Origin of the sequence: Burkholderia sp. E168m15 (genome assembly GCF_016586105.1) — a bacterium.
GTDB classification, from domain to species: Bacteria; Pseudomonadota; Gammaproteobacteria; order Burkholderiales; family Burkholderiaceae; genus Burkholderia; species Burkholderia orbicola.
On sequence record NZ_BCPO01000101.1, the window covers coordinates 57,672 to 100,826 of the forward strand.

The window sequence follows — 43,155 nt, forward strand, 5'->3', positions numbered from 1 at the left end:
CGAACGTACGTGCCCGAGTCGCACGCTCGCCGTTCGCTTGCCCGATCCGTTCGATCGCGCGCGAGGTGAAGCGGATGCGGCCGGTCGACGCCGTAGCCTCGCGCAGCAGCGTCCGGTAAGCGGCCGACGCGAAACCGTCGGCATGCAATGCACGCTGCATCGCGGGCGCCAGCGCACCGACACGTTCGAGCGCGTCGACGACCGTATCGCGCCACGCCGGGCTGTCGAGAGAAAGATCGGCGTCGTCGTTGGGCGCCGGTGATTCGATGGCCGGAGCGTCGGGCAACGTCGCCGGTGCACTTGCAGGCGATTCGGCATCGCCGGCGAACCCCGTCACGTAAACCGACGCCGCCACCTTGCCGGCACGAATGTCATCCGCGAGCGCCGCGACGGCGGCGAGTGCCGCCGGATCGCGGCTCAACGCGTCGATGCACGCCGCGCGGCCGCTTTCCAGACGCAGCGCGAGCGCGATCTCTTCGTCGCGTTCGAGCAGCGGCGTCGCGCTCATTTCCCGCAGATAGAGCCGGATCGGATCGTTGGTGTGGCCCGCGAGCAGATCGTCGGCCGGGAGCGGCGTCGATGCGTCGGCGAGCGGCGACGCGACTTCCGTCACTTGCGCGAAATGACGATCGAGCGTCCATGCGGTATGCGCGCCGGTATGCTCGCGCACGTCGATGCCGAGCTCGCGCAGCATCGACGCGGCGGCGTCCGCATCCGCGCCGTCGGTCGCGTCGTCGGGCAGCGCATCGGCGATTTCACCGTGCGTCACGTAGCCGCGATCGATGCCCAGCGCGATCAGCGCATGCAGATGCGCGGCGCGGTCGGCGTGGGCGCCGCGACACGGCGACGGCGCGCCGTCGCGTTCGCGTGCGGGCCCGGCGTCAAGCGAGCTTGGCATAGACGTTGCACCAGCCTTCCGCGGCAACCGTCTTGCCCGCGAACATCGGGCACGTGCCGGAGGATTCGCCCGCGGCGGCCTTGTAGAAGCGGCAGTTCGAGCACGTCTGGCCGGCCTGGTACTTCGGGAACTTGCCGGCGTCGACGGTCGTCGCCTTGGCGCGGTAGCCGAGCGTCTTCGCCGCCGCGTCGTTTTCGTCGACGGGCGGGGCGGCGGCGAATGCGCGCGTGCCGGCCGCGAGCGCGGCGCACAGGCCGGCGGCCTGCACGAAGAAGGTTCTGCGATGACGGGAGATCATGATGCGGTCCTGAATGAAATGAACGGAAAAAGCCCGGCCCGCGCGCCGGGCAAGCTGCCCGGCACGGCGGTCGATCGAAACGAAAGAGGGTGGAGCGGTTACTTGCGCGGCCCGGCGATCAGCGGCGCCTTCGACGCATTCGCGATCTCGGCGGTCAGCTTGTTCTTCGACGCGTCGTAGCCGTTCGAATAAAGCAGGAACGCCATCAGATCCTCGTATTCCTGCGCGGACATCTTGCCGGGGCGATCGGCCGGCATGTTGCTCGACATGTACAGGAAGATGCCGCCGACCGTGATGTGCGACTTGCCTTCGGGCGCGAACGATTCCCCGCTCAGCGCGGGCGCGGTATTGCCCTCGAGCTGGTCGCCGTGGCATTTCGCGCACGCATCGCCGTAGAGCTTCTTGCCATGCTGCACCTGAGCCTGGTCGAACGACGGGACGCCGCCGCCTTCGCTCGTCGACACCTTGACGAAGCCGGGCCGCTGCGCGGACGCGATCGCGCCGTCGAGAAACCGGCCGGGCACGCGCGAGGCGGCGGCTTGCGCGATGCCGTCGGGCAGCGTCCAGCCGCGCGTGAGCGACGCGAGGCGGCCGTTGCCGCTCAGTTGCGACAGCGTGGCGTCGATGCGCTGTTGCAGCGCGTCCTTGCCTGGCCCGAACGCGAACGACAGTTGCCAGTCGGAGTACGGCGACGACGTCGCCGCCACCTGGAACCGTTGTTTCGGGTGCGCACGCTCGTATGCGACGACGCTCGGATACCAGACGATCGCGCGCTGCGCACGGCCCGCGGCGAGCGCACCGATCGTTTTCTCGCTCGTGTTCTCGAGGTCGAAGCGGGCGTTCGTCTGCTGCGCGGCGATCAGTTGCGACGGGCTGCCGTAGGTGGCCGCGATCGTTTCCTTCGCGCCGGACGGCGCGGGCGCATCGCGCAGCGACACGTTGACGTAGCCGGAGCGCAGATAGCCTTGCGAGAACGTCATCTTCGATCCCGACGCATCGGCGATCGCGGAGCGCGGGAAGCCGGCGATCACGTCGCAGTCGCGTTCGAGCGATTTCGTCAGCTCGCTGGCGGAGATGCCGTCGTCGTCGCCGTTGTCGTCGACGCCGCGTGTGTTGAAGGTCGCGGCGATGCCCGCGGTGCGGAACACTTCGCGCGCGACGGAGCGATCGAGCGCCGTGGTGGGGCTGCCGGGCAGCGTGCAGACGCGCACGCCGGCCGATGCGGTTGCCGGTGTCAGCACCACGCCCACGGCGAGCAGACTGGCGACGGTAACGGAAGTGAGGCGAGTATTCATGGTCGGTGTCCGGTTGAAGCGGGTGGGGCGTCGCGCCCGCATCGGGCGCATGCGGGCGCGACTCGGGCGTGGCGCCGGGTCAGTTGAGCGCGAACACGTAGAGCGTGCCGCCGCGCGGAACGTCCTTCGCGATGTCGGCCATCGGGCCGCCCCAGATCGGGTTCGCGCCGCCGTAGCCGGCGAGCACCGCGACATACTCCTTGCCGTCGACTTCATACACCGACGGCTGCGAGATGATGCCGCTCGCCAGTTGCGGGCTTTCCCACAGCACCTTGCCGGTCGCCGTGTCGAACGCGTACAGGTGGCCGTCGAGCGAGCCGCTGAACGCGAGGCCGCTCGCGGTGGTCGCGACGCCGCCGTTCCACGGCTTCTTCGACCAGTGGCTCCACAGCTTCTTGCCGGTGTTCACATCGATGGCCGTCAGTTCGCCGTAGCCTTCGCTGCCCGGCTCGGGCTTGATCTCGAAGCCTTCGCCGAGATACGGCAGGCCTTCCATGTAGCTGACCGACTTGCCGGTCAGGCTCATGCACGCATGCAGCGCCGGCACGACCGCGATGTTGCGTTCCTGGTCGTACGAGATCGACCACCAGTTCTTGCCGCCGAGGAAGCTCGGGCACGTTTCGATCGTCGTGCCGGCCTTCGGGAACTTCGATGCGTCCTGGATCGGCTTGCCGTCGTCCGTGTAGCCGGTGACCGACAGCGCCTTCACGAACGGCGTCGCGTAGATCAGCTTGCCGGTCGTGCGGTCGATCGCGTGGAAGAAGCCGTTGCGGTCGGCGTGGATGATCGCGTCGTAGTCCTTGCCCTTGTACTTGATGTCCGCGAGGACGGCCGCGTTCACGCCGTCGTAGTCCCACGTGTCGTTGTTCGTGTACTGGTAGTGCCACTTCAGGTTGCCGCTCTTCGCATCGAGCGCGAGCAGCGAGTCGGAATACAGGTTGTCGCCGGGGCGCAGCGCCGCGAGCCACGGGCCGGGGTTGCCGACCCCCCAGTACAGCGTGCGCGACGCGGCGTCGTAGGTGCCGGTGAGCCACGCGGCGCCGCCGCCATGGCTCTGCATGCCGTCGGGCCAGGTTTCCGCGCCCTTTTCGCCGGCGGCGGGGATCGTGTAGCGTTTCCAGACCTGCGAGCCGTCCTCCGGATTCAGCGCGGCGATGTAGCCGCGAATCCCATATTCGCCGCCGGACGTGCCGACGACGATCGCGCCGTCGATCGCGAGCGGCGCGAGCGAGAACGCGTAGCCGAGGCCCGGCTCGAACATCTGCTTCTTCCACACGAGCGTGCCGGTCTGCGCGTCGAGCGCCGCGATTTCGCCGTTCAGCATCGCGATGTAGACGTTCTTGCCGTACAGCGCGACGCCGCGGTTGACGACGTCGCAGCACGCGGTCTTGAACGAGGCCGCGCCGAGCTTCGGCTCGTATTTCCACAGCTGCTTGCCGGTCTTTGCATCGAACGCGTAGACGTTGTCCTTCGGCGTCGTCACGAACAGGTAGTTGCCGTTGACGATCGGCGTGGCCTCGAAGCCCTGCTTCAGGTCGGCGGGGAACTTGTACGCCCACACCTGCTTGAGATCCTTCGCGTTCGACGTGTCGATCTGCTTGAGCGGCGAATGCGAGCGGCCGTCGTAGGTGCGGTAGTAGGTCAGCCAGCCCGGGTCGCCGTGTGCATCGGTCAGGCGCTGGTAGGTCACGGCCGGGTAATCCGCGGCCGCTTCGACGAGGCCGGGGTTCAGCGCGACGGCGGCCGCCACCGCGATGCCGATCGTCGCCAGCCGGCTCGCTGAAGCCGAGAGTTTCTTCATGGTTGTCTCCTGGGTCATTGTGGTCGCACCGCCGCGAACGTTGCGTCGCGCCGGCACGGTTGGGGTTTCCGGGCCGAGTGCACTGCCCGTTACGCAAGTCGCATGCCATCGCGGCCGGAAGCCGGTGCGGCGCGGCACGCGGACGCATCGCGGGTGATGCGCCGAGCGACGGTGCGCGTCATGACGTCGACGCAGGTGTTGCATTCAGGTACACCGGCGCGCGCGAAGTGTTGCCAAACATGACAGGTGGTGCAGTCCGCGGGACAGCGGCGAATCGGTCGCACGCGTGCCGTTCCGAAGCGATGTGCGGCGCAGCGCGCGCTGCTCGTGCTCGCGGCGCTGGCACGGTTCTCGCACGCCGGTGTCGCGACAACCCGTCGCCGCGCGGTGCATCGCACGGCCCGGCGAAATACAAGTGCGGAGACAACGGAATGATCAGGAGACCAAAGGCCGCCGGATGGTACGGCGCGATGCGGCGTGGCCGGCGTGCGCGATGCGTTGGCGTGACCGTTGGCACGTTGGCGCTGTTCGGCCTGCCGCCCGGCAGCGTGCGCGCGCAGCAGCAGCCCGACGGCGGCGCGATCGCGCCGGCCGAGCCGCCGGCCATCGTGCTGCCCGCGGTGGTCGTCGTCGGCACGACGCCGCTGCCCGGGATCGGCACGCCGCTGTCGAAAGTGCCGGCGAACGTGCAGAGCGTGCGTGCGACGGAGCTCGACGCGCAGCACCGCGCGACGCTCACCGATTTCTTCGCGGCGAACCTGCCGAGCGTGACGATCTCGGACGCGCAGGGCAACCCGTATCAGGCGGACGTCAACTATCGCGGCTTCACCGCGTCGCCGCTGCTCGGCACGCCGCAGGGGTTGTCGGTGTTCGTCGACGGCGTGCGCGTGAACGAGCCGTTCGGCGACGTCGTGAACTGGGACATCCTGCCCACGCAGGCGATCGACCGCGTGCAGCTGATTCCGGGCTCCAACCCGGTGTACGGGCTCAACACGCTCGGCGGTGCGCTCGCGATCACGACGAAGAACGGCAGGTCGAACCCGGGCGGCGAAGCGGAGGTGTCGGGCGGCTCATGGGGCCGCAAGACCGCCAGCGTCGAGCAGGGCGGCACGATCGGCTCGAACCTCGACTACTACGCGACCGCGAACGTCGCGAACGACGGCGGCTGGGCCGACCATAACGCGAGCCGCGTGCGGCAGGCGTTCGGCAAGCTGCGCTACACTGATGCGGACACGACGCTGTCGATTGCCGCGGGCGGCGCGGACAACACGCTGTCCGGCACCCAGACGATCCCGCGCTCGTTCCTCGACAACCGGAAGCAGGCGTATACGTATCCGGACCGGAACCGCAACAGCGCCGGCTACCTGACGCTGTCGGGCGAGCGATTTTTCGGCGAACACGTCGAGCTGAGCGGCAACGCGTACTACCGGCACCTGCGCAACACCAACACGAGCAGCAACAACAATACGGACTACGGATCGGTGGACGAGGACGGCACGGTCGACACGGTGCAGGGCAGCAATGCGCAATCGACGATCGTCACCGACAGCTACGGCGGCAGCGTGCAGCTCACGCTGCTCGGCAAGCTCGGCGGGATGGCGAACCGGCTGGTCGCGGGCGTCTCGGCCGATGTCGCGAATTCGAGCTACGTCGCGTCGTCGCAGGACGCATCGTTTACCGATGCGCGCGCGGCGATCGGCATCGGCGATTTCGTTCCGCAGACCAGCGCGAAGACGCGCAATGCGAACGTCGGTGTGTACCTGAGCGATGCGCTGTCGCTGACGCCGCACTGGACGCTGACGCTGTCGGGCCGCTACGATTGGTCGAAAGCGCGGATCGGCGACGAGAGCGGCGTGCAGCCGCTGCTCGACGGCAGCCATGTGTTCTCGCGCTTCAACCCGGCCGTCGGGCTCAACTGGAACCCGGTGCCGGGCTTCACCACCTATGCGACGTACAACGAAGGCATGCGTTCGCCGACCGCGATCGAGCTCGCGTGCGCGGACCCGGCCGCGCCGTGTTCGCTGCCGAACGACTTCATCGCCGACCCGGCGCTCAAACCGGTGATCTCGAAGACGTTCGAGGCCGGCATGCGCGGCCGCATCGGCGGGGCGACGACCTGGAGCGCCGCCGCCTATCGCACGACGCTGACCGACGATATCCAGTTCATCAGCAGCCCGGCCAGCGCGCAGGGCTACTTCCGCAACGTCGGCGATACGCGGCGGCAGGGTATCGAGCTCGCTGGCCGCACGCGGGTCGGCCCGCTCGGTGTCGGGCTGTCGTACAGCTATGTCGACGCGACCTACCGCTCGTCGTGGACCGAACACAGCCCGGCGAATTCGGCGGCCGACGCGAACGGCAACGTGACCGTCAAGCCGGGCGACCGCATCCCCGGCATTCCCGCGCATACGGTGAAACTGCGGCTCGACTACGCGGCGACGCCCGCGTGGGACATCGGCGCGAACGTGACCTGGCGCGGCGGCGTGTACGCACGCGGCGACGAGAACAACGGGGACGTGAACGGCCGGATCGCGGGCTACGTGCTGGTCGATCTCGACATGCGTTACCGGATCACGAAGCGGTTCGAGGTGTTCGCGAGCGTGACGAACCTGCTCGACAAGCGCTACGCGAGCTTCGGCGCACTCGGCCAGAATTTCTTCAACGGGCCGAACCATACGTTCGACGGCGCCCATCCGGTGAATGAGCAGTTCGTCGGGCCGGGCGCGCCGCGCGGTGCGTGGGTCGGCGTGCGCTATGCGTGGGATTGAGCGGCGCGTGGCCGTGTGTGGCGCGCTTGCATGTGTCGTCGCGTCATGACACGAGCGAGTGCGGGGCCGTTACGTGAGCGGCACCGTCGCGAACATCGCATTGACGGCGCGTGCGACGCTGCGCGCCAATGCCGGGTCGCTTGCGAGATGCCCGGCCTGCACGCGTTCGATTTCCGCTTCGGGTGCGGCCCGCGCGAGGCGTTCGACGTTGCCGACCGGGCAAACGGGATCGTGCATCCCGTGCGCGGCGAACAGCGGCACGCGCGCCTGTGCGGCCCGTCGCGCGAGCGCGAGCACGCGGCGCTCGCCGAGCCAGCAGTCGTGTTGCAGGTAGTGCGCCTGGACCCGGTATTTGTCGATCAGACGGCCGACGGTCTGGTTCGAACGGACCGCATGCACGGGCGAGCGGCGCGTGCGTGCCGATGCGAGGATCGCGCTTTCGTATGCGTGCCACGCGAGCGCCACTGCGCGCTGGCGGGCTGTGTTCGCGCCGGGGCGCAGCCCGGCAGCGCAGCGCGACAGCAGGTGATCCGGCCGGCCGCCGCCGGCCGCTGCATGCAGGCGCCGCCATTCGCGCGGCGCACGCGTGCGGGAAGTCATGAAGAGCCCGCGGACTTCGCGTGGCGACGTCAGGAACAGCCCGCGCAGCACGACGCCCGTCACCCGCGCCGGATGCGTGCCCGCATACGCGAGCGCGAGCGCGGCGCCCCACGAGCCGCCGACGACGCCCCAGCGGGCGATGCCGAGCTGCTCGCGCACCGCCTCCAGATCCGCGATCAGCCGCGCGGTGTCGTTGTGGCGCGTGCCGCCGCGCGGCCCCGACGCGCCCGCGCCGCGCTGATCGACGAGCACGACGCGCACGCGGGTGAGGTCGAACAGCCGCAGGATGCCGGCCTGGCTGCCGCTGCCGGGCCCGCCGTGCAGCACGACGACCGGATGGCCCTGCGCGGCGCCGGCCACGGCGAAGGCGATCGATTGCGCGTCGCGGTGCAGGCGCCTGTGTACGGGCGGGGCCGGTGACGCCGGCGTATCGGGCAAGGCCCGCGGCGCGAGCGATGGCGTGGATCGAGTCGGGCGACGCGTCATGTCTGTCGATAGGGTTCGGAAGGGGGAACTTTCGGCGGCCGGACGGTGGCCGGGCCTGCCCTGCGACAAAGCGAGAAGCGCGCCAGAAGCGCGCCCGCCGCGAAGATCCGGATTCGCACGGGTAGTCACGCGTCGGGAAATCACGGTATCACGAAGGCAGGCCGTCGCCTGACGCGACACGCCGCCGCTGCGCCCGGTCGATTCATTACATCGTCCTTTCAGTTTCGTTGCGTGGCGCCAGCGTGGCCCGATGCTTGCTTGCAGTGACGGCAAAGAGTCCGGCAGTTGACCGGAAGGATCCCCCGGAGGAGACAATGCGCGATGACGTAGAGCAGGCGGCCGGGTCACGGGCCGCGCATCCCGCCGGCTGGCCCGCGCCGTCGATCCAGAAGGCCCATGAGCGCTCGGAGACGTTCGGCCTGCAGGTATCGGCGCGGCCCGACTACGACGTGCTGTCGAACGCGGCGCTGGTGCTCAAGCGCGAGCAGAGCCGGGTGCTGTGCGTACACGCGATGCCGGTGATGGAGACGCTGCACGAGCAGATCGTCAACACGCAGAGCATGATCGTGCTGACCGATGCGGAAGGGCTGATCCTGCATTCGATCGGCGACGACGATTTCCTGCGCCGCGCGGAGAAGGTCGCGCTGCGCCCGGGCGCGAACTGGGCGGAGAACCGGCAAGGCACCAACGCGATCGGCACGGCGCTGGCCGAGCTGTGCCCGATGGTCGTCCACGGCGACCAGCACTTCCTGGCCGCGAACCGCTTCCTGACCTGTTCGAGCGTGCCGATCCTCGATCCGTACGGCGACGCGATCGGCGTGCTCGACGTGACGGGCGACCACCGCAGCTATCACCAGCACACGATGGCGCTCGCGAAGATGTCGGTGCAGATGATCGAGAATCACCTGTTTACGACGACCTTTCAGGAAACGCTGCAGGTGTCGTTCCATGGCCGCCCCGAATTTCTCGGCACGCTGATGGAGGGGATCGTCGCGTTCACCGCCGATGGCCGCTTCCTGTCGGCCAATCGCAGCGCGCAGTTCCAGCTCGGCATGCCGCTCGCCGCGCTGCGCGCGCACACGCTGTCGTCGCTGTTCGACGTCACCAGCGCCCAGCTGATCGACCGCATGCGCGCGAGCACCGACCGGCACCTGATGCTCAATCTCGGCAACGGCGCGGTGGTCTGCGCGCGCGTGCACTTCCGCCGCGCGACGCTCGCCGAAGGCAGCCGGCCGACGGACGTCCACGACGCGGGCGCGCCGGCCGCGCGCGCGAACGCGGTGCCCGCGCCGGCGGCGGGCACGTCGGCCGGCCTGTCGCGGCTCAACTATCTCGACACCGGCGATGCGCAGGTCGCCAGCGTGATCGCGAAGGTGCGCAAGGTGATCGGCAAGGACATCCCGATCCTGATCACCGGCGAGACCGGCACCGGCAAGGAACTGCTCGCGCAGGCGATCCACAACGACTCGCCGCGCCGCGACGCGCCGTTCGTCGCGGTCAACTGTGCGTCGATTCCGGAGACGCTGATCGAGTCCGAGCTGTTCGGCTACGAGGAGGGCGCGTTCACCGGCGCGCGCCGCAAGGGGGCGATCGGCAAGCTGCTGCAGGCGAACGGCGGCACGCTGTTCCTCGACGAGATCGGCGACATGCCGTATCCGCTGCAGGTGCGGCTGCTGCGCGTGCTGCAGGAGCGCCTCGTCAACCCGCTCGGGTCGACGAAGACGATCGCCGTCGACATCGCGATCATCTGCGCGACGCACCGCGACTTGCGCGAGATGATCGCGCAGAACCGTTTCCGCGAGGATCTCTACTACCGGCTGAACGGCCTCGTGGTGCGCCTGCCGCCGTTGCGCGACCGCACGGATCTCGCGGTCGTCGTGCAGAAGATGCTGCAGCGCGAAGCGTTCGCGGGCCCGGGCCGGCCGCCGCTGTCGGTGGCGCCGGACGTGATGGAGTTGTTCGTGCGGTGCACGTGGCCGGGCAACTTCCGCCAGCTCGGCAACCTGCTGCGCACGGCGGCCGCGATGGTCGACGACGACGGCGAAATCCGGCGCGAGCACCTGCCCGACGACTTCTTCGACGACCTGCGGCGCGGCGATGCGCACGTCGGGCACGCAGGGCAGGCGGCGCCCGATTCGCCTGCCGCGGCGAGCGCCGGCCCTTGCGTCGCGGACGCGTTGCCGCCCGCCGACGCGCGCCTGCAGGACGTCGCCGCCTCCGCGATCGCCGCCGCGCTCGCGCGTCATGGCGGCAACGTGTCCGCCGCGGCGCGCGCGCTCGGCGTCTCGCGCAACACGATCTACCGGAAGATGCCGGCCGCCGACGCGGGACGCCAGCCGTCGTCCGACGAAGACTGACGCGCGCGGCCGTCGCGCGGTGCGCGACCTGTCACAGCCGGTGTGTCAACTTGCAACACCGGTGTTCAACGATTCAACACTTGTGACCACTCGCGGACATCGTGCCGCCGGGGTGGCGGACCGCATTCGCGCGGATCGTGTCGGCTATTCGTAAGGATTCCGCCTCGATGCCCGGATGGCGGCCGTCTACCGCCGCCGCGCCGCCGCAATACGCGTTCGGCACGCTCCTTGCTGAATAGAAATCGACCGCTCGCTTGCCGCGGTCGTTCGATTCATCCGGCAACGCATCAACTCATCAACTCAACAGGAGACACACCATGCAGTGGACGACACCGTCTTACACCGACCTGCGCTTCGGCTTCGAAATCACGATGTACATCGCCAACCGCTGATCGCCGTGCGTGCCGCCCGCTTCGCCGTGGTCGGCGCGGGCGGCCTCGGGAGCTGACGCCCATGAAGATCAAGATACTCGGCTCGGGAGCCGGCGGCGGGCTGCCGCAATGGAACTGCAATTGCGCGAACTGCCGTCGTGCGCGCAGCGGAAGCGGCCACGTGCTGTCGCGCACGCAGTCGTCGATCGCGGTCAGCGACGACGGCGTCGACTGGGTCCTCGTCAATGCGTCGCCCGACATTCTTTCCCAGTTGCGCGCGGCGCCGGACCTGCAACCGGCGCGCGCGATCCGCGACAGCGGCATCGCCGCCGTCGTGCTGTGCGACGCGCAGATCGATCACGTGACGGGCCTGCTGATGCTGCGCGAGCGTTCGACGCCGCTGCCGCTCTACGCGAGCGCGCCGGTGCTCGACGACCTGTCGACCGGCTTGCCGCTCGTGCCGCTGCTCGGCCATTACTGCGGCGTCGCCGCGCACACGATCGTGCCCGGCGAGCCGTTCGCGGTGCCGGCGGCGCGCGGCATCCGTTTCACCGCGATCGCCGTCGACAGCAAGCCGCCGCCTTATTCGCCGCGACGCGCGTCGGCCGCGCCCGGCGACAACATCGCGCTGTCGATCGAGGACGTCGCGAGCGGGCGGCGCGCGTTCTATGCGCCGGGGCTCGCGTCGGTCACCGACGACGTGCGCGCGGCCATGGACGGCGCCGATCTCGTGCTGGTGGACGGCACGTTCTGGACCGGCACCGAGATGATCGATCTCGGCCTGTCGGGCAAGCACGCTTCGGACATGGGGCATCTCGCGCAGTGCGCGGAACCCGGGCAGCCCGGCATGATCGACTGGCTCGACACGCTGCCCGCGCGCACGCGCAAGGTGCTCACGCACATCAACAACACGAACCCGATTCTCGATCCGCATTCCGTCGAGCATGCGCACCTGCGCGCGCACGGCATCGACGTCGCGCACGACGGCATGCAATTCCAGGTCTGACGATGAACGCACCGATCCCCGCTACGGCGTTGCACGCGACGCCCTGGACCGCGACCGAATTCGAGGCGCGCCTGCGTGCGCTCGAATCGCGCTATCACATTCATCATCCGTTCAACCGGCGGCTCAACAGCGGCGCCTGTTCGCCCACGCAGATCCGCGGCTGGGTCGCGAACCGCTTCTACTACCAGATCTGCATCCCGCTCAAGGATGCGGCGATCCTGTCGAACTGCCCCGACCGCGAGACGCGGCGCCGCTGGATTCAGCGGCTGATCGACCACGACGGGCAGGGCGACAACGCAGGCGGCATCGAGGCGTGGGTGCGGCTCGGCGAAGCGTGCGGCCTGACGCGCGACGAGCTGTGGTCGCTCGAACACGTGCTGCCGGGCGTGCGTTTCGCGGTGGATGCGTATGTGAACTTCGCGCGGCGCGCGCCCTGGCAGGAAGCCGTGTGCTCGTCGCTGACCGAGATGTTCGCGCCGCAGATCCATCTCGACCGGCTCGCGGGCTGGCCGTCGCATTACCCGTGGATCGAACCGGCCGGGCTGCATTACTTCCGCAGCCGCGTGCCGCTCGCGCAGCGCGACGTCGAGCATGGGCTCGCGGTGACGCTCGCGCATTTCACGACACCGGACGCGCAGCAGCGCGCGCTCGGCATTCTGCAATTCAAGCTCGACATCCTGTGGTCGATGCTCGACGCCGTCGAAAAGGCCTACCCGTTATGAACGCGATCGAAGCCGCCAGCGGCGTGCCGCTGCGCCCCTGCCTCAGGGGCATGTACCGCCTGCAATGGGAGGCAGCCCAGGATGCGTACGTGCTGCTCTATCCGGAGGGCATGGTCAAGCTGAACCCGAGCGCCGGCGAGATTCTCGCGCGCTGCGACGGCACGCGCGAACTGGACGACATCATCGGCGAGCTCGAACGCCTGTTCATGCAATCGGATCTCGCGACCGACGTGTACCGTTTTCTCGATCATGCGCGACTGCGCGGCTGGCTCGACTGACATGACGCCCGATACTTCCCGTCCGTCCGCGCCGCTGTGGCTGCTCGCGGAACTCACGTACCGCTGCCCGCTGCACTGCGCGTTCTGCTACAACCCGGTCGACTTCGCGACGCACGGCGCGGAACTCGATACCGATGCGTGGCGCACGGTCATCAGCGACGCACGCGCGCTCGGCGCCGCGCAGATCGGCTTCTCGGGCGGCGAGCCGCTGCAGCGCGGCGACCTCGAGACGCTCGTCGCGCATGCGCGCGGGCTCGGCTTCTATACGAACCTGATCACGTCGGGCATCGGGCTGAACGTCGCGCGCATCGAGCGGCTCAAGGCCGCCGGGCTCGACCACATCCAGTTGTCGCTGCAGGATTCGACGCGCGAGCTAAACGATTTCTTGACCAGCACACGCACGTTCGAACTGAAGCGCGACGTGGCGCGGCTGATCAAGGCGCACGGTTACCCGATGGTGCTCAACTGCGTGCTGCATCGCTACAACCTGCCGCACGTGGGGCAGATCATCGAGATGGCGCTCGATCTCGGCGCCGATTACCTGGAGCTCGCGAACACGCAGTACTACGGCTGGGCGATGCTCAATCGCGACCAGTTGATGCCGACCGTCGAGCAGGTGCGCGAGGCGGAGGACACGGTCAACCGCTATCGCAAGCTGATCGGCGAGCGTTGCAAGATCCTGTTCGTCGTGCCCGACTATTTCGAGCGCCGCCCGAAGGCCTGCATGAACGGCTGGGGCTCGGTGTTCCTCGGCGTCGCGCCGGACGGTACCGCGCTGCCGTGCCATGCCGCGCGGTCGCTGCCGGGGCTCGCGTTGCCGAACGTGCGCGACCGTTCACTGCGGGACATCTGGTACGACAGCGACGCGTTCAACGCGTTTCGCGGCGACGACTGGATGCGCGAGCCGTGTCGTACGTGCGACGAGCGGCATGCGGATCACGGTGGTTGCCGGTGTCAGGCCTACCTGCTGGCCGGCGACCCGCGGGAGGCCGATCCGGTGTGTGCGAAGTCCGCCCATCACGGTCAGGTCGAACAGGCCGTGCAGTTCGCGCGACGTCGTGCGCCGAGCGACGAACAGCCGCTGGTTTTTCGCAGCAAGGAGAATTCGCTCGCGCAATGCGGCGCGGCGTGCGATTGCTGACGAGGCGCGGTCCGGGCGACGGCAGGGGCGACGGCAGGGGCGAACGCGGCACCGCGCTCGTCGAACCGGAAACCGATGCGGCCGGGTGGTCGCCGCGCGTGTCGCTGCCGCCGGCAGCGGCTATCCGCGCCTCGATGCCGCGGCGCGCGATGCGGTGCTGGCAAGCCGCTGCGCCGCGCATATAGAAAACGGCGCGCCGACGCCGATGCGAGCGCGCGTGCCGATCACGTTCAATCTTGATGAATGACCGGGTACGTTGCCGCGATTACCCGTCATCCGCCTTCGCCTGCAAATCCTTCAGCCCCTGAATCACGACCAGCAGCGCGCGCCCGTGCTCGTCCGAGCCGTCCCACGCGTCGACGATCGCGTCGCGCAGCAGGTCGTTGTACCGGCGGCGCGACGGCTCGGTGTCGACCCCATAGAAACTGCATAGCTTGTTGAATGGCGCGCTACGGCGCAGCCGGTGCCCGTTCGACAGCCGAAGGCGCGATACGGTGGGCTGGCTGACCCCGGAAAGTCGCGCGATTTCGCTGGACGAGCGTGTGTCTGCCATCAGGCGGCGCAACAGGTCTTGAACGGGAAAATCCTGGTCCGGGGCTTCCATGCGATGCATTATACCTATACAGTTACGGCTGTTGAATGGGCTTGCTGTCAGCAGCGAGGCTGTATCCCGAGAAAGTTGATGACACTGAAACACCTCCCTCCCACGTTCTGCTGGACCAAGATCGGTACCGAGTCCGGCGAGGAACTGCCGACCGTCGTGCTCCGCAAGGAATGGGAGCGCCGGCTCGGGGGCGGGCGTTTTCTGTGGGGCATCAACCAGCCGCTCGGCAGCAGCGCGCAGGTCGCCGCGCATCGCACGGGTTCGTTGCTCGCACTGTTTTCGCCGGTCGCGTCGCGTCCGCGTGCGGGCGCGCGCAAGGACGCGCTGCTGTGGAATGCGTGGGTCGACGCCAGCGGGCAGGTGCGGCCGTTGCCGCCGCATACGTTCATCGCCAGCCGCTCGACGTTGCCGTCGGGCCGGCGTCGCGAGCAGCACTACGCGCTCGTGTGCGCGTCGTCCACCGCGCTGACGGTCGGCACGCAGTTGCGCGTGTTTCCCGACCACCTGCGCAGCGTGAGCACCGGCAAGCCGCTGGGCGCCGCGCAAGGGGCGGCCGTGGTCGACTGCATCGGGCGGGCGAAGGAGCAGACGGGCAAGAGCTATCCGCTCGCGCTGTCGGTCGAGCTCGAGGCGCCGTATTTCGTGCGGCTTGCGCAGCCGTGCGTGCTGAAGGCGCGCGATCTCGCGGAAGTGAACAAGGCCACGCGCGCGGGCGATTTCGATCGCTTCGTCGAGCTGGTCGCGCGCCTGCGCGGCCGTTCGCCGACGGATGCCGTGCGCGGCGTCACGCGCGATCTGTTCGACGTGCCGCCGCTCGAAACGGCCGCCGCGTATGTCGCGCCCACGCATGTCGCGCGCCTGCGCAACCGGCCCGCGGCCGAGCATCCGCGCGATCTCACCGGCGATCTGTTCGACCTGTCGCCGGGCGAAGCGGCCGCGTTCGCGGGGTTGGCGCATCCGCGCGTCGGGCGCGCGTGACGCCACGCACGACGCCGTTCGCGCAAGAATTTGTTGCAATCTCGCCGTAGCGGATCGGCGAGCGCGGAGCGACAATCGGCACGAAGCGCGCGGTGCGGCGGCCGATGCGTCGACACGCGGCGGCTCGTGGTTCACGCCGCCGACATGCGTACCACGCACACTGAGCGTCGGCGTGCTTCACACTGCAATCCCGAGGGAGGAGTGTCGATGTCGACCCACATCTGTTCGCCGGAAGCACAGGCCGCACAACGCTTCGTCGAAGCGACGCGCAACGTCGACCAGGCGTTTCGCGCGGTGCGCGGCGAAAGCGACGACGACGGCTCGTCGGCCGAATACGCCCGCGCGATGTCGCGTCTCGATCGCGCGCTCGACGAGCTGGCGCGTGCGCAGGAATTCTTCGATCGCGTCGTCGGCGCGGACACCACGCACGGCAACTGACGGCTTCGTCGTTTCTCTTTTCGCGCGTCGGGCGGCGCGCGTTCATCTTCTTGCCGGGGTGTGTTGCCCGACGTGCCGGTCCATCATCCCGTTTCGATTTTCAGGCCTGGCAGCCTGCGACCGGATAGCGGCCGCTGTAAGGGCTAAAGGCTAGCCGTGCGTCAGCCCGCGCGAGTCATGCCCGGCGCGGACGGCGCGGCACGAGACGCGTAACCGCGATGCTGGAACGACGTCGCGAAGAACCGCATCTGGTAGCGGATCGCATTCGCCCAGTAATCCCACGTATGGCCGCCCGGGCGCTCCGCATAGTCGTGCGGCACGCCGAGCGCGACGAGCCGTTCGTGCAGCGTGCGGTTCGAGTCGACGAATGCGTCGTCGCGGCCGCAATCGATCGTCAGGTCGAGATGCGCGCGCACGAACGCCCGCGCGCTTTCGGCGATCACGTTGCGGTTCCAGAACGACGGATGGCGGTCGGGATCGCCGAACACGTGGGCGATCCCCGGCTCGTCCGTGCAGCAGCGCGGATCGACCGCGCCGCTGATGCTGCCGACCGCGCCGAACGTCTCGGGCCGGTCGAGTGCGATGCGCAGTGCGCCGAAGCCGCCCATGCTGAGCCCGGTGATCGCGCGCGCATGCTGGGTGGCGATCGTGCGGAAATGCAGGTCGACATAGGACACGACTTCATCGCCGACGAAGGTCTCGTAGCGGCTGCCCGAATCGAACGGGCTGTCGATGTACCAGCTTTCGTGTCCGCCGTCGGGCATCACGAGGATCACGTGATAACGGTCGGCGAGCGCGGCGATGTGCGTGTTCGACGTCCAGTCGGTATGGTCGCCGCCCGAGCCGTGCAGCAGATAGACGACGGGGTAACGCTCGCCGTGGTTGTCGCGCGCGTAATCGTCGGGCAGCACGATGGTGGCCTTGAGCGTTTCGCTCATCGCGGCGCTCGGAATCGCGACGACCCGCGCGTGAAAGGCGAAGGCAGGGCTCGTGACGGCGAGCAGCAGAAGCAGCCAGAAAGTACGTGCCAGGCGCATCGATCCTTGCATGTGTCGATCCAGTCCGGCCGGATGCCGGGAAAACCCTGTTCCGGCGACTCTAGCAACCGCGCCTTTCAACCATATTTCGGCGAATCCTACGGGTTGTCAGGCAGACGGCTCGCCTACGATGCGTTCGAGGGTGGCGCGCAATGCGTCGGGCCGCTCGGCCGCGATCAGGTGCCCGCAGCCGGCGATCGTGTCGAAGCCGGCGCAGCGTGCGAGCGCGAAGGCCGGCACGTGCCAGCCCGCGCGCGAGCGTTCGCCGGCGATCAGCCACACGCGATGACGGTCGAACACCTGTGCGAGCGCCGGCAGGTAGCCCGCATCGCCGGTCGTGTCGACCACCGAGCGGCCCATCGCGCGCAGCGTCGATGCCGGCTGATGCGCGAGCCAGCGGCGTGCGTCGTCGAGCTGGCCCGGCGACGGTGCGTCTATCGCGCCGCGCAGCCAGTCGAGCGGGGCCGCGCGCAGGCCGTCGAGCATTGTGTCGGCTTCGCCGGGCGTCATGCGGCCGACCGATGCCGACCAGAACGCATCGTCGAGCGTGAAGTTGCCTTCGACGTTGACGATGCGCCGCACGCGTTCGGGGTGCGCATGCGCGAACAGCATCGCGATCGCGCCGCCGACCGAATGGCCGACGACATCGACCGGCTGCATCCCGAAGTGCATCTCGACGGTTTGTCGCACATGCTCGACCTGCGCGGCAAGCGAGATCGTGTCGGGCGGCGCGGCGCGATGCACGCCGTAGCCGAGCAGGTCGGGGCGCAGATGCGGGCCGTTCCATCCGCGCACGTCGAACGTGCCGATGAAACCGTGAATGAAGACGACGGGCGTGGGCTGGATCATGCGGCGTGTGCTGAAGGAAGCGGCGGCAATTCGAGTTCGGCGAGCAGTTCGTCGAGTTCGAGCCCGTGCGTGCGATCGTGGTCGAGCAGCTCGCGCACGAGTTCGTCGAGCGACATGCGGCGGATGCCGTCGCGCAGTCCGCAGCGTGCGAGTTGCGCCGGCTCCAGCGCGGCCGCGGTGGCGCACAGCGCGGCGCGCCCGCTGACGAACGCCGCGACGGCGAGATCGAGCGGCTGCGCGAGGTAGTCGCGTTGCGCGGCGAGCGCGGTGCCGTCGACGGACTCGATCACGGGCAGCTCGGCCCTGCGCACGGCGTCGATGCGCGCGGCGAACACCGCATCGAGATCGCGCAGGTGGCACGCATGTTCGACCAGCGAGAAGCCGGTGCCGGCCGGGCGGCGCGTGGCCAGCGCGGCCGGCACATGCGCCGCATAGGCGGCGAGCCGGGCCGGCATGCGCGCCAGCGCGGCGACGACGTCGGCGAACGGCAGCCGGTGCGGGCACGCGCTGAACACCGCGCCATAGCTGAACAGCGCACCGCCGAGCCGGCCGCGCGCCTGCACGACCTCGTGGCCGCGGCGGCGCATCACGTCGGCGACCATCGCGCCGCAGAACTGGCGGGCCGTCGTGTCGGTTTCGATTTCGGGGAATTTGTGCGCGATCTCGTCCTGGATCGCGCCGATCGCGGCGACGCCGACGCGCGACAGCGCCGCGAACTCGAGATAGCGCTCGGGCTGCTCGATCAGCGCTTCGAGCTGGGCGCCGAGCGGGGTCGAGCGGAAACGGTCGAAACGGGAATGCATGACGAGCCCTGGTCAGTAACGTATCAAAACGATACGTTACTGACCAGGGCTCGTCAACCGGCTCCTCCGGGGCGTGTGCGCCGCCGGCCTGCCGCTCAGCGCTGCTGTCGGGCGTCGACTTCCGCACGCATCCGCGCTTCCTGCTCGCGCAGCTCCGGCGTGAATGCGTCGCCGAAATCCTCCATCTCGAACAGCGGGCGGATCTCGATGTCGGAGTCGCCGGGCATCGGGTTCGGGCAGCGCTTCACCCATTCGACGGCTTCCTCCATCGATTTGACCTGCCAGAGCCAGTAGCCGGCGACGAGTTCCTTCGTTTCGGCGAACGGACCGTCGATGACCGAGCGGTTCTTGCCGGAAAAGTGCACGCGCTTGCCGTGGCTGCTCGGGCGCAACCCGTCGGCGGCGAGCAGGATGCCGGCTTTCACGAGTTCTTCATTGAAGCGGCCCATTTCAGCCATGAGTTCGGTGTCGGGCATTTGGCCGGATTCGGAATCGGCGGTGGCTTTGACGATGACCATGACGCGCATTGTCGTTTCTCCTTGAACGGGAATAGGGCGTTTGCCGGCGGTACGACGGCAAAACGATCGGTTACGACAACACGACGCGCGACGGCGACGGGAATCGACATCGCGGGCAAAAAATTCAGCGGCGGTCGAAATCGCGAAAGGCGCCGTATCGGCGATGCGTCATGCCGCGTCGGCCTGCTGCGCATCGAGCACGCTGCGAATCCGGGCCGCGAGTTCGTCGCGCCGGTACGGCTTGCCGAGCAGCATCACGCCGGGGTCGAGCCGCCCCGCGTGGAAGATTTCGTCGCGCGTATAGCCGGACGTGAACAGCACCGGCAACGGCGGCTTGCGCAGCGCGGCGCGGCGTCCGAGTTCGCCGCCCTTCACGCGGCCCGGCATGATCACGTCGGTAAACAGCAGATCGATCGGCGTTTCGCTGTCGAGCACGCGCAGCGCGGCTTCGCCGTCGGACGCCGTGATGACCTTGTAGCCGAGCTGCGCGAGCATGTCGACCACCGTCAGCCGGACATCCGCATCGTCCTCGACGACGAGGATCGTTTCGCGGCCGCGCACCGCGTCGTGCTGCGGCGTGCGGGCAGGTTCGTCGGCTGCCTCGTGGCAGCGCGGAAACGTGAGGCGCACGGTGGTGCCCTGGCCGGGCGTGCTGTCGATCGACACGTGGCCGCCGCTCTGCTTGACGAAACCGAACACCATGCTGAGCCCGAGCCCGGTGCCTTCGCCGTCCGGCTTGGTCGTGAAGAAGGGTTCGAAGACCCGTTCGAGCACGTCGGCCGTCATGCCGATGCCCGTGTCGGCGATCTCGAACGTCACGTATTCGCCGGGCGGCATCGTTGTGCCGCGCGTGCCGGCCGCGTGGCCGGGCTGCGTGCTGTTGTACGCGGCGATCGTCAGCGTGCCGCCGCCGCGCATCGCATCGCGCGCATTGATCGCGAGATTCAGCAGCGCGTTTTCGAGCTGGTGCCGGTCGGCGAGCACGTTGCCGACGTCGGGCGCCAGCGCGGAGACGATCCGCACGGTTTCGCCGAGCACGCGGTGCAGCATCTCGTTCATGCCGTCGATCAGCCGGCACGGGTTCAGCGTGGTCGGCGCAAGCGGCTGGCGTCGCGCGAACGCGAGCAGGTGCGACGCCAGTTGCGCGCCGCGCCGCACGGCATTGTTCGCGTTCTCGATCCGCGGCTGCGCGCTCGCATGGGCGCCGAGTTCGACGGAGAGGATCTGCAGGTTGCCGCTGATCACCTGCAGCACGTTGTTGAAGTCGTGCGCGATGCCGCCGGTCAGGTTGCCGATCGCTTCCATCTTCTGGGCGTGACGCAACTGCTCCTCGATCGCCGCACGCTCGGCGATCGCGTCGGTCACGCGCTGTTCGAGCGTTTCAGTCAGCTCGCGCAGCTCGGCATTGGAGGCCTGCAGCGCCGCTTCCGCGCGATCGCGATGGCGCGTGGCGAGCACGCGCTCGGTGGTCTCGACCACGACGGCGAGCACGCCGCCCGGTGCACCCTCGTCGTCGGGCAGCGGGCTATAGTGCAGATCCATCCAGACATCTTCCGGGCGGCCGCTGCGCAGCAGCACGAGGGCCTTGTCGCGATAGGACAGCGTGCCGCCGGCGAGGCAGGTGTTCATCACGTTTCGGTTGAAATCGGCGACTTCGGGCCAGCCGAGTTCGACCGGCTGACCGAGCAGATACGGGTGACGGCCGCCGGCGAATCCGGCATACGCGTCGTTGTAGATCATGTAGCCGGGGCGGCCCCACAGCATCACCAGCGGCAGCGGCGAGGCGAGCACGGTGCGGACGGCCGCGACGAGGCTGGCGGACCAGCCGTCGAGCGGGCCGAGCCCGGTGGCCGACCAGTCGAATGCGGTAATGCGTCGGGCCATGTCGCCCTGCCAGCCGGGGCAAGCGTGATGCTGCGCGAACAACTCGACATGCATGGAAGCGCTCCGATGAGGACATGCGGCCGCGGGCGGTGCGGCAGGTCGCGTAAGCGGGCTCCATTTTAAAGCAGATCGATTCGCGCGGCCGCTGTCACGGAGCGCCTCGGCAAAGCTGGTATGCTGGTCCACACCACGTTTACGCGGAGGGCGCCATGGCTGCTAAGGAAGTCTCGAAGAAGAAGTACCTGAAAATCCTGAACAAACGCCTGCGCGCGGAGCCGGCAGCGCCGGCCGGCGCGTCGTTCGTCTTCTTCCCGCTGGGTGCGAAAGCGAAGCACGCGACGGGTGTCGTGTCCGGCGACGCGCGCAGCAAGCGCGAACTGGCCGTGATGGCCGCGGTCCAGCGCAAGGCGGCCGAAGAGTTCGTCGTCGCCGACGCGTGACGGCCGCTGCGGTACCCCTGTCGTATTACCGCCTCCGCGGCTGACGCGGCGGCGGTTTTGCCGTGAGCGATTGCGCCGGCGAGCACGCGCGGGATGTCTTGCGTGATCGCCGGACCGTGCATCGGCAGAGCGATGTCGAGATCGAGTGCCTGGATTCGGCTCGAAGCAGCTTGAAAACCAACGTTAGCGATCAGGACGCCTCGTCCGCTGCCGCCGCCGGATACCGGCCGCTGCCGCCCGCATCGTCGCCTGCCGCCAGTTGTTCCAGCGCGAGGCCCTTCGTCTCGATCCCGAGCGTCCACACGGCGACGGCCGCCGCGATGAACGACAGCGCGCCGAGCGTGAACACGCCGCCCTGGCCGAACACCGGCAACACGACGCCGACCACGTAAGGCCCGATCAGCGAGCCGATCCGGCCGATCGCCGACGCGAAGCCCGAACCCGTCGCACGCGCCCCGGTGCCGTACAGCTCGGGCGTGTACGTGTACAGCGCCGCCCACATCCCGAACAGGAAGAACTGCATCGCGAGGCCCGTGACGATCAGCAGCGTCGTGCTGCCGCCGTACAGCGCGCTCTGGCCGTACGCGTACGCCATCGCGCCGCCGCCGATCAGCGACGCGATGCAGGTCGGCTTGCGGCCCCAGCGTTCGACGAGCCACGCGGCGCACAGGAAGCCCGGCACGCCGCCGAGCGAGATCAGCACCGTGTAGAACACCGATTTCGTGACTTCGAAGCCGGCCTGCTGCAGCAGTGCGCCGAGCCACGACGTGAGGCCGTAGAAGCCGAGCAGCGCGAAGAACCACAGCAGCCACACCATCACCGTGCGGCGGCGGTACACGCCGCTCCAGATCTCGCGCAGCGCGCCGCGGCCGCGCGCGGCGGCCGGTTCGGCGAGCCGCGACGGCGGCGGCAGCGTCGTGACGCCGGCCGAGCGCATCACCTTCGCCTCGATCGCGTGCATCACCGTGTCGGCTTCCGCGTGCCGGCCCGCATGTTCGAGCCAGCGCGGCGATTCCGGCACGATGCGGCGCACGACGAGCACGAACACGGCCGGAATCGCGAGCAGCGCGAACACGGTGCGCCAGCCGAACTGCGGCAGCACGAAATACGCGACGATGCCGGCCGTGATGAAGCCGAGCGGCCAGAAGCCGTCCATCAGCGCGATCAGGCGGCCGCGCTTCTCGGTCGGCACGAATTCGGACAGCAGCGTCTGCGCGACCGGAAACTCCATCCCCATCCCGATGCCGAGCAGCACGCGGTAGACGATCAGCGCGTCGACGCTCTGCGCGGTCGAGCACAGGTACGACGCGGCGCCCCACAGCACCATGCTCCACTGGAACACGGGCCGGCGGCCGAAACGGTCGGCGAGCAGGCCGGCTACCGCCGCGCCCAGCACCATCCCGAAGAAGCTCGCGCTCGCGACGAGGCCGGCGGCGGCGGTCGACAGCCCGAACTCCTTGCGGATCGAGCCGAGCACGAACGTCATCGTGCCGAGATCGACCGAGTCGAAGAAGAACGCGATCGCGATGATGAAGAAGATGCGCTTGTGATAGCCGGAGAACGGCAGGCGTTCGAGCCGGGCGGCGGCGGAGGCGGGAGCGGTGGCGGCGGGCATGGCGTCCTCTGAAATGAAAAAGGGGCCGCGCAGCGCATGCTCCAAGGCCCCGATGCTTCATATTCAGTAGACGCGACCACAAACTGCCGCATCAGAGGAAAAGCGCCGCCTGCTTGCCCAAATGCGTCATCGGCGGGCGGCGCGCGTGACGCCCGCCGGCGTCAATTCTTCAGCTTGTAGCCGGTGCGGAACATCCACGCGACGATCGCGAGCAGGATCACGAGGAACAGCGCGGTCGCGGCGAGGCTGATCCACACATGCACGTCGGCGATCCCGTAGAACGACCAGCGAAAGCCGCTGATCAGGTAGACGATCGGGTTGAACAGCGTGACGACGCGCCACGCGGGCGGCAGCATGTCGACCGAATAGAAGCTGCCGCCGAGGAACGTGAGCGGCGTGATGATCAGCAGCGGCACGAGCTGCAGTTTCTCGAAGCTGTCGGCCCAGATGCCGATCACGAAGCCGAACAGGCTGAACGTGACGGCCGTCAGCACCAGGAACAGCACCATCCAGAACGGATGCAGGATGTGCAGCGGCACGAACAGGCCGGCCGTGGCAAGGATGATCACGCCGAGCAGGATCGACTTCGACGCGGCCGCGCCGACGTACGCGATCACGATCTCCCAGTACGACACGGGCGCGGACAGGATCTCGTAGATCGTGCCGGTGAAGCGCGGGAAGTAGATGCCGAACGACGCGTTCGAGATGCTCTGCGACAGCAGCGACAGCATCACGAGGCCCGGCACGATGAACGACCCGTAGCCGATGCCGTTCACGTCGCTGATGCGCGAGCCGATCGCGGAGCCGAACACGACGAAATACAGCGACGTCGAGATCACCGGCGCGATGATGCTCTGCATCAGCGTGCGGCGCGTGCGGGCCATTTCTGCGCGGTAGATCGCGCGAATTCCTTGCCAGTTCATGCGCCGGCTCCTTGCACGCCGTTGCGGCGGTTGTCGATCAGGCTGACGAAAATGTCCTCCAGCGAGCTCTGCGTCGTGTGCAGGTCGCGAAAGCCGATGCCGGCCGAGCCGAGCGCGTTGATGAGCTTCGCGATGCTCGCGTCGTCGCGCTGCGAGTCGTACGTATAGACGAGCGCGGCGCCGTCTTCCGCGCGTTCGAGCCCGAACGGCGCGAGCGCGGGCGGCATGTCGGCGAGCGGGTGCTCGAGCTGCACGGTGAGCTGCTTCTTGCCGAGCTTGCGCATCAGTTCGCGCTTTTCCTCGACGAGCACGAGCTCGCCGCCGAGGATGATGCCGATCCGGTCGGCCATCTCCTCGGCTTCCTCGATGTAGTGCGTGGTCAGCAGGATCGTCACGCCGCTTTCGCGCAGCGAATCGACGAGCTTCCACATGTCGCGGCGCAGCTCGACGTCGACGCCGGCCGTCGGCTCGTCGAGGAACAGGATGCGCGGCTCGTGCGACAGCGCCTTCGCGATCATCACGCGGCGCTTCATGCCCCCCGACAGCGTCATCAGCTTGTTGTCGCGCTTGTCCCACAGCGACAGCGCCTTGAGCGTCTTCTCGATGTACGCGGGATCGGGCGCCTTGCCGAACAGGCCGCGGCTGAACGACACGGTCGCCCAGACGGTTTCGAACGCGTCGGTGGTCAGCTCCTGCGGCACGAGGCCGATCATTTCGCGGGCGGCGCGATATTGATCGCGGATGTCGTGGCCGCCGACCGTCACGCGGCCTTCGGTCGGCGTGACGATGCCGCAGATCGAGCCGATCAGCGTCGTCTTGCCGGCGCCGTTCGGCCCGAGCAGCGCGAAGATCTCGCCGGGGCGGATGTCGAGGGTCACGTGCTTCAGCGCCTGGAAGCCGGACGCGTAAGTCTTGGAGAGGTCGGAGACGGAAAGGATCGGTTGCATGCTCACGGATGGCACGGCCGCCCGGCGCGACGGCGGGTGCCGCGCATGTCCGGCGCCGCCGCCGCTGCGAAGCGGCCGGGACCGGGCACGGCATGGCGAACGGGCGTCATGTCGAACGGCAGGGTGGTGCGGGATCGCGGGACCGCCATATTAGCAATCGGCAGATCGAAATGCATTCCGATGGGAAGACCGGGCACTGCCGGTGCCGGATTGGCGTGAATTGCCGTGATATCGCTCAATGATTCGATGCTTTATTTGAGCGATGCGAACAATCCGGCGGGTTTTCGGGGAATCGGGCCACGCTCGCGTTGCCGCCCGACCGGCTGGCCGACTGTGCTGCCCGCATGCCCTTGCGCCGTACCGGGACGGCGCGCGCGGCGCTCGCGATAATGCGTTCCTTTCACGGCGATACGGAGCGGGGCGCATGTCTTTGATCGATTTCAAATCCGTGGCGGACGCGCAGGCGGCCGCATGGAAATCCACGATCGTCGGCGAAGTCGGCCCGGCGCGGATCAAGGTGCTACGCATGGATGCGCAGCCGTACGAAGCGGAAGTGCACGACTACAACGAGGGGCTGCTGGTGCTCGACGGCACGCTGATGCTCGAGGTCGACGCGGAAACGGTCGTGGTCGGGGCCGGCCAGATGTTTCTCGCGCACGCCGGCACGCGCCACGCGGTGCTGCCCGGCAGCCACGGCACGCTCGCGATCATCGACGTGTGAGGTTGCGCCGCAACATGCGCGCGGGCCGCTGAAGCCCGGCTGGCCTGGCTCGGCGCGGATTGGCGGCCGCCGTTCAAACGCGTGTTCCACGGCTCGGGTATTTGTCTGAGCAAATAAAATGAAGGCTGTTTGAAAATCTGTTAAATACCGTATAAACGCTAGGATTGCGCGGGTTCCGTCGTTTGGAACTCTGCATCCATTTACTTGCGCGAATGGTCCGATCATAGTCTCGACAAACGACGCATCACGATAACGAATCAAGCGTACGTATGGAGACCAAATCATGAGACGCCTATCCGAGGGCCCAGCGGGACTGTCGTTTTCCGATTTTTCGCTGAATGCAGGCGCGACACAGGTCGCGTGCCTGCATCGTCACTTCGCCGTGTAGCGGCGACCCAATTCCGTTTCGATCGTTCCGACGGCGCCGTGCCGCATGACGGCGCCGCGGGAGCGCGTTCGTCTGCCGTCGCGGCGTGTGCCGCATGGGCCTGACCGGCCTCGCGGCGGTCCTGCGTGCATCGTCATGCGCCGCGCCTTCGTGCGGCGGCGCGATACCAACCGGCGGGCCATGCAGCCCGGCCGGGCGAGACTTGTCGTACCTGAAAAGGAGGGGTTGATGATTTGCATTCCTGAATGGCGGAAGGCGATCCTGTCGTGCGCGGTGCTGGCGCTGCCGTTCGTCGCCGGCTGTGGCGGCGGCGACGATCCGGGGCCGATCACCGTGCCGCAGTGCTCGGGCAGCGCCTGCGGGCCGAGCGGCGCCGAAACGACGCCGCCCGTCGTGACGAAGCTGTGTCCGGACGCGCTCGACTACACGACGACGTACACGGGCGGCGCCGGCAGCGGCGAGTACGTGAAGGTGAAGTTCGACACGACGAAGCTCACCTACCAGATGCAGTTCATCGAATCGTCGGTGCCGACCTCGGCAGGGCAAGTCAACAACACGCGCGCGGGCCTGACGATCAGCGGCGCGTTCCATCATCCGACCACGCTTCCGACCGCCGAGCAGAACCGTTGCGCGTTCGTGCTCGACAGCGGCGCGACGAGCGACGGCGCGTATTCGGTGACGATCAACCGTGCCGATCCGCCGATGCTGTTCGTCGGCAATGGCGTGGTGGGCGGCGGGATTCCGGGGGCGACGATCGCGTTCGCCGGTATCCCGCTGCTGCCGGGCATCACGCTCGGTGTCGTCCCGTCGCGCACCTTCGATTTCTATCCGTTCATCGGCTTCACCGACACCGAAACCGACTTCACGAAAGTGGCGGGCAACTACAACGAGGTCGGCATCCATCTGTCGCCCATCGGCGGTGATGGTCAGAGCCCGACCGGGGCGGTCGGCTGGGAATCCGACGTCGTCAACTGGAATCAGACGCTGAATGCGGACGGCTCGTGCTCGATCACGCAGGGCAGCGACTACTCGTGTCAGACGACCGGGACGCCGTGGGCGCAGCGCAAGAACGCGGACGGATCGGCGGACAATGTATTCGTGAGCAATCCGGCCGGGGGGCAGGGGTATCCGATCGCGGGGCAGGGCTCGACGCTGATCATCGCACCGAGCCAGGCGAAAGGCATCATGATCGTCGGCAGGCTGAACGGCGTACTCGTGCCGATCGTGATTCGTGTCGGCTACACGCACGTCGATACGGTCAATCTGCTCGCCTCGGTCGCCGATGCCGAAGTCGGCATCTCGATGCTGTCGTCGACGAAGGCGATTGCCGCGAACTCCCTGAAGGGCGGGTACATCGGCGCAACCAGTGCCTCCGCGTGCGGCATCGTGACATCCAGCGGCCAGGGGAACAAGTTGGCGTCGGCGGGGCCGAGCTTCAACCCGAACGTGCCGCACCCCGATTTGCCCGGCATCTTCGCCAACAACGCGTTCTATTCGGTCGCCGGCAGTTGCAACGACGGCACCGCCGTGTCGACGCTGGCGGCGAACTATACGTCCACGCTGTTCCAGGGCAGTACCGCGGCGTTCATCGATCCGCAGACGTCGTCGGTCACCTCGCAGTTCGCGCTGGACTATACGCAGGCCACGCCCGGCAAGATCAGGGTGACGGCCGCGCAGGACTTCAACGCGAAGGGCGCGAACGGCAACGCGGCGATCTTCGGCAAGGGCGACACGGGCTGGCTCGTGACGGCCGGGAACGTCTACGCGATGGTCGTCAACGACAACAAGGTCAACCCGTTCTTCACGATCGGCGCGTTCGTCCAGTAACCCCGTATCGAACACGTCACACCGGCGGCGCATGCGTCGCCGCCGGCGAATCGAATTTCAAGAGGAATCCTATGAATTTGAAACAATGGATGGCCGCGGCGTCGCTCGCGCCCGTGCTGGCCGCATGCGGCGGAGACGGCGACCCGCCGCCCGCGCCGGTGGTCCGGCTGTGCCCGCAGACGATCGACTACAACACGGTGTTCATCGGCGGGTCGGGGTCGGGCGAGCTCGTGAAGGTGCAGCTCGACACGACGAAGATGACGTACCGGATGACCTACCTCGCGTCGCCGGTGCCCGCCACCACGGGTACCGTGCAGCCGACGCGGGACACCGCGCCCGCGAACGTGGTCGACGGCACGCTGGCCGACGAGACGGGGCTGCCGACGGTGAAGCTGAACCAGTGCACGTTCCGGATGCAGAACGCGAGCCTCGACCCGAGCCGCCCCGCGCGGCTGTTCCTCGGCGAAGGCGTGCTGGGCGGCGCGATCCCCGGCGCGACGATCCAGTTCGACGGCGTGATCGGCGTCGGCAAGATCACGAAGACGACGTTTCCGTACTACCCGTTCATCAGCTTCTCGTCGCTGGAGACCGACCTGACGAAGATCGCCGGTACGTACAACCAGCTCGGTTATCACCAGGTGCCGTCGCAGAACTTCCAGCCGGTGGCGCTCGACCAGCAGGTGACGATCAACGCGGACGGCAGCTATACGGAAACCGACAACTTCGGCAAGAAGAACGGCGGACAGCCGCTTGCGTCGAGCGCGACCGTGAACCAGCCGTTCACGCTGCGCCCCGATGCGCCGGCATTTCAGTCGCTCAACTACCTGCCGCAGATTCCGCCGACGCTCGCCGCGCTCGATCCGGCGAAGGCCGGCAAGGGGATCCTGATCGTCGGCAGGCTGCGCAACCAGCTCGTGCCGGTTTTCATCCGCACCGGCGCCGCGAACGCGGACCTCACGCAAGGCCCGCCGAGCGCGGACGACGAATCGGGCATCTCGTTCCTGAGCCCGCGGACGGCGGTCGCGCAGGGCTCGCAGGACGGCGAGTACACCGGCGTCGACAGCGCATTCAACTACCGCGCGACCGCGCTCGTCGGCGCGCAGGCCACGCTGCTCGATCCGTTCAACGCGTCGCAGGCCGCGCTCACGCGCGCGCTGAACCTCGACTACACGCAGAAGGTGCCGGGCGTCGTGACGACCGTGCATGCGGATGCGGCATCGGGGCCGGCGACCGGCAAGTTCGTGTTCACCGGCGGCGTGTTCGGGTTCCTCGACATGGCCGATACGAGCAACCCGTACTTCACGGTCGGCGCGTTCGTGCAGTGACCGCGTGTGGATGGAGACACGGCGGCGCCGCGCGCGAATGCGCGGCGCCCGGACAGAATGAGGGGGAGACTTCATGAAGAAGCTGATTGTCGCGGGTGTCGTCGCTGGCGTATCGACGCTCGCATCGGCCCAGCAGGCGGGCGACAACGTCGCGACGCTGGGCTGGCTGCACATCATGCCGCAGGATTCGACCAACGGGCTGACGACGAATCTTGCAAGCATGCCGATCAACGGGCCGTTGCGCCTGCCGGGTTCGTTCACGTCGCCGGGCACGAGCCTGACGGTCAACAACGCCGATACGGTCGGCCTCACGCTCACGCACTTCTTCACCGATCACATCGCGGTGACGTCGGTGCTCGGCGTGCCGCCGGAATTCACGCTGACCGGACACGGCGTGATCAGGCCGCCCGGCCCGGCCGGCGCGCTCGGCAACGTCGACATGGACAAGTCGGCGAACCAGCCGGCCGTGAAGAACGCGCGGCAGTGGAGCCCGACGATCATCCTGCAGTACTACTTCAATTCGTCGACGGCCAAGTTTCGTCCGTTCGTCGGGATCGGCGTGGCCTACAGCTGGTTCAGCAACATCGAACTGAACGGCAACTTCGCGAAGGACATCAACGAGAACCTCGGCAGCGTGCTCGCGGCCGGCGCCGGCAAGCCGGGCGCGACGTCGGTGGAGGGCAAGGCGTCGTCGTCGTTCACGCCCGTCTACAACATCGGCGCGAGCTACGCGATCGACAAGCACTGGGGGCTCACGGCGACGCTGACCTACATGCCGCTGAAGACCTACTCGTCGCTGGTGATCAAGGCGGCCGACGGCTCGACGCTCGCGACCACGCGCACGCGGCTGAAGGCTGACCCGCTGATCACGTTCGTCGGGATTTCCTACAAGTTCTGAGCCGACCGGCGCGCATGACGCGTGCCGGCGGCTTCCTGCGACCGGCTGGCCGGACCGTTCCGGCCGGACGGTCGCGTTCCTGGCGGCGTGCCGCCATTTGTGAAGAGAGGGGGCAGTTCAAATGAGCATTCGCAAAATCGTATCGCTTGTTGCTGCAGTGGCTTTCACCGCGGTTTCGGCCGCGCCTGCTTTCGCCGTCACCGTGTCGCGTGCCGACGGCCAGCCGATGAATCCGAACGGCGAGCCGTTCTCGGCGACGGGGCTCACGAATCTCAGCAAGGGATCGATCAACGCCAGTTGTACCGCGACCTTCAACGGCACGATCACGTCGACCGGCATCGTCAACATCACGTCGACGACGTTCGCAGGCGGCGCGACGTGCGGCCTGATCAGCGGCAGCGCGAGCAGCACGTCGCCGTGGACGGGGCAGGCCGACAGCACGACGCAACTGTCGATCAACAACGTGAAGGTGAACGTCACGCTGCTCGGTACTTGCGGGCCGAGCAAGGTCGTGACCGCGTGGAGCGATGCGAACTCGTCGCTGGCGTTCAACAACTCCGTGCTGACGCCGGACTGCACGGTGACCGGTACGGTCCTGACGTCGCCGAAGTTCCACGTGCAGTAAGCGTCGCACGATCGAAGCCGGGACCCGCCGCGCACGAGGGCCGTGCGGCATGCGCGGCGGGGTCCGCGGCCTTGATGGGTTCGTGCCGTCGCGCGTATCGGCGCGACGGCCGGATGCGTCTGGCAGCGTGGCCGTTTGTGCCGTTGTCCATCGATTGCCGAAGCGCCGCGTGCAGTCGGCGCCGCGAAGCGGGGCGCCCGTCGCGCATGCGAGCCGTGCGGCGCATACGCGAGTTTCCGCTTCACCGATTCATGCGAGCCGTCATGCTTACCCGCGTGACGGCCGGTTGACCGCCCGTGTCGCGATCCGACACGGGCGGAGTTGCAGGGCCGGCGTGGCGTGTATGACGCCTCCCGATCCGATCGAAACAAAACCAGGCCAATTGGCCAGAACCATCCCGGACGACCCATGCTGACCGATCCAGCAAAGTATGGCGATGCCCGCGGCGCGACGCCCGACCGGCTGCGCACGGCCGCGTGGTTGCAGTACCTGATCGACCATCTCGACACGGCGGTTTGCGCGATGGCCGCGACCGACGTCGGCGACACGCCCGTCGTCGCTTCGTATGCAATCCGTGCGGGAACTGGCGCGCATCTGTCTCGCGAAGCGACGGCCGTGCTCCACCGGCTGGTCCCGTGGATCGCGACCGACGGCGGCGGTTGCGCATGCGATCCGGCCGATCCGCTCGGCGCGTGCGCGCATGTGCCCTCCGCGCAGCAGCTCGCGGACGCCGAACGTTGCTGCCCCGGCTCGCTTGCCGTATTCGACACCGCGCACGGCGTGATCGATGCGTGTGCATTCGACGATCCCGACGTCGGCTGGGCCGCGCTCGAACGGATTGCCGATGGCGTCGAATGCCACGGCGAAGTCGCGAACGAACCTGACGGGCAGCGCGAGACGCCGCCTGCGAAGAACCTGAGAGACAGGCTGACCGCCGTCGCGGCAATGAGCACGGAAACACCGGTTCGTCCCGGTGCGGTCATCGATGCGATCGTGTTGCGCGTATGCGGCCCGCGCGACGACGCGACGCGGGTCGACGAGATGGCTGCGCTTGCGATGTTCTCGGCCGAACTCGCCGCCGGCAACGGCGTTTCCGTTCACGCGTATGGCGGTCGGCACAACTTCGTCGCGCAAGCGATCAGAACGCATCGCGCCGATCTCGCGTCGATGGAGGGGCTCCTTGCCGCGCTCGCCGTGTGCCGGCTCGATCGACTGATCGGCGCGGGCAGCTTCTGGGCCCACTACCTGCTGGCGGGCATTGCAATCGCAGCGCCGGATACGGTAAGGGCAATCGGCCGCCGGTTTCATGGCGATACCTGGCAGACGTGGCTCGACCACGTGCTCGCATGGCCGGCGGTCAGCCGCTTCGGGGCGAAGGAGGATGTCGCATTCGACCGCTTGCGCGACGCGATGAGCCTGACGTCGCGCAGGAACCCGATCGTCCGCGCCAAGCGGATGCGGGGCGTTTCGGCAGCCGGGCCGCGCAGCGCAAACGAGAAGGCACGATGAAATGCGGCTCGCGGCGAGAACGCCGCGAGCCGCGCGGGGGGTATCGCGGCGCCCGGGCAGGCGCCGTCTTCGTCAGACCGTCTCGGGTTGCCGCACGGCCTTCGCCACATTGCGCGCCGGTGCGCCGTTCGCGACGAAGTACGGCACGTCGACCCGCGCGAGCGGCGTGCGGCCGCGGATCTTGTCGGCGATCTTCTCGGCGATCATGATCGTCGGCGCATTCAGGTTGCCGGTCGTGATGATCGGCATGATCGACGCATCGACGACACGCAGCCCGTCGAGCCCGTGCACGCGGCCTTCTTCATCGACCACCGCCATGTCGTCGTAGCCCATCTTGCACGAGCACGACGGATGGAACGCGGTTTCCGCGCGCGCCCGCACGAACGCGTCGAGTTCCTTGTCGCTCTTGCAGTCGGCGCCCGGATTCAGCTCGCGGCCGCGATAGCGGTCGAGCGCCGGCTGCCGCATGATCTCGCGCGTCGCGCGGATCGCATCGCGGAACTCGCGCCAGTCGAGCGCTTCGGCCATGTAGTTGAACAGGATGCTCGGATGGTCGTTCGGATCGCGCGAGCGCAGCTTCACGCGGCCGCGGCTCGGCGAGCGCATCGAGCCGACGTGCGCCTGGAAGCCGTGCATCTCGATCGCGTTCGAGCCGTTGTAGTTGATCGCCACCGGCAGGAAGTGATACTGGATGTTCGGCCACGGGTCGTCGTCGCGCGTGCGGATGAAGCCGCCCGCCTCGAAGTGGTTGCTCGCGCCCAGGCCCGTGCCGTTCAGCATCCATTCGAGGCCGATCTTCGGCTGGTTCCACCACTTGAGCGCCGGGTACAGCGAGACCGGCTCCTTGCACTCGTACTGGATGTACATCTCCAGGTGATCCTGCAGGTTCTGGCCGACGCCGGGCAGATCGAGCACGACCGGAATGTCGAGTTCTTTCAGCCACGCGCCGGGGCCGACGCCCGAGCGCTGCAGCAGTTGCGGCGACGCGATCGCGCCGCTGCACACGAGCACTTCGCGGCGCGCATGCGCGGTCGCGCGCTCGCTGCCGCGCAGGTAGGTCACGCCCGACGCGCGCTTGCCGTCGAACAGGATGCGGTCGGCGAGCGCGTGCGTGACGATCTCGAGGTTCGGCCGCACCTTTGCCTGGTCGAGGTAGCCGCGCGCGGTGCTCGCGCGGCGGCCCTTCGGCGTGACGGTGCGGTCCATCGGGCCGAAGCCTTCCTGCTGGTAACCGTTGAGGTCGTCGGTGCGCGGATAGCCCGCCTGCACGCCCGCGTCGACCATCGCCTCGAACAGCGGGTTCACGCCCGGCTTGCTGGTCGTGACCGACACGGGGCCGCTGCCGCCGTGATAGTCGTTCGGGCCGACGTCGCGCGTTTCGGCTTTCTTGAAGTACGGCAGGCAGTCGAGATAGGTCCAGTTCTCGAGGCCCTTGTGCGTCGACCAGTTGTCGTAGTCGAGCGCGTTGCCGCGGATGTAGCACATCCCGTTGATCAGCGACGAGCCGCCGAGCCCCTTGCCGCGCCCGCATTCCATCCGGCGGTTGTCCATGTGCGGCTCGGGATCGGTCTCGTACGCCCAGTTGTAGCGGCGGCCCTGCAGCGGATAGGCCAGCGCCGCCGGCATCTGCGTGCGGAAGTCGAAGCGGTAGTCGGGGCCGCCCGCTTCGAGCAGCAGCACCGTGACGTCCGGATCTTCCGTCAGGCGCGTTGCGAGCACGTTGCCCGCGGAACCCGCGCCGCAGATGATGTAGTCGTATTCGCGTGTCGTCATGACGGATCTCCTTGTCTCAGAACACCGGGTTGTAACGGCCGAGCTCGACCTGCACCGACTTGATTCGAGTGTAGTGCTCGAGCGTCGTGATGCCGTTCTCGCGCCCGACACCGGATTGCTTGTATCCGCCAACCGGCATCTCGGCCGGCGATTCGCCCCACGTGTTGATCCAGCAGATGCCGGCTTCGAGGCGATGGATCGCGCGGTGCGCGCGCGACAGGTTCTCGGTCACGACACCGGCCGCGAGCCCGTAGTGCGTGTCGTTCGCGCGGGCGATCACTTCGTCCTCCGATTCGAATTCGAGGATGCTCATCACCGGCCCGAAAATCTCTTCGCGCACGATCTTCATGTCGTCGCGGCAATCGCCGAACACGGTCGGCGCAACGTACTGGCCGCTGCCGAAGTGGCCGTCGGTCAGGCGCGTGCCGCCCGCGAGCAGCTTCGCGCCTTCGGCCTTGCCGCTTTCGATGAAGCCGAGCACCTTGTCGAGTTGCGCGGCCGACACGAGCGGGCCGAAGTTGGTGTCGGCATCGGTCGGCTTGCCGACGCGGATGCGCTTCACGCGTTCGAGCACCTTCTGCGTGAACGCGTCCTTGATCGAGCGGTGCACGAACACGCGCGTGCCGTTCGTGCAGACCTGGCCCGAGCTGAAGAAGTTGGCGGTCACCGCGATGTCGGCCGCGCGGTCGAGGTCCGCATCGTCGAACACGATCAGCGGCGACTTGCCGCCGAGCTCCATCGTCACTTCCTTCAGCGACGACGCGCCGGCCAGCGACATCACTTTCTTGCCGGTCTCGACGCCGCCGGTGAACGACACCTTCGCGATGTCCGGATGGCCGGTGAGCAGCGCGCCGACCGAGCCGTCGCCCTGCACGACGTTGAACACGCCGGCCGGCACGCCGGCTTCCGTATAGATTTCCGCGAGCTTCAGCGCGGTGAGCGGCGTGACTTCGCTCGGCTTGAACACCATCGCGTTGCCGGCCGCGAGTGCGGGCGCCGTCTTCCAGCACGCGATCTGGATCGGATAGTTCCACGCGCCGATGCCCGCGCACACGCCGAGCGGCTCGCGGCGCGTGTACACGAACGACTCGGCGCGCAGCGGCACCTGCAGCCCTTCGATCGCGGTCGCGAGGCCCGCGTAGTACTCGATCACGTCCGCGCCGGTGACGATGTCGACTGCGAGCGTCTCGCCGATCGGCTTGCCGGTGTCGCGCGTCTCGATGGCCGCGAGTTCGTCGTTGCGTTCGCGCAGCAGCTCGACCGCGCGACGCAGGATGCGCGAGCGCTGCATCGCGGTCATTGCGGCCCATTCGCGCTGGCCTTCCTGGGCGGACGCAACGGCGCGGTCGACGTCGGCCGCGCTGGCCTGCTGCACCTGCGCGAGCAGTTCGCCGGTGGCGGGATCGAAGGTGTCGAAAGTCTTGCCGCTGGTGGCGTCGACGTAACCGCCGCCGATGTAGAGGCGCTGCAAACCGTATACGGACATGAGGATCTCCTTGAGGGCGACTGCGTCGCGCGTCAGTCGGACGCGAGCAGCAGGTCGATGTAATCGTGGGCGAGCTTCAAAGCGGCCCGGGTGTCGATCGGGCCGCCGGCGAGTGCGCCGCGCAGCCACAGGCCGTCGATCAGCGCGGCGAGGCCGCTGGCGGCTTCGCGCGCCTTCGCGAGCGGCAACGCCTTCGCGAATTCGGCGCACAGGTTCGAATGCAGGCGCCGCGTGTTCACGTGCTGCAGGCGCTTGAGCATCGGGTCGTGCATGCTCTGCGACCAGAACGCGAGCCACGTCTTCATCACGGGCGCGCTGACCTGCGTGTCGTCGAAGTTCGCGGCGACGACCGCGCGCAGCCGCGAACGCGGGTCCTTGCGTGCGGCGACGCGGCGGCGCGTGGTGGCCGACCACAGATCGCGCAGCACGTGCCGCATCGTCGCTTCGAGCAGGCCGTCCTTGTCGCCGAAGTAATGGCTGACGATGCCCGTCGAGATGTTCGCGCGTTGCGCGACCGATGCGAGCGTCGTGCCGGGCAGGCCAGCTTCGTCGATCGAGCGCAGCGTGGCGTCGATCAACTGTGCGCGGCGGATCTCCCGCATTCCGACTTTCGGCATCGTGACTCCCTTCGCCCGGGCGGGCCGTCGTCCATGGAAGTCGAGAGCTTAGCGATTTTTTATTGATCGTTCAATCAATAAAAAATCGGGGCCGAAGGGGAGACTGCGTTCCAAACGGGGCACGATGCTTCGCGTCCGAAGCTCATGTGCAGGTGCGGAAAGACGGTTGAAAGAAGATTAACTAAGTTTGAATCTGTTTAAAACGGACCGTGAAAATATGACGCAATGCAGAGGACCGTTTCCAGACTCGATTCCATTACAAACCGAAAGAGTGTCGAAAACTGCAATATTATTCACGATATGAAATCGTCAAATCGGATTGTGGGGGTGTACGGTTTTCTAAAAACCGTTTCAATCAAGCGATCTAAACAATATAACTGATTGAATCAAAACGATAATTTGTGTTTTTTGAATGCTGGATCGAATTGCTAGCAAACGATTGCGATGATCCTTTTTGAGATTCCGCATACCATGGAAATTGATAAGAAAATTTGAACTTGGCGTATTTCCGGGCCGAGTAGAGGGATTTTTGGAATGACTTGAGTAAGTAATATCGACCGTATTAGTATGGCGCCGCACCATGAGGAATGAATGGCGTCGCCGGCAATTGCCGCGACGCGTCGGCGATGACCGTGTCGATCGACCGCGCACGCAGCCGGCGCCAGCCATTGCGCACTTGCAGCATGCCGCGACGTCGAGACGCCGCATCCACCGGAGAACGACGATGCCGACCGAAAAACACGTGGTCCCGCTGCCGAATGGTCTGAAGGTCTACGTCGAACAGAACGTGTTCGACCCGGCGTTCGACACGGCGATGCTCGTCAACGGCGCGCTCGCGACCACCGCGTCGTTCGGCCAGACCGTCCAGTATCTCGGCGAGCGGATGAACACGATCTGCTTCGATCTGCCGTATGCGGGGCAGTCGCGCCAGCACAACCCCGGCTGCTTCATCCTGACCAAGGACGACGAAGCCGCGATCCTCCAGTACCTGGTCGAGCATTTCGCGCCGGCGTACCTCGTTTCGGTGTCGTGGGGCGGCGTCGCGTCGCTGTTCGCGCTCGCACGCGGCTGCCCGAGCGTGCGGCGCGCGGCGATCTGCTCGTTCTCGCCGTTCCTGAACGACGCGATGGTCGACTACGTGACGCGCGCCCGCGACCACATCGCGGCCGGCGAAAACCTGAAGGCCGCGCAGTTGCTGAACGACACCGTGGGCCGCTATCTGCCGCGCATCATGAAGCTGTACAACTACCGGTATCTGACGCGCCTGCCGCGCGACGAGCAGGATCAGGTCGCGTTCCACGTCGACCAGATCCTGTCGCTGCAGCCCGAGCGCTACTTCAGCGAATTCGCGAACATCGGCTGCGAGCTGCTGTTCCTGAACGGCGAGCGCGACGAGTACACGACGCCGGCCGACGTGCGCCAGCTCGGTGCGCACGTGGCGCGCGCACGGTTCGCGACGGTGCCGGACGCCGGCCACTTTCTCGACATCGAAGGCCGGGCGCAACGCGAATACACCCGTGCCGCGTTGCTCGATTTCTTCTGCGGCGAGGCGGCCGCCGCGGCCGGCGTCGCGCGTGCTGCCGCACATGCGTGCGTGCCCACGCCGATGCACGCGCTGTCGTCGTGACGCCATCCGTCGTGCAGCGGGCGCGTCCCGCGCATCCGAATTCCCATCCCAACGAGGCAGGCCAGCCGTGAATATCGTTCAGACCATCGCCATCGTCGTTCCGTGGGCCGCGTGGCTCGCGTACTGGATCGCCACGTCGCAGGGCGTCAAGACCACCGTGCGCAAGGAGGCGTCGCGCTCGCGCACGCTGCAGTCGATTCCGCTGATCGTCGGCGGCGCGCTGATCATCCTGCCCGATCCGTCGTGGCAGGCGCTCGTGCCCGACTGGCAGCGCTTCGGCCTGCAGGCGCAGTGCGGGCTCGCGGTGCTGGTAGCCGGCCTGCTGTTCTCGGTGTGGGCACGGCTGCATCTGGGCACGAACTGGAGCGTGTCGGTCACGTTGAAGGAAGACCACGAACTCGTGCGCACGGGGCCGTATGCGCTCGTGCGTCACCCGATCTACACCGGCTGCCTGATCGCGCTGGTCGGCGCCGCGCTGATCGGCGGCGAATGGCGCGGCGCGATCGGCGTGCTGCTCGTGTTTGCGTCGCTCGCGTACAAGGTGCGCGTCGAGGAGAGCTGGCTGACCGGATATTTCGGGCCGGCGTATGCGCAGTATCGCCGCGAGGTCGCGGCGCTGATCCCCGGCTTCTACTGACACCCGCGAGGCGCGCGATGGCGAAGATGATCGTGACCGCGATCGGCTCGGCGGGCGACGTGCATCCGCTGCTCGGCGTCGCGCGCACGCTGGCCGCGCGCGGTCACGACGTCGTGTTCTGCACGCACGCGCCGTTCGAGGCGACCGTGCGCCGCTGCGGGTTCGCGTTCGTGCCGGTCGGCACCGCGGCGGAATACGACGCGGCGATGGCGAACCCGGCGCTGTGGAATCCGCGCACGTCGTTCCGCACGCTGTGGCAGGTGATCGCGCCGACGTTGCGCCCGCATTACGACGCGCTGCGCGCGCTGACCGATGCCGATACGGTGCTGGTCGGCACGCTGTGGGCGTTCTCCGCGCGCTTCATGCAGGAACTGCACGGCACGCCGTACGTATCGGTGCAGGTGTCGCCGTCGACGCTGCTGTCCGCGCATGCGCCGCCGACTCACCCGCGCCTGACGATTCCCGCGCGCTGGCCGTTGCCGGTGAAGTCGGCGCTGATGACGCTGATCGAGCGGCAGGTGCTCGACCGCGTGTGCGGCCCGGCGCTCGATGCGGTACGCCGCGAGCTGGGGCTCGCGCCCGCGCGGCGCGTGCTCGGCCGCTGGCTGCATTCGACCGACGGCGTGCTGTGCCTGTTTCCCGGCTGGTTCGCGCCGCCGCAGCCGGACTGGCCGTCGAACCATCTGCAAAGCGGTTTTCCGTTGTTCAACGATATCGCGACACCCGACGACGATGGGGCACTCGATGCGTTTCTCGCGGCCGGCGAAGCCCCGGTCGTGTTCACGGCCGGTTCGACGCTCGTCGATCATGCGGCGTATGCGCGTGCGGTGGCGGATGCGCTGCGCGCGACCGGCGCACGCGGCATCCTGCTGACGCCGCACGATGCGGTGCAGGGCGACGACCGGCTGCTCGTGCGCCGCTTCGTGCCGATGCGCACGCTGCTGCCGCGTTGCCGCGCGCTCGTGCATCACGGCGGGATCGGCACGGCGGCGCTCGCGTGCGAAGCCGGCATCGTGCAGGTCGTCACGCCGTTCGCGCACGATCAGTTCGACAACGCGCAACGCGTCGTCGCGAACGGCTGCGGCGTGCGGGTCGACGGCCCGCTCGACGGCGCGCGGCTCGGCGCGGCGCTCGCACGCGTGCTCGACGAACCCGCGTTCGCGGTGCATGCGGAACGTACGCGTGCGCTGCTCGCGGCCGCGCCGGACGGCTGTGGCGCCGCCGCCGATTTCATCGAACGGTTCGTGCCCAGGCGCGGGCGCGCTGCCGCGCGGGCCGACGTCGCGGTGGCCGGCGCATGAGCACCGCGTCGCCGCTGCACGACGAGAGCGGCGCGCCGTCCGCGTTCGACGTGCCGGCGCCCGCGCCGGCCGCACAGCCGGTGCGCGGCATCCGGCTCGCGCTGCTGACGTTCGCGCTGTCGCTCGCGACCTTCATCGAGGTGCTCGACTCGACCGTGACGAACGTCGCGGTGCCGGCGATCTCGGGCAGTCTCGGCGTATCGAACAGCCAGGGCACGTGGGTGATCAGCTCGTATTCGGTCGCGGCCGCGATCGCGGTGCCGCTCACCGGCTGGCTCGCCCGCCGTGTCGGCGAGCTGCGGCTGTTCGTCGGCGCGGTGCTGTTGTTTACGCTGACGTCGCTGCTGTGCGGGCTCGCGCGCGACCTGCACGTGCTCGTGATCTGCCGCGCGCTGCAGGGGCTGTGTTCGGGGCCGATGGTGCCGCTGTCGCAGACGATCCTGCTGCGCACGTTCCCGCCCGACAAACGCACGATCGCGCTCGCGCTGTGGGCGATGACGGTGCTGCTCGCGCCGATCTTCGGGCCGGTGGTCGGCGGCTGGATCGTCGACAACTTCTCGTGGCCGTGGATCTTCCTGATCAACTTGCCGATCGGGCTGTTCTCGTTCGCGGTGTGCACCGCGATGCTGCGCCCCGACGCGCAGCGCGGCGCGGCCGGCCCGATCGACGTGCCGGGCATCGTGCTGCTCGTGATCGGCGTCGGCTCGCTCCAGGCGATGCTCGATCTCGGCCACGACCGCGGCTGGTTCGATTCGCCGCTGATCGTCACGCTCGCGGTGGTCGCGGCGCTCGCGATCGTGTCGCTGCTGATCTGGGAAGCGGGCGAAGCGCATCCGGTGGTCGACCTGAGCCTGTTTCGCGACCGCACGTTCTCGTTCTGCGTGCTGATCATCTCGCTCGGGATGATGAGCTTCTCCGTGGTCGGCGTGGTGTTTCCGCTGTGGATGCAGGCCGTGATGGGCTACAACGCGTTTCATGCGGGGCTCGCGACCGCGTCGCTCGGCGTGCTCGCGCTGGTGTTCTCGATCCTCGTCGGGCTGCATGCGCACCGCTTCGATGCGCGCGTGCTCGCGACGTTCGGCTTCCTCGTGTTCGCGGCCGTGCTCGCCTGGGACGCGCAGTTCACGCTGAAGATGACGTTCGCGCAGATCGCAGCACCCGGGCTGATCCAGGGCATCGGGCTGCCGTGCTTCTTCATCCCGCTGACCGCCGCGACCTTGTCGCGCATTCCGGACGACCGGCTCGCCGCCGCGTCGAGCCTGTCGAATTTCCTGCGCACGCTGTCGGCCGCGTTCGGCACCGCGATGAGCGTGACGCTGTGGGACAACCGCGCGACCTATCACTACGACGTCGTGTCGCAATCGGTCACGCATGCGTCGGCGAACACGCAACGCTTCGTGCATGCGTTGAACGCGATGGGCGTGGACGGCGTGCGCGAACTGACGACCTTGCATCACGTCGTGATGCAGCAGGCCTACATGATGGCGACCAACGACATGTTCTGGATGGCGAGCATGACGTGTCTCGCGCTCGCCGCGATGATGTGGCTGACGCGGCCCAAGCGCGGCGCGGCCGCATCGTTCGGGCATTGAGGAGCGGACCATGACGACACTCGGCGCACTCGTGATCCTGTATCACCCGAGCGACGCGCAGCTCGACGCGCTGCGCGCATGGCGGCACGCATGCGACGCGCTGCTCGTCGTCGACAACACGCCGCAGCCCGATGCGCGGGCACGCGAACTGTGCGCCTGCGAAGGCATCGCGCTGCTGCATCACGGCAATCGCGGCGGCATCGCGGGCGCGTACAACGCGGGGCTTACGGCGCTGTTTCGCGACGGCCTCGATGCGGTCGCGCTGTTCGATCAGGATTCGTCGGTGCCGGCTGCGTATTTCCCGGCGATGCGCGATGTCTGCGCGGGGCTCGCGCGGCGTGCGTTCCTCGCCGGCCCGCGCATCTTCGACGAGAACGCGCGCAGCTTCCTGCCCGAACTCGCGACCAACGGCATCGGCTTGCGCCGCCTGCGCATCGAGCCGGGCACGCCGATGCAGCGCTGCGCGTTCCTGATTTCGTCGGGTTGCGTCGTGTCGCGCGACGCGTTCGACGTGCTCGGTCGCTTCGACGAGACGCTGTTCATCGATCACGTCGATACCGAATACAGCTTCCGCGCGCTGGCGCGCAACGTGCCGCTCTATGTCGTGCCGTCGCTGGTGCTGCCGCACCGGATCGGCGCGAAGCATCGGCACGCGATCGGCCCTTTCGAAATGACGTCGATGAATCACTCGTGGCAACGGCGCTACTACAGCGCCCGCAATGCGGTGCAGCTCGGGATGCAGTACGGGCTGCGCTTTCCGGTGGCGCTCGTGCCGAACCTGCTGACCGTGTGGCAGGTCGTGCAGATCGCGCTGGTCGAGCGCGACAAGCGCGCGAAGCTGGCCGGCATCCTGTTCGGCGTCGCGGACGGCCTGTTCGGCCGGCTCGGCCCGCTCGAGCGCACGCGACCGCGTCTGGCCGCGCGGGCGCGGCGCGTTCGGCAGGGGTGACGATGCGACGGATGATTCAAGCGGCGGGTTCGGCGCGTGGCGTGAAGGGCGGCTCGATGATCGCGGCCGCCGCGGCATTGCTCGCGTTGGCCGGATGCGTGCCGTCGGGCTTCCTGCCGTCGCTGTCGCTGCGTGCGCCGGCCGACGATGCGCTCGCGCATACCGCCGGCCCCGGCGCGAACGGCGCATGGCCGGCGCCCGACTGGGTGAAGCAGTTGCAGGACCCGCAGCTCGACGACCTGGTCGCCGAGGCGTCGCAGCACAACCCGGATCTACAGGTCGCGCAGGCGCGGTTGCGGATCGCGCAGGCGCAGCTTCAGCAGTTCGATTCGCTGACCGGTTTGACCGGCACGGCCGGCGCGACGATCAGCCGGGCACGGATGCCGAAACCCGGCGACATTGCCGACGTGACGGCCGGCGGCTATCGCGTGCCGGTGCAGATCTTCGGCGATCCGAACGTATCGCCGTCGTCGGTCTTCGTCGGGCTGAACTACCAGCTCGACCTGTGGGGCAAGAACCGCGCGGCGACGAAGAGCCTGATGTCGCTGCGCGACGCGGCCGGCGTCGAAGCCGAACAGGTGCGGCTCACGCTCGCCGTCGCGATCGTCACCGTGTATTGCCAGCTCGACCAGGCGTACGCGGTGCGCGACCTGTTGCAGCAGAAGCTGAAGATCAGCCAGCGCGTGACGGCCGTGCTGCGCGAGCGCACCGCGCGCGGCCTCGACAACGCGTACGACGCGAGCGATGCGTCGATCAAGCGCAGCCGTCTGCTCGAGCAGATCGCGCTGAACGACGAGCAGATCAAGCTCGCGCAACTGCAACTCGG

Annotated in this window: 41 protein-coding genes (1 of these 41 cut by a window edge); 23 read left to right on the forward strand and 18 right to left on the reverse strand. The window is 67.9% G+C overall.

Translation table 11 applies throughout. The annotated features are described in order from the left end of the window. The 4 genes from JMF86_RS16800 to JMF86_RS16815 all read right to left on the reverse strand — a co-directional run. On the reverse strand, nucleotides 1-898 hold the beginning of the coding sequence (locus JMF86_RS16800) for a sigma-70 family RNA polymerase sigma factor (protein WP_011547056.1). Its footprint begins 989 nt before the window's first position; 898 of the gene's 1,887 nt are visible here — the first part of the coding sequence; it begins with the start codon at nucleotides 896-898; its stop codon lies off the left edge, out of view. Continuing rightward, nucleotides 882-1,196, reverse strand: coding sequence for a high-potential iron-sulfur protein (locus JMF86_RS16805; RefSeq protein WP_011547057.1), 315 nt, complete (start codon nucleotides 1,194-1,196; stop codon nucleotides 882-884). The genes JMF86_RS16800 and JMF86_RS16805 overlap by 17 nt, the downstream gene beginning before the upstream one ends. A gap of 98 nt (nucleotides 1,197-1,294) precedes the next feature. Continuing rightward, the gene (locus JMF86_RS16810) at nucleotides 1,295-2,491 is read right to left on the reverse strand and encodes a c-type cytochrome (protein ID WP_125381625.1); all 1,197 of its coding nucleotides are present in this window, start codon (nucleotides 2,489-2,491) and stop codon (nucleotides 1,295-1,297) included. 79 nt (nucleotides 2,492-2,570) lie between these two features. Continuing rightward, nucleotides 2,571-4,292 carry a methanol/ethanol family PQQ-dependent dehydrogenase gene (locus JMF86_RS16815; RefSeq protein ID WP_011547059.1) on the reverse strand — a complete coding sequence of 574 codons (1,722 nt, stop codon included), beginning with the start codon at nucleotides 4,290-4,292 and terminating at the stop codon, nucleotides 2,571-2,573. 431 nt (nucleotides 4,293-4,723) lie between these two features. On the opposite strand from JMF86_RS16815, the gene JMF86_RS16820 reads away from it, so the two are divergent. Beyond that, nucleotides 4,724-7,057 (forward strand): TonB-dependent receptor, encoded by a 2,334-nt coding sequence (locus JMF86_RS16820; RefSeq protein WP_011547060.1) that lies wholly within the window; start codon nucleotides 4,724-4,726, stop codon nucleotides 7,055-7,057. 69 nt (nucleotides 7,058-7,126) lie between these two features. Here the strand turns inward: JMF86_RS16820 and JMF86_RS16825 are convergent, their stop codons facing one another. Next, entirely contained in the window at nucleotides 7,127-8,143 is a 1,017-nt protein-coding gene (locus JMF86_RS16825) for an alpha/beta fold hydrolase (RefSeq protein ID WP_011547061.1), read from the reverse strand. Between the two features lie 314 nt (nucleotides 8,144-8,457). Between JMF86_RS16825 and JMF86_RS16830 the strand changes: the two genes are divergently transcribed. From JMF86_RS16830 to JMF86_RS35420, 7 genes are all read left to right on the forward strand, one after another. Continuing rightward, a complete protein-coding gene (locus tag JMF86_RS16830) occupies nucleotides 8,458-10,500 on the forward strand; it encodes a sigma-54-dependent Fis family transcriptional regulator (protein ID WP_011547062.1) in 2,043 nt (680 codons plus the stop codon). Nucleotides 10,501-10,817: 317 nt separating this feature from the next. Further along, on the forward strand, nucleotides 10,818-10,892 hold the full coding sequence (pqqA, locus tag JMF86_RS16835; RefSeq protein WP_006485436.1) for a pyrroloquinoline quinone precursor peptide PqqA: 75 nt from the start codon (nucleotides 10,818-10,820) through the stop codon (nucleotides 10,890-10,892). Nucleotides 10,893-10,953: 61 nt separating this feature from the next. After that, nucleotides 10,954-11,877: a pyrroloquinoline quinone biosynthesis protein PqqB gene (gene pqqB / locus JMF86_RS16840; protein WP_011547063.1), complete on the forward strand. Its 924-nt coding sequence runs from the start codon at nucleotides 10,954-10,956 to the stop codon at nucleotides 11,875-11,877. Nucleotides 11,878-11,879: 2 nt separating this feature from the next. Then, nucleotides 11,880-12,599, forward strand: a complete 720-nt coding sequence (gene pqqC / locus JMF86_RS16845) for a pyrroloquinoline-quinone synthase PqqC (protein WP_011547064.1) — start codon at nucleotides 11,880-11,882, stop codon at nucleotides 12,597-12,599. After that, on the forward strand, nucleotides 12,596-12,877 hold the full coding sequence (gene pqqD / locus JMF86_RS16850) for a pyrroloquinoline quinone biosynthesis peptide chaperone PqqD (RefSeq protein WP_006480620.1): 282 nt from the start codon (nucleotides 12,596-12,598) through the stop codon (nucleotides 12,875-12,877). The genes pqqC and pqqD overlap by 4 nt, the downstream gene beginning before the upstream one ends. A gap of 1 nt (nucleotide 12,878) precedes the next feature. Then, a complete protein-coding gene (gene pqqE / locus JMF86_RS16855; protein WP_011547065.1) occupies nucleotides 12,879-14,018 on the forward strand; it encodes a pyrroloquinoline quinone biosynthesis protein PqqE in 1,140 nt (379 codons plus the stop codon). 154 nt (nucleotides 14,019-14,172) lie between these two features. Continuing rightward, nucleotides 14,173-14,265, forward strand: a complete 93-nt coding sequence (locus tag JMF86_RS35420) for a hypothetical protein (protein WP_374039667.1) — start codon at nucleotides 14,173-14,175, stop codon at nucleotides 14,263-14,265. Nucleotides 14,266-14,283: 18 nt separating this feature from the next. On the opposite strand, the gene JMF86_RS16865 is transcribed toward JMF86_RS35420, so the two are convergent. Then, complete coding sequence (locus JMF86_RS16865; RefSeq protein WP_011547066.1) at nucleotides 14,284-14,622, reverse strand: helix-turn-helix transcriptional regulator; 339 nt, start codon at nucleotides 14,620-14,622, stop codon at nucleotides 14,284-14,286. Between the two features lie 78 nt (nucleotides 14,623-14,700). Between JMF86_RS16865 and JMF86_RS16870 the strand changes: the two genes are divergently transcribed. Together JMF86_RS16870 and JMF86_RS16875 are read left to right on the forward strand one after the other, a co-directional pair. Continuing rightward, nucleotides 14,701-15,600, forward strand: coding sequence for a hypothetical protein (locus JMF86_RS16870; protein WP_011694824.1), 900 nt, complete (start codon nucleotides 14,701-14,703; stop codon nucleotides 15,598-15,600). A gap of 207 nt (nucleotides 15,601-15,807) precedes the next feature. Next, a complete protein-coding gene (locus JMF86_RS16875; RefSeq protein WP_011547068.1) occupies nucleotides 15,808-16,038 on the forward strand; it encodes a hypothetical protein in 231 nt (76 codons plus the stop codon). Nucleotides 16,039-16,199: 161 nt separating this feature from the next. Here JMF86_RS16875 and JMF86_RS16880 read toward each other — a convergent pair whose 3' ends face one another. The 5 genes from JMF86_RS16880 to JMF86_RS16900 all read right to left on the reverse strand — a co-directional run bounded on the left by JMF86_RS16880 (nucleotide 16,200) and on the right by JMF86_RS16900 (nucleotide 21,183). After that, nucleotides 16,200-17,087: an alpha/beta hydrolase family protein gene (locus tag JMF86_RS16880; protein WP_006480624.1), complete on the reverse strand. Its 888-nt coding sequence runs from the start codon at nucleotides 17,085-17,087 to the stop codon at nucleotides 16,200-16,202. 96 nt (nucleotides 17,088-17,183) lie between these two features. Next, the gene (locus JMF86_RS16885; RefSeq protein WP_011547069.1) at nucleotides 17,184-17,924 is read right to left on the reverse strand and encodes an alpha/beta fold hydrolase; all 741 of its coding nucleotides are present in this window, start codon (nucleotides 17,922-17,924) and stop codon (nucleotides 17,184-17,186) included. Beyond that, nucleotides 17,921-18,727, reverse strand: coding sequence for a DinB family protein (locus JMF86_RS16890; protein WP_011547070.1), 807 nt, complete (start codon nucleotides 18,725-18,727; stop codon nucleotides 17,921-17,923). The genes JMF86_RS16885 and JMF86_RS16890 overlap by 4 nt, the downstream gene beginning before the upstream one ends. Before the next feature lie 95 nt (nucleotides 18,728-18,822). Beyond that, on the reverse strand, nucleotides 18,823-19,254 hold the full coding sequence (locus tag JMF86_RS16895) for a YciI family protein (protein ID WP_011547071.1): 432 nt from the start codon (nucleotides 19,252-19,254) through the stop codon (nucleotides 18,823-18,825). A gap of 159 nt (nucleotides 19,255-19,413) precedes the next feature. Continuing rightward, nucleotides 19,414-21,183 carry an ATP-binding protein gene (locus JMF86_RS16900; protein WP_125381621.1) on the reverse strand — a complete coding sequence of 590 codons (1,770 nt, stop codon included), beginning with the start codon at nucleotides 21,181-21,183 and terminating at the stop codon, nucleotides 19,414-19,416. 155 nt (nucleotides 21,184-21,338) lie between these two features. Here JMF86_RS16900 and JMF86_RS16905 point away from each other — a divergent pair, with 155 nt between their 5' ends. After that, nucleotides 21,339-21,569, forward strand: coding sequence for a hypothetical protein (locus tag JMF86_RS16905; RefSeq protein WP_011547073.1), 231 nt, complete (start codon nucleotides 21,339-21,341; stop codon nucleotides 21,567-21,569). A 190-nt stretch (nucleotides 21,570-21,759) separates the two neighbouring features. Here the strand turns inward: JMF86_RS16905 and JMF86_RS16910 are convergent, their stop codons facing one another. From JMF86_RS16910 to JMF86_RS16925, 4 genes are all read right to left on the reverse strand, one after another. After that, a complete protein-coding gene (locus JMF86_RS16910; protein ID WP_011694823.1) occupies nucleotides 21,760-23,184 on the reverse strand; it encodes an MFS transporter in 1,425 nt (474 codons plus the stop codon). Between the two features lie 161 nt (nucleotides 23,185-23,345). Beyond that, nucleotides 23,346-24,107 carry an ABC transporter permease gene (locus JMF86_RS16915; protein ID WP_011547075.1) on the reverse strand — a complete coding sequence of 254 codons (762 nt, stop codon included), beginning with the start codon at nucleotides 24,105-24,107 and terminating at the stop codon, nucleotides 23,346-23,348. Beyond that, a complete protein-coding gene (locus JMF86_RS16920) occupies nucleotides 24,104-25,054 on the reverse strand; it encodes an ABC transporter ATP-binding protein (RefSeq protein WP_011694822.1) in 951 nt (316 codons plus the stop codon). The genes JMF86_RS16915 and JMF86_RS16920 overlap by 4 nt, the downstream gene beginning before the upstream one ends. A gap of 2 nt (nucleotides 25,055-25,056) precedes the next feature. After that, nucleotides 25,057-25,293, reverse strand: a complete 237-nt coding sequence (locus tag JMF86_RS16925) for a hypothetical protein (RefSeq protein WP_156349328.1) — start codon at nucleotides 25,291-25,293, stop codon at nucleotides 25,057-25,059. Between the two features lie 185 nt (nucleotides 25,294-25,478). On the opposite strand from JMF86_RS16925, the gene JMF86_RS16930 reads away from it, so the two are divergent. The 6 genes from JMF86_RS16930 (at nucleotide 25,479) to JMF86_RS16955 (ending at nucleotide 32,347) form a co-directional block, all read left to right on the forward strand. Beyond that, nucleotides 25,479-25,775, forward strand: a complete 297-nt coding sequence (locus tag JMF86_RS16930) for a cupin domain-containing protein (protein ID WP_006480633.1) — start codon at nucleotides 25,479-25,481, stop codon at nucleotides 25,773-25,775. Nucleotides 25,776-26,391: 616 nt separating this feature from the next. Continuing rightward, nucleotides 26,392-27,990, forward strand: coding sequence for a DUF2957 domain-containing protein (locus JMF86_RS16935; RefSeq protein ID WP_011547077.1), 1,599 nt, complete (start codon nucleotides 26,392-26,394; stop codon nucleotides 27,988-27,990). Nucleotides 27,991-28,061: 71 nt separating this feature from the next. After that, nucleotides 28,062-29,315 (forward strand): DUF2957 domain-containing protein, encoded by a 1,254-nt coding sequence (locus tag JMF86_RS16940; protein WP_011547078.1) that lies wholly within the window; start codon nucleotides 28,062-28,064, stop codon nucleotides 29,313-29,315. Between the two features lie 73 nt (nucleotides 29,316-29,388). Continuing rightward, nucleotides 29,389-30,213: an OmpW family protein gene (locus tag JMF86_RS16945; RefSeq protein WP_011547079.1), complete on the forward strand. Its 825-nt coding sequence runs from the start codon at nucleotides 29,389-29,391 to the stop codon at nucleotides 30,211-30,213. Between the two features lie 121 nt (nucleotides 30,214-30,334). After that, nucleotides 30,335-30,838 carry a hypothetical protein gene (locus JMF86_RS16950; protein ID WP_006480638.1) on the forward strand — a complete coding sequence of 168 codons (504 nt, stop codon included), beginning with the start codon at nucleotides 30,335-30,337 and terminating at the stop codon, nucleotides 30,836-30,838. Between the two features lie 408 nt (nucleotides 30,839-31,246). Then, on the forward strand, nucleotides 31,247-32,347 hold the full coding sequence (locus JMF86_RS16955; protein ID WP_011547080.1) for a hypothetical protein: 1,101 nt from the start codon (nucleotides 31,247-31,249) through the stop codon (nucleotides 32,345-32,347). 72 nt (nucleotides 32,348-32,419) lie between these two features. Here JMF86_RS16955 and betA read toward each other — a convergent pair whose 3' ends face one another. The 3 genes from betA to betI are packed head-to-tail and all read right to left on the reverse strand — an operon-like array spanning nucleotide 32,420 to nucleotide 36,223. After that, nucleotides 32,420-34,120 carry a choline dehydrogenase gene (gene betA, locus JMF86_RS16960; protein ID WP_011547081.1) on the reverse strand — a complete coding sequence of 567 codons (1,701 nt, stop codon included), beginning with the start codon at nucleotides 34,118-34,120 and terminating at the stop codon, nucleotides 32,420-32,422. 16 nt (nucleotides 34,121-34,136) lie between these two features. Beyond that, nucleotides 34,137-35,606, reverse strand: a complete 1,470-nt coding sequence (gene betB / locus JMF86_RS16965; RefSeq protein ID WP_011547082.1) for a betaine-aldehyde dehydrogenase — start codon at nucleotides 35,604-35,606, stop codon at nucleotides 34,137-34,139. Between the two features lie 32 nt (nucleotides 35,607-35,638). Then, nucleotides 35,639-36,223 (reverse strand): transcriptional regulator BetI, encoded by a 585-nt coding sequence (betI, locus tag JMF86_RS16970; protein ID WP_006480642.1) that lies wholly within the window; start codon nucleotides 36,221-36,223, stop codon nucleotides 35,639-35,641. Between the two features lie 724 nt (nucleotides 36,224-36,947). Between betI and JMF86_RS16975 the strand changes: the two genes are divergently transcribed. From JMF86_RS16975 to JMF86_RS17000, 6 genes are all read left to right on the forward strand, one after another. Continuing rightward, entirely contained in the window at nucleotides 36,948-37,850 is a 903-nt protein-coding gene (locus JMF86_RS16975; protein ID WP_011547083.1) for an alpha/beta fold hydrolase, read from the forward strand. A 67-nt stretch (nucleotides 37,851-37,917) separates the two neighbouring features. After that, entirely contained in the window at nucleotides 37,918-38,487 is a 570-nt protein-coding gene (locus JMF86_RS16980) for an isoprenylcysteine carboxylmethyltransferase family protein (protein ID WP_011547084.1), read from the forward strand. Between the two features lie 17 nt (nucleotides 38,488-38,504). Continuing rightward, a complete protein-coding gene (locus JMF86_RS16985; RefSeq protein ID WP_011694821.1) occupies nucleotides 38,505-39,788 on the forward strand; it encodes a glycosyltransferase in 1,284 nt (427 codons plus the stop codon). Further along, complete coding sequence (locus tag JMF86_RS16990; RefSeq protein WP_011547086.1) at nucleotides 39,785-41,380, forward strand: DHA2 family efflux MFS transporter permease subunit; 1,596 nt, start codon at nucleotides 39,785-39,787, stop codon at nucleotides 41,378-41,380. The genes JMF86_RS16985 and JMF86_RS16990 overlap by 4 nt, the downstream gene beginning before the upstream one ends. Before the next feature lie 10 nt (nucleotides 41,381-41,390). After that, nucleotides 41,391-42,329, forward strand: coding sequence for a glycosyltransferase family 2 protein (locus JMF86_RS16995; protein ID WP_011547087.1), 939 nt, complete (start codon nucleotides 41,391-41,393; stop codon nucleotides 42,327-42,329). An 11-nt stretch (nucleotides 42,330-42,340) separates the two neighbouring features. After that, nucleotides 42,341-43,155, forward strand: an 815-nt coding sequence (locus JMF86_RS17000) for a TolC family protein (RefSeq protein ID WP_374039665.1), incomplete at its 3' end; no start/stop codon positions are given.

What these genes read in the sequence shown, in the direction of transcription:
- JMF86_RS16805 (WP_011547057.1), bottom strand. Translation starts at nt 1,196, where the DNA reads ATGATCTCCCGTCATCGCAGAACCTTCTTCGTGCAGGCCGCCGGCCTG.
- JMF86_RS16810 (WP_125381625.1), bottom strand. Translation starts at nt 2,491, where the DNA reads ATGAATACTCGCCTCACTTCCGTTACCGTCGCCAGTCTGCTCGCCGTG.
- JMF86_RS16815 (WP_011547059.1), bottom strand. Translation starts at nt 4,292, where the DNA reads ATGAAGAAACTCTCGGCTTCAGCGAGCCGGCTGGCGACGATCGGCATC.
- JMF86_RS16820 (WP_011547060.1), top strand. Translation starts at nt 4,724, where the DNA reads ATGATCAGGAGACCAAAGGCCGCCGGATGGTACGGCGCGATGCGGCGT.
- JMF86_RS16825 (WP_011547061.1), bottom strand. Translation starts at nt 8,143, where the DNA reads ATGACGCGTCGCCCGACTCGATCCACGCCATCGCTCGCGCCGCGGGCC.
- JMF86_RS16830 (WP_011547062.1), top strand. Translation starts at nt 8,458, where the DNA reads ATGCGCGATGACGTAGAGCAGGCGGCCGGGTCACGGGCCGCGCATCCC.
- pqqB (WP_011547063.1), top strand. Translation starts at nt 10,954, where the DNA reads ATGAAGATCAAGATACTCGGCTCGGGAGCCGGCGGCGGGCTGCCGCAA.
- pqqC (WP_011547064.1), top strand. Translation starts at nt 11,880, where the DNA reads ATGAACGCACCGATCCCCGCTACGGCGTTGCACGCGACGCCCTGGACC.
- pqqD (WP_006480620.1), top strand. Translation starts at nt 12,596, where the DNA reads ATGAACGCGATCGAAGCCGCCAGCGGCGTGCCGCTGCGCCCCTGCCTC.
- pqqE (WP_011547065.1), top strand. Translation starts at nt 12,879, where the DNA reads ATGACGCCCGATACTTCCCGTCCGTCCGCGCCGCTGTGGCTGCTCGCG.
- JMF86_RS16865 (WP_011547066.1), bottom strand. Translation starts at nt 14,622, where the DNA reads ATGGAAGCCCCGGACCAGGATTTTCCCGTTCAAGACCTGTTGCGCCGC.
- JMF86_RS16870 (WP_011694824.1), top strand. Translation starts at nt 14,701, where the DNA reads ATGACACTGAAACACCTCCCTCCCACGTTCTGCTGGACCAAGATCGGT.
- JMF86_RS16875 (WP_011547068.1), top strand. Translation starts at nt 15,808, where the DNA reads ATGTCGACCCACATCTGTTCGCCGGAAGCACAGGCCGCACAACGCTTC.
- JMF86_RS16880 (WP_006480624.1), bottom strand. Translation starts at nt 17,087, where the DNA reads ATGCAAGGATCGATGCGCCTGGCACGTACTTTCTGGCTGCTTCTGCTG.
- JMF86_RS16885 (WP_011547069.1), bottom strand. Translation starts at nt 17,924, where the DNA reads ATGATCCAGCCCACGCCCGTCGTCTTCATTCACGGTTTCATCGGCACG.
- JMF86_RS16890 (WP_011547070.1), bottom strand. Translation starts at nt 18,727, where the DNA reads ATGCATTCCCGTTTCGACCGTTTCCGCTCGACCCCGCTCGGCGCCCAG.
- JMF86_RS16895 (WP_011547071.1), bottom strand. Translation starts at nt 19,254, where the DNA reads ATGCGCGTCATGGTCATCGTCAAAGCCACCGCCGATTCCGAATCCGGC.
- JMF86_RS16900 (WP_125381621.1), bottom strand. Translation starts at nt 21,183, where the DNA reads ATGCATGTCGAGTTGTTCGCGCAGCATCACGCTTGCCCCGGCTGGCAG.
- JMF86_RS16905 (WP_011547073.1), top strand. Translation starts at nt 21,339, where the DNA reads ATGGCTGCTAAGGAAGTCTCGAAGAAGAAGTACCTGAAAATCCTGAAC.
- JMF86_RS16910 (WP_011694823.1), bottom strand. Translation starts at nt 23,184, where the DNA reads ATGCCCGCCGCCACCGCTCCCGCCTCCGCCGCCGCCCGGCTCGAACGC.
- JMF86_RS16915 (WP_011547075.1), bottom strand. Translation starts at nt 24,107, where the DNA reads ATGAACTGGCAAGGAATTCGCGCGATCTACCGCGCAGAAATGGCCCGC.
- JMF86_RS16920 (WP_011694822.1), bottom strand. Translation starts at nt 25,054, where the DNA reads ATGCAACCGATCCTTTCCGTCTCCGACCTCTCCAAGACTTACGCGTCC.
- JMF86_RS16930 (WP_006480633.1), top strand. Translation starts at nt 25,479, where the DNA reads ATGTCTTTGATCGATTTCAAATCCGTGGCGGACGCGCAGGCGGCCGCA.
- JMF86_RS16935 (WP_011547077.1), top strand. Translation starts at nt 26,392, where the DNA reads ATGATTTGCATTCCTGAATGGCGGAAGGCGATCCTGTCGTGCGCGGTG.
- JMF86_RS16940 (WP_011547078.1), top strand. Translation starts at nt 28,062, where the DNA reads ATGAATTTGAAACAATGGATGGCCGCGGCGTCGCTCGCGCCCGTGCTG.
- JMF86_RS16945 (WP_011547079.1), top strand. Translation starts at nt 29,389, where the DNA reads ATGAAGAAGCTGATTGTCGCGGGTGTCGTCGCTGGCGTATCGACGCTC.
- JMF86_RS16950 (WP_006480638.1), top strand. Translation starts at nt 30,335, where the DNA reads ATGAGCATTCGCAAAATCGTATCGCTTGTTGCTGCAGTGGCTTTCACC.
- JMF86_RS16955 (WP_011547080.1), top strand. Translation starts at nt 31,247, where the DNA reads ATGCTGACCGATCCAGCAAAGTATGGCGATGCCCGCGGCGCGACGCCC.
- betA (WP_011547081.1), bottom strand. Translation starts at nt 34,120, where the DNA reads ATGACGACACGCGAATACGACTACATCATCTGCGGCGCGGGTTCCGCG.
- betB (WP_011547082.1), bottom strand. Translation starts at nt 35,606, where the DNA reads ATGTCCGTATACGGTTTGCAGCGCCTCTACATCGGCGGCGGTTACGTC.
- betI (WP_006480642.1), bottom strand. Translation starts at nt 36,223, where the DNA reads ATGCCGAAAGTCGGAATGCGGGAGATCCGCCGCGCACAGTTGATCGAC.
- JMF86_RS16975 (WP_011547083.1), top strand. Translation starts at nt 36,948, where the DNA reads ATGCCGACCGAAAAACACGTGGTCCCGCTGCCGAATGGTCTGAAGGTC.
- JMF86_RS16985 (WP_011694821.1), top strand. Translation starts at nt 38,505, where the DNA reads ATGGCGAAGATGATCGTGACCGCGATCGGCTCGGCGGGCGACGTGCAT.
- JMF86_RS16990 (WP_011547086.1), top strand. Translation starts at nt 39,785, where the DNA reads ATGAGCACCGCGTCGCCGCTGCACGACGAGAGCGGCGCGCCGTCCGCG.
- JMF86_RS16995 (WP_011547087.1), top strand. Translation starts at nt 41,391, where the DNA reads ATGACGACACTCGGCGCACTCGTGATCCTGTATCACCCGAGCGACGCG.